We start from the raw sequence: 57,671 nt of genomic DNA, 5'->3' as shown, positions 1-57,671 counted from the left end.
ATTATGGTGGCATGGTACCCTGTAAATCTTGTGATAGCACTGATATTACATTGAATTTGTTCGCTGATGGTTCGGTGCTAAAAACCAGTATAGATAACAATCCCGAAATGCCGAATGCACCCCTGTTTGAGCCTGGTGTTTATCGTCAAGACAATGATATGATTACGATTGTCTATGAAGACAAAAACATTGAAGCGTATCATATTCAAGACAATCATCTTGTCTTAATGGATGAACATAAAAAACCTAACAATGACTATACCCTGTCGCGCAAATAATAAAATAGCGGCATAAACATTTAGAGGCTCTAAATTTTAGGTGCTCTGAATATAGTGATGCTCAATGAGCCAAACCATCCTTTTAATAACGCCTACTTGTTGGGCGTTTTTTATTGGTCATCATGCGGTGTTTACTTTACAATAAGTGCTTGTTTTCGACGCTGCTATTTGGCGATCCTATGCTGTTTTTGTGACAGAATATAGAGTCGAAGCAATATAAAGTAGAGATAAGGCAAGCTGGCGTCAATAGTACGTTTGGTACATGAAGCACGGTTAACGCCGTCACCATTTATGATATTTTAATTATAGCCAAGACTGATGATCATTAGGTTGAGCGTATCCTAGAATACACCACGGTTAATATCGGTAACTTTTGGGATAATGCTCCATTTTTATTCTTTTAATTTAAGCTCGTACGGAACGTCTATGCATATTCATATTCTTGGTATTTGTGGTACTTTTATGGGCTCACTGGCATTGCTAGCGCGCGAGCTTGGACATACGGTCACGGGCTCAGATGCCAACGTTTATCCGCCGATGTCCACCCAACTGGAAAACGCGGGCGTGACCATTGAGCAAGGCTATCTGGTAGAGCATTTACAACCAGCACCAGATTTAGTCGTCGTTGGTAATGCCATGAAGCGCGGTATGGATGTCATCGAATATATGCTGGACACAGGTCTACGCTATACATCAGGACCACAGTTTTTATCTGAGCAGGTATTACAATCGCGTCATGTGATAGCCGTTGCCGGTACTCACGGTAAAACCACGACGACGACCATGCTCGCTTGGATATTGCACTATGCGGGTATCGACACTGGGTTTTTAATCGGCGGTGTGCCACTTGTTAATACCACTGATGAGCATTTACAGCACGTCTTCGCTCACAGCAGTTATTTGGGTGCGGACAAAATTGATAATGACGATTCGGTAAATACTGGCTATTTCGTTATCGAAGCGGATGAATATGATTCTGCATTTTTTGATAAGCGCTCAAAGTTCGTTCATTACCGTCCGCGTACGGCTATTTTAAATAACCTAGAATTTGATCATGCGGATATTTTTGCGGATCTTGAGGCCATTCAGACCCAATTCCATCATATGGTGCGCATGATTCCAAGTACGGGCAAAATCATTATGCCCACAGCGACTGCCAGCTTAGAGGAGACGTTAGCGAAAGGGGTTTGGACACCCGTTTGGCGGACCGCAGTACTGGGCTCAGCGCCACATACCACCCATACTATCGATGAGCACTCAAAAGATAGTAGTGATTGGCAAGCTGAACTTATCAGCGAAGATGGTGGTCAATTTGCGGTTAGTTTTGCGGCTGATATTGCTGATGAAGAAGCCACGGGAGTCGTCGACTGGTCGATGAGCGGCATTCATAATGTGAATAATGCCTTGGTTGCTGTCGCAGCGGCTTATAACATCGGCGTCAGTGTTAAAACTGCGTGCGCGGCGTTATCAGCATTTGCTGGTATCAAGCGTCGTATGGAGCTGATTGGCGATGTCAATGATATCTTAGTCTTTGATGATTTTGCCCATCATCCTACAGCCATTACTACTACTTTAGATGGTGCCAAGAAGAAGCTGGCGGACAGACGCATTTGGGCGATTATTGAACCACGTAGTAACACCATGAAAATGGGCATTCATCAAGACAGCTTGGCTGAGTCTGCTGCTCTCGCCGATCATACCTTATGGTATGAACCGACAGGACTGGAGTGGGGTTTAAAAGAAGTCATTGAAAATGCCAATAGCGCAAATCCTAACATGGGTCATCAACAAGTACTCTCTAGTATCGATGCCATCATCAAGCATATCGACATGCACGCAAAAGCGGGTGACGCCATTGTGATTATGTCGAATGGCGGTTTTGAAGGTATTCATCAACGCTTATTAACTGCGCTACGTAATAAAGCCACTTAATAAAGCTACGCAACAAATAATCTAGCTGGTCTAGTTCTGATGTCAAATAAGAGCGTTGCTTATTATAAATGAGCAACGTTTTTTTATGATTAACTTTTTCTGATTATTTGCGATTACTATAGAAAGTATCAGTATTAGGGAGCGTCGATATCTAAAAATGCCTTAATATATAAATGGCGTTTTCGACTTCACTACCTTTGTAACCTTTCATTTACCTATTCTACCTGCATATTAGCAAATCTACGATTTTCCTCACATAGCTCATACACTGGTAACATTTCGCGCTTACCTTTACGTCTATACAGTGCTTACAATGAGCTTATCAAAATTGATTAACTATTATAAATGATAATAAATTAGGAGAATAATATGAGCTTTATTTGGATGATTATTGTAGGTCTGGTTGCAGGTTTATTGGCACGAGCTATCAAGCCAGGTAGCGACCCGATGGGCTGGATAATGACCATTGTATTGGGTATCGTCGGTGCTTTATTAGGTGGCTTCTTAGCTGGTCTTATCGGTATCAATGCTGATGGCGGATTTACTGGTTTGATATTCTCAGTAATCGGTGCGATCATCCTGTTATTTATCTATGAGATGATTATGAGCAAACGTGGCGTATAACTTTGCACTTTTGCTCAGATGTTTTGGTTGCATCAAGTGACTTTAATGACTTAGAAGTGACTTGATTTACTAAACTCAATTTACTAAAAAGCAACTCTACTTATGCAAGTCAGATTATATCTAATCTAGCTTATATAAATCAAAAAGCCTTGCGAATTGCAGGGCTTTTTTATGCCTATAATAAAAGCGACCTCCCTCGTTTTTTACAATGATAAAAAGCAATAATTGTGCGAAAGTATTGATAAGCATTACTTTTGTCCCCATTTATCCTATAATACCAACCCTATTTTATCCCTATCATTGAGGTGAGCGTTATGGCTTTACTCCCTATTTTAAATTACCCAGACCCGCGCCTGCGTACTATTGCTACGCCTGTTAAGGAAGTGACTGCTGAAATCAAAACCTTAATCGCTGATATGATTGAGACGATGTATGAGGCACAAGGTATCGGTTTGGCGGCAAGCCAAGTGGATCGCCATATTCAGCTCATCGTTATGGATCTGTCTGAAGATAAAAATAGCCCTAGAGTTTTTATCAACCCAAAGGTGACACCATTGGTAGAAGAGAAACAGCCCTATGAAGAAGGTTGTTTGTCTGTACCTGAAGTCTATGACAGTGTCGAGCGCCCAAACAAAGTGCGCATTGAAGCCTTAGATGAGAATGGTCAAAAAATCGACGAAGAAGTCGAAGGCTTACTCGCGGTATGTATCCAACATGAAATGGATCATTTAAATGGGGTCATATTCGTCGATTATTTATCACGTCTCAAGCAAACTCGTGCTCGCGATAAAGTGCGTAAAATCGTTAAAATACGCGAAAAGCAAGGTGAACAAATAGCGGATAAACAGCCGCAGCCCAGCCATTCTTAGTCCATTCATCATCTAAGCTATTTTTACGTCATTTAATCAGCATGGACGCAAGGTTTCATTACCTGTGAGATGCGTGATGACACTAATGTGAGATGACAATGACGTGATGCGAGCATTTACTCTTTAACACCTACTGTCTTTATTAAAGGTTTCCTACCATGACCATGATCAAAATTGACCAATATTTTGACCCTGCCGGCTGGCAGAAATTCACTCAAGCTGCTGAAGGTCGCGAGACGCCATTTCTGGTCGTGGACCTTAGCCGTATCAAAACCAAATATCATGAAATGGTTGGGTTTTTTCCCAAAGCAAAAATCCATTATGCAATGAAGGCCAGTCCTGCTGTTGAAGTGATTAACTTGCTTGCTGATCTTGGTTCGAACTTTGATTGTGCCTCCATCTATGAGCTTGATCGCGTACTAGACTGCGGCGTTGAGCCATCGCGTATCTCTTATGGCAATACCATCAAGAAAGCGGAGCATGTCAAATACGCCTTTGAAAAAGGTATTGACTTGTATGCGACCGACTCAGAAGCGGATCTCAAAAATATTGCCAAGCACGCCCCTGGTTCAAAAATCTTTGTGCGTATCTTAGTACAAGGCTCTGAGACCGCTGAATGGCCGTTGTCTCGTAAGTTTGGTTGTCATCCCAATATGGCGATTGAGCTGTTGATTCAAGCTCGTGACTTGGGCCTAGTACCTTATGGCATCTCATTCCACGTCGGCAGTCAGCAAAAAGACGTTGCCGCTTGGGATGATGCGCTAGCCAAGGTCAAATACATGTTTGACTGGATGAAAAACGAAGAAAATATTAAGCTACAAATGATTAATTTGGGTGGCGGTTTTCCAGCCAACTATATCAGTGAAGTGAACCCTATAAAAGTCTACGCTGAAGAGATCACTCGTTATTTGACAGACGACTATAGTGAAGAGGACATGCCTGAGATTATCCTTGAGCCAGGTCGTTCATTGGTTGGCGGCTCAGGTGTATTGGTCAGTGACGTGGTGCTTATCTCGCGTAAGTCGCACACGGATTTAACGCGTTGGGTGTATACCGATGTGGGCTTATTCCAAGGCTTAATCGAGACTTTGGGTGAAGCCATCAAGTATCCGGTTTATACGCCTAAGATGGAAACGTCAACCAGCAAAGGCACTGTGGTACTGGCAGGTCCTACTTGTGATTCGACCGATATCATGTATGAAGAAGCGGGCTATCAATTGCCAGAAGAGCTGGAGATTGGTGATAAAATCTTTTGGTTGACCACGGGTGCTTATACTAACTCGTATTCATCTATTGAGTTCAATGGTTTTCCACCGTTAGAAGTGATCTACGTTGACTAATCTGCAATAAATTATTATCGATAAAAAGGCGCGATAATGCTCATCACAGTATCGCGCCTTTTTTATGCCAAAAATAATATGAGTGAATGCAAGACTACTGCACCATTATCCAAATTGGTGTGTTTTTAGTACTATCAATGGCACGATTGCTACCATCACTTGCGCGTTGATTTTGGCTACTTTGAGAGATTTGTCCGATAGTTACCCATTGACCACGTGGGATAATAATGGTCGTGTCTAATCGTTGACCTTGAATGGCATGATTACTATTTTTCTGAGAAGTTGAATAGGAGCGTGCGAGTTTTTCTTCAACTTGTGACAATGTTACTTCGACTTGACCAGTCGGTAATAATCTTGGCGTAACCGTGATGCCTTGCGTCGTTGGTAGCAATACCTGCTGCTGAATGACAATCTGTACTGAGGGACTTTTATAATTTTTATAACTATTTACATCGTAGGTTTGATTCAGCGCATAAAGCGTCCCTGTACTGATGCTGGCGGCACTACCTGACAAGGTTTGTACTTGGTATAAATTATTTGTTTGCTGTTGGCTATTGCTCTGATGAATAATCCCTGACCCTTGAATACCACGATTGCTAATAATGATCTGCCCTTGCTGAATATTACCTTGGACGCTGCTATTGTTGCCAACACGCACAGCGACCGTCAATGCCTGTGGCTCACCGTCAATCTGAGTCAATAACTGCTGTACCGCCTGATAGTTAGCGGCTGTCGTATGCAACACTAACTTGTCTTGATAGGTAGTAACTGTACCGCCGTCACGACTATTATTTAGTTGCTGACGAACAGCAGGTAATAATGCATCACCGCCATAGGTATCAATGACGTAGGTTTGAAAAGTAGCTGCTTGTGCGACTATTGGCACTACCGTCAAACTTAGGGCAAATGCTATTTGGCTACCGTAAAGCGTAATTTTTCTAGGTTTGAGTGTCTTGACGCTGTTGGCAGCTTTGATACTTCTGGCACCCCTGACAACAGCCACAGTGCGACTAAAACTCGCTATTAGATTCTTGCTAAACTTATCCATGCTTGACTCCTAACCGTCATTCCACTTTATCAATAAGCCATCCTCAGCAACCATAAAGCAGCAAACGGCAAGCAATAAACTCTAATCACTCAAACCTTACTTGCTCAAAAACTAATCATTCAAACCCAAGACATCCTGCATATTATATTGTCCAACTTCTTGTTTGATAACCCAAGTCGCGGCACGTACAGCACCCGCAGCAAAAGTCATACGCGCGCGGGCACGATGGGTAATTTCAACCACCTCACCATCGGCAATAAACATCACGGTATGATCGCCAATGATTTCACCGCCGCGAATGGCATGAATACCAATAGTACCTGCTTTGCGTTCGCCCGTTTGTCCTTCGCGGCCATAAACAGCGACGTCTTTTAGATTCTGTCCACGAGCTTCTGCGACGGCTTCTGCCATCATATATGCTGTGCCTGATGGCGCATCAATTTTATGCTTATGGTGCGCTTCAATGACTTCTACATCGGCATCCTCACCAAATGCCTTCGCTGCCATGTTGAGCAATTTCAATGATAGATTAACACCTGTTGAATAGTTACCAGCATAGACAATCGCAATTTTCTCACTGGCTTTTGCCAACACTTGCTCTTGCTGCTCATTGAATCCTGTCGTCCCAATAACCATCGCGACATTGTTTGCCGCGCAAATCTGCATATTTTGTTCAGTGGCATCAGGCAAGCTAAAGTCAATTAGTACATCGATGTCATTAATGACAACTTTTAAATCATCGACAATCTGTACCTCTAAGCGACCGATAGCGGCGACTTCGCCAGCATCTGCACCAACAAGGCTTGAACCTTGACGTTCTATCGCGGCATTTAATATCGTTTGCGAGTTGTCTTTTACCGCTTCTATTAGCATACGCCCCATACGACCACCAGCACCAATAACCCCGACTTTGATGGCTTGTTTATTTGTATTTTCTTGCGCTGTTATCTGTTGGCTCATATTTTTACCCTAAAAGCTCTATATTAATAAGAAAGGTTTTAAATGTTATGATGCTAAGTTTAGCAAATATCACCACCTGAATGGTTTTTTATAGCGTCAATAAAAACCCCCAGTGTTTCATGTGAAACACTGGGGGTTATGTATCTAATCATTTAACCAAACGGGTGATTAAAACAACTCAGTTAATCAAATAAGTCGCCAATCTTTTTAAAGAATGACTTCTTATGTGGCGACTGCTGATGCTTGCTATCACCGTCGAGCGTATCTTGGAACTGGCGCAACAGGTCTTTTTGCTCGCGAGTTAAGTTCACTGGGGTTTCGATAACCACACGGCAAATCAAATCACCTTTCATGGTGGTACGTACTGGTGTCACGCCTTTGCCGCGTACACGTAGCAACTTACCACTTTGCGTGCCTTCTGCAACCTTGATTTTTACTTTACCATCTAGGGTTGGAATTTCGACCTCTTTACCCAGTGCTGCATCAGTGATGCTAACGGGTACGTCCATATAGAGATCAGCGCCTTGACGAGTAAAGACATTATGCTGTTTTACGCGTACTTCAACGTATAAGTCGCCGTTTTGGACGCCCGCACCGCCCGCTTCACCTTCGCCTGCTAGACGGACGCGATCACCATCATCAACACCCGCTGGGATAGACACTTCTAGCGTACGTGATTTGTCTTTAACGCCATTACCGTGACAGTCAGAGCATGGGTTTTTGATTTGCTTACCAGTGCCGCCGCAATGTGGGCAAGCCTGCTGCACGGCAAAAAATCCTTGCTGCATACGCACTTGACCTTGTCCATGACAGGTCTGACAAGTCACGATATCAGAGGCATTTTTTGCCCCTTTACCATCGCACGTGTCGCAAGGCGCAGGCGCAGTGAAACTGATTTCTTTTTTACAGCCACGTACCGCTTCTTCTAGCGTCAGCTCAATCACATAGCGCAAATCTGAGCCACGGCGCGAACGTCCACCGCCGCCGCCACGCTGCTGACCGAAGATGTCACCAAAATTACCGAAAATATCACCGAAGATATCTTGGAAGTTGCCACCACCTGCACCGCCAAAGCCGCCGCCACCCATACCATTTTCGAAGGCTGAATGACCCATGCGATCGTAAGCAGAGCGCTTTTCTTCGCTGCTTAGTACTTCGTAAGCCATCGATGCTTCTTTGAATTTATCCTCAGCATCTGGATCATCAGAGTTACGGTCAGGGTGATATTTCATAGCCAGCTTGCGGTAAGCTCGCTTAATTTCTTTGCTTTCAGCGGTCTTGCTCACACCTAATACTTCATAAAAATCGCGCTTACTCATGGGCTCTCCTATCGTCTTTACAGTCCACCGGACAGTCGATTCAGTAGTTCTAGTCAACCACCATCTTAATAAGACTCACTATGGCACTCAAAGGTTTCACATGAAACATCATAAATAGTGAGAGAAAAGAGGTGATACTGCTATGAATCTTACAAGCGAATACGGCGGGATGCTGCTTAGCCAAATCAATTATTAAAAGTTTGCGCTATTTATGGAGATGCTATGGTGATTTATCAAGCGCTTAGGCAGGGAAAGTATCCACTATAGTGCGCTTGGCCATACAAAAAGGTTTTATTAAGGAATGAACAAAGGTTTTCATACCTTAAAAAGACTCAGCCATGCTAATATTTATCGTTATATTTTTGGGGTTTTAGATTTATACTTACCAGTATTAAATCTGCCCATCATTACGTTTTTGTTTTGAGATAAGGGTTTGATTTTTATGAAGAAGCTGATTATTTTATTAATCGTCATTGCCGTCGCTGTCTATGCAGGCTCGCCCTATTACAGCGCTTATCAGCTTAAAAATGCCTACGATGCCAAAGACGGCGCGACCATCGCCGCAGCGATCGACTATGAGCAAGTGCGACCTAGCATCCAAAACCAACTCACCAGTCAGTTTACGGCGACTATGGCCAATTATCCATTGGTCGCTGAGTTGGGCGGCGAGCCATTGACCCAAGCCGCTAATAGTTTTATCACGCAGGCGGTAGATGGTGCTATCACGCCACAAAATATCGAAAAAGTCATCAATACCCAAGGTCAGGCCAATACCGCGACCAAAGAGCTGGCCGCTGCATGGGCAATCGCCAGTAATCAGGTCGATCTCAAAAATTTGATTCAAAATCTTATCATCCAGCGTGGTGATGTGGATGCAGTGGTCAAAAGCCAAATGCAGCAAATCATGGAAAAACAAGCCGCTGAACTGGAGCAACAGGTAGCGCAAGGGTCGGACAGTGACAAGCCAAAATTAAGCTATTGCGGTATTAATTGCTTCACTATTAGCGGTCAGGTGAAAGGTTATCCGCTCACCATCGAGATGCAGCGTAACGGCTTAATTGATTGGAAAATCGTTGATATCGTGTTGCCACAATAGACTTGCTATCCTTAACGGTTATAGGTAATAAAAAAACCGCCACATAGATTACTTATGTGGCGGTTTTTTTATCAATATTAAGGAATATCATCTCTTAACACATTTTTTATTCATAACTTTATTAAACATCTGTGTGAGCTACTGTACGCCCAAAAATTCTAAAAACTCAGGACTCTCAAAGCTCGCTTGAAACAACACGCCATCTTCACGGTAAATAGCAGGCGTTGCCATCACCGCAAGCCCTGCTGCTTTTTCACGATTGGGCGTCACATGATCGGCTTTACAACTTGCTGGTGCCGGTGTCATCTCACCCTGTAACATTGCTTTATCAAAAGCTTTACGACGGCTGTCCTCGTCACCTTGGCACCAAATGCCACGCATTTGCTCAGGGGACTGCTCGTATATCGGATAACCAATGGTTTTGACCGTCACACCTTTGGCATTAAGCATTGGCAGCTGTTGATGCAAGCGGCGGCAGTAAGGACAGTTGACATCATTGGCCACATAAATAACCGCTCTCTCAGGGTCTGTCGCTGGATAATTAATCAGCTGGCTTTCATCTAAAGTCGCAAACACAGACTGATTTTTACGCTTTTCAAACTGCTCATCGAGTCCGATGAATTGACCGTTTTCGATGACAGATATCTCGCCATCAGTAATATATTGTGCATCATCCGATAGTAAAAAAGGCACGCCTTCTAATGTCGCACCCCAAATCACACCTGGCACTGCGGTATAAAAGAACGGCGTCTTAGTGCTCATATTTTTCAGCGCATCCATATTTGCCAATATATCAGCTTTGACACTCGCACTGACAGGTTTGCCTGCCTGCGCACTGGTGCTACGCGCTGGCGTCTTGGTGACCACACGCTTGCTTGGATTCTTTTGTAGCTCGCCTTGAATGACATATTTGCCATCTTCAGTGATATGCAAAGGCAACTGCCCCGCCAAATTGACTTGATACATATTGGGTAAGTTGGACGGCACAATAGAGCTAATTTGTGTTTTGATCCCTGCCTGAGTGAGCAATTGGCGCAAGCGACTGTCAACAGACTTGCTAACAGTGCCAGCGGCTTTTGTATTTTGCGTACTTTTGCTTACTTTTTGGTTAGTAGCGGCAGTATCACTAGACTGGGCACAGGCAGTGGTTGCCAATAACATGGCACCAATTAAACTGGCAGATTTTAATAGAGATGATTTCACAGAGACAGTCCTATGTGGTTTTAACAAAAACAGCTTTTAATAACAGCGCGTTTCAGTAACAACGATTTTTAATAATCTTTAATTTTAACAACACTCAATCTTAAGAATAGTCACTTCTAATAATGCTCGTTTCTAACAAGATCGGTTTCTAATAATGCTCGCTTCTAACAATAGCCACCTTTAATAAAGATAACGATATTATGTAAAAAAATAGATTAAAAAAAAGATAGGCAGACTTTAGCACAAGGAATACTTTTGCAAAGGTTTAACGGCTCAATTTTGCAAAACTGCTACTGAGCTTTAAGAGATAGGCAACACGGTGTGCACGCGAGACATAACAGGGTGAAAGTGATAGTTAAAACCTATAGTGAAAAACGATGGTCAAAAATTACGGTCAAAAAAAGCAGCACACGTGAAGTGGCTGCTGATGGTAAAGAAGTGCTTGCGATTTCATTTCAAGATGAAAAACTTAGAACTTAGCGACTTCTTCAGGTGTTAAAAAGCGACTGTCGCCTTTCTCTAATCCTTCCAAAGTAATATGACCGACACTGGCGCGATGCAGCTCAACCACTCGATTACCAAAGTAACCCATCATCCGTTTTACTTGATGATATTTACCTTGCTCAAGCGTCAAACGTGCATGCGTCTCATCAATAAATTCGAGAACCGCAGGTTTTGTTTCTTCGTGGTCGCCTTCTAAAAGAATGCCTTCAGCGACTTCTTTGACGGCATTGGCTTGCGCCGCTTCATCCATCGCATCTGCTAAAGTCAGCTCATAAATTTTGGCATGTTCATGTTTAGGACTGGTGACACGGTGCAACCATTTACCATCATCACTCATTAATAATGCGCCGGTGGTATCAACATCAAGGCGACCTGCAATGCGCAAGCTACCAAGCTCTGGCACCGCAATCAGCTCAGTGACAATTGGATGCTCTTTTACTTTCAGCGTACATTCAAAGCCTTCAGGCTTATGTAATAGAATATAACGACTGCCCGCAGCGACCGATAATGGCTCGCCTGCCCAAATCACGTCGTCATTGACCACATCGACGTGGACACCGGGGTCTTTGATGACCTGATCATTTACCGTCACTTCACCAGCGTGCAGAATTTTTTTGGATTCTTTACGCGACAGCTCAGTGGCTTTACTCAAAAATTTATCTAGACGCATATATTGCCTACCATTCGTTTGATGATACCTACTTTACCGTAGCAGCTAACGACACCAGCACTCGCACTGAGCTTGTCCGCTATCTTCATGGGTCAGAAGTGGTACTATAATAAAAAATTAAATGAACACTGCGCCCAATACGGACGACAGTGAAAGTTAGACAAGTTTACCATATCCAACCTAGACCTGATGAAATATGAGCTATCAAACGCTAAAACGTGTTGTCACTGCGCGCTTAGAAATTAAAAAATCCGAGTTTATTGCTTACGCTTATCCAGTCACTTCGCGTGAACAAGCAATGTTTCACGTGGAACAGCTGCGTCAACAATATGCTGATGCGCGCCACCACTGCTGGGCGTATATCATTGGCGATCCCAATAACACCACTAGTGCTGGTTTTGATGATGATGGCGAGCCAAATGGTACGGCAGGTCGCCCGATATTAAATGTGTTGCAACATAAAGCGATCGGTAACGTCATTATCATCGTCGTGCGTTATTTTGGTGGTATTAAACTGGGCGCAGGCGGACTAACCCGTGCTTATGCAGGCGCAGCACAAGCAGTCGTCGATGAGATGGATTTAAGCCCTTATGTGACAATGGTACAAGTGCAGATATTGGCAGAGTTTGCCACCGAAGCGCAATGCCGCTATGTGGTCGACAGTTTAAATGGCAGTATCGATGAAGTCGCTTATAGTAAACAAGTGACATTGACCGTGACGATTGCTGAGGCAGATATCGACCATTTAAAAGAACGTCTGGCGATGGATGGACGAGTATTAGATGAATCGAAAAAGTGAATGAGTAATCATGCGTTCACTGAGCATTCACTAAATCTTATTGGTTTTGATAACTGCCCTGGGTATGATAAGGCACTGATTGTTAAAGATGATTTTAACGCCCATTAAATAAGATACCTTTATGCCAACCTCAAATTCGCCAACTTCAAATTCGCCAACTTCAAAACCGAGCCAACATTTCTCTCCAGCGCCTTTTAAACCGCCCTTTTGGCTGACCAATCCGCACCTGCAAAGCATCTTGCCTAAGTTTTTTGCTCCTAAAGCGCCAACTTATAGACGCGTTATCAAACAAGACTCGCTTGCTGAAACAGATATCGCTTATGACTTTTATGATGCGCATTCTATCGCCACCGTAGAAAATGGCGAGCGTGAACAAACGCCATTAATCGTGCTATTCCACGGTATGGAAGGCAGTAGCGACAGCCATTATGCACGTGCTTTGGCGCATCAAATTCACGCTCAGGGCTGGCACTTTGTGGTGGCGCACTTCCGCAGTTGTGGCGGCATTCCTGCTAATGGTCGAGTTTTTTATAATGCGGGTGATACCGATGAGGTGCATCATGCGCTGCAAAATTTAAGTCAGCAGTACGCCAATATTTATGCGGTTGGGGTGTCACTAGGCGGTAACGCGTTAGCGAAATACATGGGAGAATATGGTGATAAAGCAATCTGCCAAGGCGTGGCTGTGATTTCTGCGCCAGTTGATATGTCCTCCGCTGCCCTTAGTATGCACAGTTTTTTGAGCCATCGAATTTACACCCCTTATTTGCTCAACCCGATTATCAAAAAAGCCTTAGCCAATGACATTAGCAAAGAGGAGATCGACTCGATCAAAGCGGTCAATCGCATCAGTGACTTTGACGATATCTTTACCGCGCCGCGTCACGGCTACCGCTCTAATAACCACTACTATCAAGCCTCATCAGCCCTGCCTTATTTAATAAAAGTAACGAAACCTTTATTGTTAATTAGTGCCAAAGACGACCCCTTCCTTGGTTTTACCGCCACGCCGAATGATGTGTCTAACAGTGTCACTATCTTAGACACTGAGCATGGCGGGCATGTGGGTTTTATTCGTTATCGCTCTGATAAAGACAAATCACATCATCTTTATAAAAAATCAAGATTTGATATCAACTGGATACCTGAAACTGTCAGTGCTTATTTTAATCATATCGGTGTAGCATCTAATAAGCCCTAAAATAAGAATACTCACCTTACCTTTTACTCTTTTGAGATTGCACTATGTATCCATTTATCCGTTATGCCAGCACCATCGCCCACGCCGCGCTACAAGTCAAAAAAGGCAATACCTTAACGTTTAAAGATACCAGCGAGATTAGCTTTCGCTGTCGTCTGACAGATATTGATAATTTCTTAGAGATGAATAATGGTCGCGTATTTACCCTTTTTGATATGGGTCGTACTGACTTCGCTGTGCGTAGCGGACTTGGACGTCAACTGCTCAAGCAGCGTTGGGGTTTGGTCGTCGCTGGCAGTACCATCCAATATCGCAAACGTATTCGCGCTTTTGATAAGGTCACTATGAAAACGCATATCGTCGGCTTTGATGAGCGTTGGATATATATTGAACAATCGATGTGGGTCAAAGGCAAGCCGTGCTCCTCTGCCCTACTTCGTACGGGTGTCACTGAAAAGGGTAAAGTAATAGCAACCGCGCGAGTATTAGAATCATTAGGTCAAGCAGACTGGGAATTACCACCCACAGGCTATGTGGCAGAATGGATCATCAGTGATGCCGATCGTCCGTGGCCGCCGCAAAGTTAGCATTTATTTTTTAACTTTATTCATAAGTCACAAACACCTATTCACAATCAGTTAACCTTATAACTACTATTTCCTAACAATACATTATATAAATACATATATTAAATGTTAGGATAGTAGTGAGCATCATACTCAGCTCAACTAAATACTATCTAATTAAAACAGTCTTATAAGGAGAATAATATGGCTAACACGACGGATTATGTCGGTACGTTATTTGATAATAGTGAATCAAATCCAAGCAAAATCACCTTAGCATTTACTATGGCAGGTGTCGCACTCAAAAAAGGTCATTCTGCCTCAGTGATATTGATGGTGGACGCGGTACATTTGGCATTGCCCAACACTTTAGATAACGTCAATATTGGCGCACCATTTGAACCTGCGGGCGAATTGTTAGAAGCCTTTATCGAAAAAGGTGGTAACGTATTGGTCTGCGGCGCTTGCATGAAACATAATGGTGTCGAAGAATCAGCCATCGATAAGCGCTTTGAAGTGATTAGCGGTGATGATGTGGTTGAGCTGCTAATGAATGCGAAAGGGTCGTTGCAGTTGAATTAATCGTTAAATTTAAGCTATAAGTTTATAAAATAGGTCAGTTTTCTCAAATATATTGAAAAGGGTTATCAGTTCAAATTGATAACTCTTTTCAGTTTTTAATATAACCGTCTTTAATTTACTGTGCTGTCAACTCACTCGGCAAATGCTTTAGCAAGTGCTGGTGACTATCATGATTGAACTGTAAGTAGCTAAGAGCTCTTTCTTGAAAGTTGCCTATGTTGAAGTTTCTATTAGCTATAGTTTTTAAGCCTTTATCATTAATCACAAATAATGCCCTATCATAATCTTGACTATCTATAATATCTTGTAATTCAATTTCTCGAATATCATGCCACTTGTCGATATTGATATTATCCGTAAAATGGGAATAATGATTTTTGACATCGTCTCGTGTATTCCCTTTAGAAACATGAGAGCTTTTAAAATAGTAATTTATTTTGGCAGATATATAATTTGCGACTTGTAGCTCTTTAGTATTCGACAGCTTCTCTATTACCTCACGTTTTATAGTAGAAACCACATCTCCATCACACATCATCTGTCTACTAAAGTCTCTTAGAAAACCTTCGTCAAATAGTAAATTTTCAACTTCTGACACGTTCAATGAAAATACGTTTTGAGCTTGTAGACTTAACAACCTATCAGGATCATGATGATCTGAATCGATCAAACCGAATGATTCCGCTGTCCTGTTAGGTAGCTCGTTAAATGCTTTCGTATAATTGATAACATCAAAGCATGTTTTAACTGGCGTGATAGTTAAGTTCGGTAATAAAAGATTATAAATTTTCTCATCGATTTTACCACTTTCGCTCTCACAGAATAGAATACGCTTACGACTGCCTAAAAGTTTTAAAAGTAAGGCTTCAGGAAGTTCATTACTTGGTATGTTTTCTATCTCCCATTTATCAGGATGATTGAAAGACTTTATCCATACTTTTTTAGCAGTGTTTCGGCTGGTAGCAAACTCTAAATCATGAGTAAGATAGACAAATATACAATCCTCTCGCTCTGTTTCTAGTATATCCCACAGCTTACTTAAAAGTGTTTTATGGAGATATATTTCTGGTTCATCAACAATAACAAAACCATCCTGAGGTGCTTGTAGTACATGAGCTATATAGTATAAAACAACTTTTTCACCATCACTCATTTGATACGCAGGATAACTATCTTCAGAAGTTAAAGACTTTAAATTAATATTAATACCATCAGAGCATTCTAGTACTCTATGTTCGATAAGTGAGTTCCAGATTTCTATAGTGTTAGTCAGTTTAGACCTAGGTAACTCGCAAGCCTCTCCGCTTCTCACAGACTGAACATATCTATTGTTTAACGTATTGTTCTCTGATAACAAATTGTTCAACAAAAATTTAAATTCGTCTTTAATTGCATTAGCTTCTGGAGAGTAGCTTTCATTGGAGTCCAGCTTAAATCTAGTAGATTTTTCATAAGATTGTGATTTATGTAGATCTCTTATAGTATCGTTTGGGTTAGTAATATTCTTAAAAACAGGAATAATTAACAATTTTTGAGCCGAAATTGTCATTGCTGATGTGGGTAAATATTCTTTTAATTTTGCCGACAAAGTAGATTTACCGCTGCCATTTGCTCCTATTGCTACGATATTATTGTTAAAAAAATTAAATTTAATAAATATATTTAGATTGAAAGTTGCAACCTTTGTATTAATTCCAAACTGAGACAAACCTTTATTAATATTAATTTTATAAAAATCTTTATGTATTTGAGATATTTCGAATTTAGTTGTGAGTTTAAACGATTGCATGATTTTAGAGCTATCAACTTGAAGCTGCTGCAGATAGTTCTCTTTTAAATGTTCATGCACATGTAAGGCTCCTTCTAATCTAGAGAAATAATTAAGAGCTTCTTCAAATGGTTGAATACTGATTTCACAGAACTCTGCTATTTCTTTGTATTTTTGAAGCTTGACTACGCTCTCGTCAACTAAGTTCAATAAAAGGTCATGACTTAACATTTTTAAAGATCCTATTTTTATGTATCAACACTTTAACAGCTCCAATAGCACAGTAAAATATTTTTTAACTACAAAATCGTAGTCAAAACCCATCCCCATATTCAGCAACTAAATAAACACTATCCAACATACTCATTGCTTACCTCTGTTAAAGTAAGTGAGATAAAAACCTAACAAAAAGGACGCCAGTCATGACCTTACTGAATACCCTTAATCTGACCCATCCCATCGTGCAAGCACCGATGGCAGGCGCAACCACCCCTGAGCTGGCAGCGACAGTGAGTAACTTTGGTGGACTGGGTTCATTGGGATCGGGCATGACGCCGCCAGAGGTTTTGCATAGCCATATTGACACCATTAAATCGCTCACTGATCGCCCTTTTATGATCAATCTGATGGTGTTGTCTGAGCATGAGTCGAGTACCTTTGATACCGAAATCCCTGCTTGGCTAAGTCATTACTATCAAGAAAATAATATAGAGTTTGCGCTACCTGAACGCCCAGCGCTAAGCTTCGCGGATCAGATACAAGTGCTCTATGACAATCCTGTTCCTGTCGCTAGCTTTACCTTTGGTATTATTAGCGCCGAGCAAGTCCAGCATCTGCAAGCTCTAGGCACGCACGTCATCGGGACGGCAAATCATCCATTAGAAGCAAAAGCATGGAGCGATATTGGTGCTGATGCGGTATGTGTGCAAGGGGTCGAAGCGGGTGGGCATCGCGGTGGCTGGCTCGCGCAAAGTGAAAACGATCCATTGGGATTATTGACGCTGATTAGTCAAACGCGCGCGTGTACCGATATTCCGTTAATTGCAGCAGGTGGCATCATGACTGGTCAAGATATCAAAGCGGTACAAACGGCTGGCGCTGAGCTGGCGCAAATCGGAACGGCTTTTTTGACCACAGATAAATGCGGCATTAATGACATTTATAAGCAAGCATTACTTGATGCTAGTGAAAATAAACGCAGTGCTGAGACACGCTTAACGAGACTGTTTTCAGGTAAGCAGGCTCGTGGTTTATTAAATGATTATTTGCATGATTTTGCTCAATTTGAAAGCGCGCATGAGCTACCGCCCTATCCACAATTAAATGCGATGACCAAATTTTTGCGGGGTCATGCGACCAATAATCTTGACCCAGAATATCAGTCTTTATGGGCAGGACAAGGCGTCGCTTTGGTCAGACAAGAGCGCACGATTGAGCTGTTAGAGCGCTTGGTCAAAACGTTATAGGCTTAAATACTTTTATCAGTCCGCGCTACTCTAATAAAAAATCCACCGCTGCCGCTGCATGAATCAAAGTGGTATCAAATACTGGAATTGGGCTATCTGCTTGTTTAATGAGCAGTCCAATTTCTGTACAGCCTAAGATGACGCCCTCTGCGCCTTGATCTGCTAAATCTTTAATCACCTGCTGATAATACTGGCGCGAGCGGTCTTTAAATTCACCGACGCACAGCTCTTTTTTGATAATTCGATGTACCTCTGCTCGTGCATCACTCTCTGGTATCAACACTTGAAGCCCTGCATCCACCAAACGCTGCCTATAAAAATCTTCCGTCATCGTAAACTGAGTGCCCAGTAAGGCAATTTTAGACAGATTCTGTTTTTTGATGGCGGCAATAGTGGCATCAGCGATATGAATAACAGGTAAATGCGTCGCGGCTTGCACATCATCGAGTAATTTATGCATCGTATTAGAGGCAATCATGAGCCCTTGTACGCCAGCGGCTTGCAAACGCTGAGCACTGCTGGCCATGATTACACCCAGCGCTGCCCATTCATCTTGCTCTTGGTGCTTATTAATCAACGCAAAGTCCACGCTATGTATGAATAAATCTGCTGAATGTAATCCACCCAGCTTATCCTTGACACCCTCATTTATCAGCCGATAATAGCTTTCGCTACTCTCCCAACTCATACCACCGATGATGCCCAATGTTCGCTGCTTGTGCACGGTCATTTTATTGCCTTATTTGTGAGTTGTAATCGATTTTATCGTAGCAAAATTAATCATCTTTAGTTTGTTATTTTTCAGGAATTTGATTTTTATGCATGAGACAACAGTCATTAAAATATAACGAATGTCACCATTGATAATAACGATTTTATCCACTTATCAACATACGATATCATGGTTGGTAATGATGACCCATGACGCTACGCAACATCGTTCATCGTTCCTCAAACGCCACCATCACCATGTAGGACACCTCCACACTATGGCAAAATTCCCTACCATCAGAATACGCACACGGCGCAAGTACTACCGGCTTATTTTTACCTTTTTAATGGCACTGCTAATGTCCACGATTATCTCAACTGCATTGCTGCTGATCAATGTAGGATTCGTCGATGGGTTCTTTATCACGCTGTTTCACTCATGGAAATATGCCTTTATAGTCGCGTGGCCGAGCGCTTATATTTGCGCCTATCTCATCCAAGAGCATTTGCTCAGTAGGATTGAGTTTTATTGAACCAGCTAGAAGTTAAAGTATGAGAATACCATGATGAAGCATTGCTGTGTACTGATGGTAAATCATCATGCCGCTATGAATTAAGAAATCTGTGGTCGTATACACAGCCTTGCTGAAGGTATTTTATTCGAAGATAAAAAGGTATTTTTTGATTGGATATTAGGGACGTTGAGTCATCTTATGATAAGTGACTGGATCTGGATAAGAGGCTTTAATGACCTTCCTAATTACTCCCGTAATAAAGCCATCTCCAAGCCCATCCTCGTGGTCAGCTAATAACATTACTTAATATTACTTAATATTACTTAATATTACTTAATATTACTTAATATTACTTAATATTACTTAATATTACTTAATGAAATGGCTATTGATATCGGTGAAACTGATTGATTGATGCTAACTGCTGACGTTTAAAACCAATGAGCAAAAACATTAGATTGTATTAAGAGCATTTGAATAAGTCCGCCTGCTTTTAATACAGTCAATACTCATAAACCAAAAACCACTTTTAAGCCACCTCAACCTTGTTCTTTAAACAAGCCACTCGGTGATTTATAGTGCCTTCTAACACGGGCTTAATCTGTGCGCACTCTACATCAGCTAGTGGGCAACGGGTGCGAAAAACGCAACCTGACGGCGGATTGATTGGACTGGGTAAATCACCCTCTAATAACTGAATGACCTTGTTACGTTCAGCAATAGGGTCAGGTAGCGGTACAGCAGACATCAGTGCTTTGGTATAGGGATGAGTCGGATTGCCGTATACGGCTTTGTTCAAACCCAGTTCGGCGGCGTTGCCTAAATACATGACCAAGACTCGATCAGCAATGTGCTTAATCACAGAAAGATCATGGGCAATGAAGATAAGTGCTAACCCCATCTCTTCTTGCACATCTTGCAATAAATTAATGACCTGCGCCTGAATCGAGACATCAAGGGCGGAGACTGGCTCATCACAGATAATAATTTTGGGCTTTAATATCAGTGCTCGAGCAATGCCTATTCGCTGGCACTGACCACCTGAAAACTCATGCGGATATCGGTTAATTTGATTGGACAGTAGCCCCACCTTTTTCATGATGGCGCGTACCTGGTTTTGCACCTCAGGCTTCTTCATTTCAGGATAATAAGTGCGAAGAGGCTCGGCGATAATATCCCCTACCGTCATGCGCGGGTTAAGTGATGCCAGCGGATCTTGAAAGATCATTTGAATGTCTTTTCGCTTTAACCTCATGGTTTTTTTGGACGCACCCACCATCTCTTCGTCACAAAATTTGATACTGCCAGAGTCAGCTTGTATCAATCCGATGATAGTACGAGCGAGTGTTGATTTACCGCAGCCTGATTCGCCCACCACCCCTAAAGTCTCACCAGCGAATAGCTCAAACGATACCCCATTAACTGCTTTTAGAGTGACAGGCTTCTGCCAAAAGTAAGTGCCTTTTTGTTTGATATTAAAAGTGGTATGAATGTCCTTTACTTGCAATAACGGTGCTGGGTTATTGCTTTTGGCGCTATCTAAATTCTGTGTCATCATGAGCTAGCCCTCCATCCCTGATTGATTATTGGCATCGATATCTGCTGAGCTATCTAATGAGTGATCAACGGGTGTTTCAGGGTGCCAGTGACAAGCGCGTTGACGCTCGTTCGGTAGAAATTCCAGCGGTGGCGGTGTATCACGGCAGATCTCCATCGCATGAGAACAGCGCTCATAAAAAGGGCAGCCTGCAGGCAAATCTAATAAATTTGGTGGACTACCTGGAATGGTTTCAAGCTTGCCCATATCGTTATCTAAACGCGGAATGGCTTTTAGTAGCCCGATAGTATATGGATGACTTGGGGCATAAAAAATCTCTTCAGTCTCTCCATACGCCATGGTGCGCCCAGCATACATCACCAGTACTCGATCACAGATACCCGCCACAACCCCCAAATCATGGGTAATCATAATAATGGTGGTGCCAAAGTCGCGTTTTAGCTCGTTTAATAGAACCATAATTTGCGCCTGAACAGTAACGTCGAGCGCGGTGGTTGGCTCATCAGCAATCAACAGCTTAGGCCGACATAATAATGCCATCGCAATCATGACCCGCTGACGCATACCACCTGAGAACTCATGCGGATACATGCCAATACGGTTCTTGGCTTCTGGAATCTTAACCGCGTCTAGCATTCGTATGGATTCGGCCCACGCATCTTTTTTACTCATGCCTTTATGTAAAATCAATACTTCAGCGAGCTGGTCGCCTATCTTCATATAAGGATTTAATGAGGTCATCGGATCTTGAAAGATCATCGCGATCTGCTCGGCGCGAATTTTATTTAGTGCTTTTTGTGACAATCCTAGTAGCTCATTACCCTCAAAGCGTACCGAACCTTTGGCATCACCGTTATTTGCCAATAACCCCATAATAGCAAACGCTGTCTGCGACTTACCTGAACCGGACTCACCAACGATACCTAAGGTTTCGCCTTCATGCAGGTTAAAATTTAAGCCATTGACCGCCGTTACTAGACCCTCTTCGGTCGTGAACTGTACCGATAAATCTTTGACTGCTAACAAGCTGTTTTCTGCATTAGGTGGCTTATCGAGCGCTGAATCAGTACCTATATTAAAGGTAGTAGACTCTATTTTCTCAGGAGCACTAGGCGCGTTGGCGGCGTTATGAATCTTTTGAGTTGCTATGTTTCTATCTTCCATACTTTTACCCTCCATGCTTTTATCCTTCATACTTTGGTTTTTCATGATGTCACCCTCTTAGCGGTCTTTGGGGTCAAACGCATCACGCAGACCGTCGCCAATAAAGTTAAAGCAAAATAAAGTAATGACCAAAAAAGCTGAGGGAATCAAAATCTGCCAAGGTGCTACCTGCATGGTTTTTGAGCCTTCTTGCAACAGCGCCCCCCAACTGGTCATCGGCTCTTGAACACCAAGTCCCAAAAAGCTTAGAAATGACTCGAACAAAATCATCGTTGGCACTAATAAAGAGGCGTAAACCACCACCACCCCGAGTACATTGGGCACGATGTGGCGTAAGATAATATTAAAGCCTGATACGCCGCCTACGTGCGCAGCTTCGATAAACTCTTTACTCTTCAGGCTTAGCGTTTGCCCGCGAACGATACGCGCAACATCCAGCCATGATACCAGTCCAATCGCCACAAAGATTAAGATAAGGTTACGACCAAAGATAGTGACTAATAAAATCACAAAAAACATAAAGGGGAAGGCGCTTAAAATCTCTAATACACGCATCATAACAGTATCGACTTTGCCACCAAGATAGCCTGACGTTGCACCGTATATCGTACCGAAAATTACTGCAACCGTAGCGCCGGCGACGCCTACCATTAAGGAGATACGACCACCTACTGCGGTTCGCACTAACAAATCACGACCGAGTGAATCAGTACCGAAGTAGTGCTTATTATCGATGGCTGGCGCGGACTGCATAAAGTTCCAGTCGGTTTCGGCATAGCCAAAAGGTGCTAACATCGGCACAAAGATGACGAAAGCAGCCACGAGTAGCAAGATAAAAAGACTGGCTACGGCGGCCTTGTTGCGATAAAAACGGCGCTTAGCATCTTGCAAAAGGCTGCGGCCTTTGATTTCCTGAGCCCCTATGTCTGCTAGGTCAGTTGTCTGGTCTGCGGTAAGGCTCATAGTCGTCCTTTTAATAATCTATTTAGCATAATAATAATGAATGATACCCATCAAACCGTATTGGAATGATAATGCGCTTAAACGGTCGTCTTAATACTGAATCTTTGGATCAATTACCGCGTATAAAATATCGACGATAGCATTAAAGGCAATGGTCAATACCCCGACTAAAATGGTCAAACTAAGCACTACCCCATAATCACGATTGAGTGCACCGTTAATGAATAACTGTCCGATACCAGGTAAACCAAAGATAGTCTCAATCACAATGGAGCCTGTGATAATACCGACAAAGGCTGGGCCCAAATAAGAGATAACGGGTAGTAGTGCGGGTCTCAGCGCATGCCTCATCACTATTTGGCGCATCGGCAAACCTTTCGCCTTAGCCGTTCGGATATACTGGCTATTCATCACCTCAATCATCGAGCCGCGCATGATACGAGCAATACTTGCAACATAAGCGAGCGCTAAAGCGGCGACTGGTAATACAAGGTTTTTGAGTGCCCCATCATTCCAGCCACCAGCTGGTAGCCATTGCAAAATAATGGCAAAGATCAGCACTAATAATGGCGCTTTAACGAAGCTTGGAATCACAACGCCTGTCATAGCAAAGGCCATCAGTACGTAGTCTATCCATGAGTTTTGCTTAAGGGCTGCGATAACACCGAAGATAAGTCCTAAGACCAATGCCAATATAAAAGCGTATAGACCCAACTCCATAGAGACAGGAAACGACTGCGACAACAACTCGTTAACCGTATAATCTTTATACTTAAAAGACGGTCCAAAGTCGCCTACCGCCAGCTGCTTTAAATAATTAACATACTGTAGCCACATAGGATCGTTGAGATTGTATTTGGCCTCGATATTGGCCAGTACCGCAGGTGGCAAGCTACGCTCACCCGTAAACGGACTGCCTGGCGCCAAACGCATCATAAAAAAGGAGACCGTGATCAATACAAATAAGGTCGGAATGGCCTCTAAGATACGCCGAAAAATCAGTTTTAGCATAATGCCTCTTTTATAATGATGCTTATTTTTCAGCTAAATTAAAATGAGATAACTAGCACAAACCTAACGCCCAGTTATCACTCGACTAGCAATCTTCAATGACTTGGTTTTAACTAAAATATCTATAATCGTCGTTTATAAATAACAAAAGTTTCATCTAACACGCCTAATAAGAGTGGCCGTGAAAAATGAAACTAATGACGCTATCAGCGTTATTTGATAGGAGCGATAAATGAAACCAGCTGCTTTTACCGCTCTCAGACATTCAATCGATAGAATTATTCAGCGCTCAGTCAAACGATTAGTGCTTAGCAATTGAGAGATTTTTTACCTGCCAATTGTCTAATATATCCTTAGTTGGAAATCCAATGACATAAGGTTTTACTAGACGCGGGCTGACGTAATGATAAATGTTAAGTAAACCCATATCTTGATCGAGCTGAGCTTCAGCTTGCTTGTATAGATTGGCACGCTGCTCAGGGCTAACGCCAGCTTTCAGCGTTTGCGCCATTAAACTGTCAAATTTAGCGTTATTATATTTACCGTAGTTGCCACTGTTATCAGATTTGGCAATATTTAAGAAAGCTGACGCTTCATTATAATCACCGCACCAGCCAGCACGCGCGATTTGATAATTACCATTACGGCGAGTATCCAAATAGGTTTTCCATTCTTTATTGGTCAAAGTCACATCGACGAAGCCGAGCGCTTGCTTCCATAGTGAAGTAGCCGCGACCGCAGTCTTTTTATGATTGTCATTGGTGTTGTATAGCAGCTCAAAAGTCAGTGGATTGCTATCGCTATAGCCTGCTTCAGTGAGCAGTTTTTTGGCCTCAGTAACCCGCTTTTCTTGATCCCAAGTCGACCATTCTGGACTATTTGCAATATCGCCATTGGTGGCAGGGGGTGTCAACTGATAAGCGGCCGTCTGTCCTTGACCGATAACTTTATCTGCAATGGTGTCGCGGTCCAAAGCTAAGGCTAAAGCGCGGCGTACGTTGGGATCGTTGAACGGTGGCTTGACCGTATTAAACTCGTAATAATAAGTACAAAGATAAGGAGATACGGTTAGCTGATCGCCCACTTGCTCTTTAAGCGAAGCGAACTGCTCGGTTGGAATCTCATTGTAGGTCACATCGATTTCACCCGCCTGATAGCGTGCGACGTCAGTCGTACTAGAAGGAATCGGCAGGAAAGTGACGGTATCGATAGTCGTATTGGCATCGTCGTAATAAGAAGCGTTGCGCGTTAAAACGATTTTGTCGTTAATTTGCCACTGGGTAGGCTTGTAAGGACCGTTAACCACGATGTTCTCAGGAGCTGTCCACTTATCACCAAAGGCTTCAACGGTCTTTTTATGAACGGGCTTGACTGAATTATGAATCAACATATCTGGAAAATAAGGGACTGGCTCTGATAACGTAATTTGCAAAGTTTTATCATCGATAGCCTTTACGCCAAGGGTTTCAATGCTTGCCTTACCATCAACGATTTGATCAGCGCCTACTACTTTGGCATCGACCAAATAGCTTGAATACGGCGACGCAGTATTTGGATCGACCAAGCGGCGCATACTGTAGACAAAATCCTCTGCCGTTACTGGATCATCATTTGACCATTTAGCATCGCGCAGCTTAAAGGTCCATACTTTATTGTCTTCGCTTTCCCAACTGGTTGCCATTGCTGGAATGGTCTTACCTTCGGCATCCGTATTGGTTAAACCTTCTAACATCTGGCGGCCAAGGGTAGATTCTGGTACCCCCGATACTTTGTGTGGATCAAGTGATTCAGGTTCGGTACCGTTATTGACGACGAGCGCTTGAGTATCAGCCAGTACATTAGGATCAACGGCAGCTGCTTGGCTGTCAGTGCCAGACTTATCGCTACTACAGCCAGTCATAGACATGGCGAGCGCAAGAGAGGTAGGCAAAAATATAGAGGACAAAAAGTGATTAGGAGTGCGCATCATATAATAGCTATCCTTGCTGGTCAGTGGCTGGGTGGATCAACTAAATAGTAGTGATTCGAGTTAATATATCCGTATATTGACTATGTTTATTAACAATACTTTAACTAACTATTGGTCATATTGTAGACAACTATTAGTAATTAAAAACGATACAAATGTCAATAAGTTTTAATTCCTCCCCGATACTAACAAGCAAAATAAGATTGCCGTCAAAGCAGTTTCGACGACTAAAAATTAGATGTGATTACTATTAATCGAGTAACTTTTATAGCTACTTATTACCTTTCATCAGCAATATACTACCGCTCATTCGAAACCTATCTTATTACCACAAATCTCAGTTTCTAAATCACTAATTATCACTGTCAAGTGAATGAAATCAATGCTATCAAGCGATAAAACTCTAGTAGATATGATGAATTTTATTTATAAGACTATTGTTAATAACTAATCATTTACTAGAATTTTTAAGCCGATGCTGATGAATAATAGTGTGGTATTTTCGACACTCAAAACCAGATTTATTCGCTATTCAAAATCGTGCAACTTTTTCATTTTTGCAATTACTTATTTTTGTAATAGCTGAGTAAGATCATGATAAAAATCACTAAATTTAGAATAGATACCTACCAATATCACTATTAATTCCTTTTTATAAAACTAATAACGCTGATCTCTTGATGAAATTTTGATTTTGTAGTCGCGTGGCCGAGCGCTTATATTTGCGCCTATCTCATCCAAGAGCATTTGCTCAGTCGTATTGAGTTTTATTGAGTTTTATTGAGTAAAAAACTATAAACTTTAGTACACCCACCTCTCACAAAAAAGCTAAGATAAGCAACATCATCTTTTTATTTAGAGGACGCTATGAGCCAACCACGGCGTACTATCGAGCATTTACTCAAGCAAGGCATACTGCCATTGACGCATGCCAATAATGCATCGATTCATTTGCAAGTCTATCCTAACAAACGCTCATGGCTGGTCTTTTTTGATAAAGCCATGCTGATTATCGGGGCGCTAGCGTTGGTATTGTCACTGGTGTTTTTTATTGCCTATAACTGGATAAATATGGGCAAAATGGGCAAGTTCGCTTTGGTCGAAGGGGCCTTGGTTGTCACTATTGCCTTGTACGTTGCACTGTCTTTTAGGCGACGGTTTCAGCTTATTCGCCAATTATTATTGCTTATTGCTAGCGTGATTACGGGTAGCTTATTGGCGCTATTTGGGCAGGTCTATCAAACGGGTGCGGATACATGGCAGCTGTTTTTCGGTTGGGCTGTATTGATTACGCCTTGGGTTATTATTGCCCGCTTCCCTGCGCTTTGGTTGTTATGGTTGGGGCTCGTCAATGCCGGTCTCATCCTATATTTCGGCGTTACGGACTTTGCCTTCGTCAGTTATTTTTATGAAGGTGTCTTACAAATAGGCGTGCTTGCCGCTGTCAATTTTGTGGCGCTAAACTTGTGGCTCATGTTTATCGACCGTCAACCACCATCAGTCACACGCAGCCGATTTAAGTCCGAGCTGGATTGGAGCATTTATGTCGTCGGTTTACTCAGCAGCTATTTTATTACCTACCTTGCCATTCTTTATGTCTTTGATGACGCCAATATTTTAATGATGCTAATTACTTTGCTGCTATGGATGAGCTGGTGCGGATTTATGGTTTGGCGATTTTATTGGTATCGCATCAATCTATTAATGCTGACCTATTTATGTGGCTCTGTCATTGTCGTGGTGATGTTTTGGGCAGGTAAGCTGTTTTTAGACAATTTTGATATGGGTGGTTTTCTCATCTTAGCCCTATTATTGATTGGCATGAGTTCAGCAGCGGTCGTTTGGCTGCGTCATGCGGCACGTTTAAACAGCGAAAACAACCTCCCAAGTGCTGTCGTCAAAGGAGTCAATTATGAGTAATGATATGAATAATCAACACTCGGATAATGTCCTTTTACAGCTACAACAGCTTGGATTGATTGACGGCAATGTGATTGATGCCCGTACTGGTGAGACAAGTGCTAAGGCAACGATAGCGAATAATCACTCTCAAAACGATATTCCTTGGTTTATACAGATACTTTTTGGTCTTAGCGGTATTGTAGCGAGTCTGTTTCTAATTACCTTTCTGTCTTTATTATTGTTCGGCATCGATGGCTTTGACAGCGTGATTGCCTTGTTAATTACAGGTCTAGTACTCAGCGCGGCGGGTTTTGTGCTATTTAGAAATAAACAAAGCCGTGATAATGCCTTTATCAGTAGCCTAGCCTTGGCTATTAGCTCGGCTGGGCAAGCCTACATTGCCTTTGCGTTATTTGATAATAATTTGTCGCATCCTATAGATGTTTGGCTTTTTTTAATCGTGCAAGCCGTTATGACGGTCATTATGCCCAACCGTATCTATCGCCTATTGGGTAGCATAATGACGCTAGGTTTGATGATTTATTTGCTTAACTATTATCATCTACCTGAGGTCAGTTTGGGGCTATTGGCACTGATTACGATTGGCAGCAACTTATCACGTTATTCTCTATTGCAGCGCATACCTAGTAAATGGCGCGCGGATGTTTTCGATATTATTAAAGCCATTGGTTACGCCAGCGCGCTGATGCTGTTGTGCGTTTCTGTGTACTTTATCGCCGCTGAACATAGTCATAGTATTGCTACTTATTATGGCGACACTTTTAGCTATAACTACTATTTGGCCCAAGGACTGCTAACGCTTGCCAGCCTTTATGCCGCCTATCTGATTCTAAAACGTTACGACGTTAAATTGCTATCGGCAGCGGGACTCTTCATTGGTGGTGCGATTGTATTGCTTGGGATAATATCGATTTACGTCTCAGGACTGCTCGCGACCAGCCTTATCATCGTCATTGCGATCGCCAATAGCCAACGGGTGCTGTTAGGTTTGGGCATCACCGCCTTGGTCAGCTATATATTTTGGTATTACTATCAGCTCGATACTTCGTTATTGGTTAAATCTATCTCTATGCTAGTCATCGGTATCGCGCTATTACTTACGCGTTGGCTATTGATTAAAAGCTATCTTGCAAATATAAAACCAAGCGTTAATGATCATCAGGAGCGCCACTCATGAAAAATAAAATTTTGACTAAGCGCTTGATTGATGACACGTCACCATCCACGCATTGGCTAAAAAAACGAGCCGTTACGATTACGATTGCCCTACTGGGGTTAGCACTGATATTGGTCGTAATGACGATGAATATCATCAAATACGAAACCCATCTCACCACTGGCAAAACGGTATTATTAGCACTTGCACCCGTTGATCCACGTGGTTTTATGCAAGGCGATTATATGGTGTTAAGCTATGCACTGGAGCGCGATATTTTTGATGCCATGCGACCAAAGCACCCTCATTCAACACAAGACGAATTAGGCTCAGAACTAGATATAGAATTAGACGAGTTTGATACAGATTTTCGTATTTATGAGCCAAGCGACGGTTATGTCATTGTGAAAATCGATGACAATAATGTGGGGCATTTTGTCCGCTTAGCAGATAGTAATAGTCGTGAAGGTTTAACTAAAAGTGAGCTGCCCATTTATTACCGCCTCCGTAACGGCAGTGTGCAATTGGCGACCAATGCGTTCTTCTTTCAAGAAGGTCATGCTGAGGCGTTTGAAGCGGCTGAATATGGTCTGTTTCGCGTCAATGACAAAGGCGATCCATTACTCACAGAGATGGTAGACGGTGATTTTACAGTCATCGTCGGCGACATGAGCCAAGAGGATAAAGCCTCTCAGTAGACGTTCACGCTGTGACTTATTATGCATTACTACTTATGCTTTACTATACGCGATACGTGCAACGCATAACATTCCTTAACTAAAGTAACATTGAGGGTACTGAGACAAACTTGTTACTGTTGCTCACAACCTAAAAATAAATAAAGGCAATGATTATGCGTAGCGCAACTTATAGTACCTTCGGTAAACCATCTGACGTCCTCAGTTTAGGTGACACGCCTATTCCTGAACCAAAAGCCAATGAAGTTCGGGTCAAAATGGTACTCGCCTCTATCCACAACCATGATTTATTAACCATTCGCGGTCAATATGGCTTCAAACCTGAGCTGCCAGCGATTGGTGGTAGCGAAGCGGTCGGCATTATCAATGCCGTCGGTCAGGATGTCAAAGACTTAAAAGTGGGTCAGCGCGTGGCGGCGGCGAGCGTACAAGCGACATGGGCAGAGTATTTTGTCGCCTCAAAAGACATGGTATTCGTCATGCCTGATAGCTTAGAAGACGAAATGGCGGCGCAGCTCATTGCTATGCCACTCAGCGCGCTGATGCTGATTGAGTTTTTAGAACTAACAAGCGGTCAGTGGGTGATTCATAATGCTGCCAATGGCGCGGTCGGCAAATCGCTCGCCATGCTAGCCGCCGCGCGTGGTATTAACACCATTAATGTCGTGAGAAGTGGCGATGCTATCAAGGAATTAGAAGCACTGGGTATCAAACATAATATCAACACCTCAGATGACGACTGGAAGGATCAAGTGAAAGCCATCCTTGGTGATGAGAAAATCAGTGCCGCGGTTGATTCTATCGGTGGTGAGTCGAGTAATGATCTGCTGGCGTTACTGGGTCATGGTGGCACATTGGCATCGTTTGGCATCATGTCAGGCAAACCAATGGTACTAGATCCAACCCATATTATTTTTAAACAAGCGACGATCAAAGGCTTTTGGGGCAGCAAAATTAGTCAAGAAATGAGCGTTGAAAACAAACAGCGCTTGATTGATGAGCTGATCGAACGTGCTAACAATGGTAATTTAAAACTGCCCGTTGAAGCAACGTTTGATTTGGCGGATATCGTCAAGGCCGTCGATGGCAAATTGCAGGCAAGTAAGAATGGTAAGGTGTTGTTAAAAGCATAAATGACTGTCTTACATACATCGATGTAGTTGCAAATGATGTACGTGCAAATAAAGATACACACCAAACAACCTCACTAGGAATAATATGATGTCTAATAATAAAACCTTTAAAGCCTTAGTCGTCGAAGAAAATAACGACGGCACCTTTAGCAAAAGTATTCAAGAACGCAACGTCAGTGACTTGCCAGAAAATGACCTGTTGATAGAAGTGCATTATTCCTCGTTAAATTTCAAAGATGCCATGTCGGCATCAGGCAATAAAAGAATCACCAGACAATATCCGCATACCCCTGGTATTGATGCAGCAGGCGTTGTTGTCAACGACAAATCAGGCACGTTTACCACAGGGCAAGAAGTATTGGTATTTGGCTATGATCTCGGCATGGATACGGATGGCGGTCTGGGTCAGATGATCTCTATACCTGCCGATTGGGCATTGCCCTGCCCAAAAACGCTGACGTTAAAAGAAGCAATGACTTACGGTACAGGTGGCTTAACCGCAGCACTCAGTATTCAAAAATTAGAAAAAATGGGTGCAAAACCCAGTGATGGTCCAGTCGCGGTAACTGGTGCAACAGGCGGCGTCGGTACGATCAGCATCGCTATTCTGAGTCAGCTGGGTTATGAGGTGATTGCCTTCTCAGGTAAGCCAGAGCAAAGCGAGCATTTAAAAGCATTGGGCGCGAGCGAAGTACGTCATCGCGACACCATCAATGAAATCGGTAACAAGCCTATCGGTCGTGAGCTGTGGGCAAATGCTATTGATACCATTGGCGGCGACTACTTACCAAACCTGCTAAAGCAAACCAAATCTGGCGGTGCGGTGACCAGTTGTGGTTTAGCCAGCGGCGCTGATTTTTCGATGTCGGTGATACCTTTTATCACCCGCGCGGTGTCATTATTGGGTATCGATTCGGTTTATATTCCACTGGCTGATAAAGAAGCCATTTGGCAGCGTGTCGCGACCGATATGAAACTACCTAATCTAGGGAGCTATGGTGAAGAGATTACACTTGAGCAAACGCTAGAATACCTAGATCGCTTTATGTCGAGTAAGGTAGTTGGGCGTTATGTGGTGAATGTGAAGGGATAGATTTTAGGTTTAATATAAAAAAAAGCAGCGCTCGTCTGGGAGGCTGCTTTTTTGTTAAACTCTAATCCAGCTTATACAATATTTCTTTATTCTTTTTAGATTTTTTAAATTTAGAAGGTTCATACTCTTTGATACTTGGCTGAATTAAGTTATCACTAAAGAAAATGACTTCTTTGCCAACTTTGGTTGTATGGGCTGTATGTTTAAATGAAAATTCTTTCCTTTCAAAAGAAGAGTACAATTGCTGTATTTCAGGGACATTATCATAAGATACAATCCACTTTATCTTATCTATCGATTTAATTTTATCCCTTACTGTCTTATGATTATCATCTTTATAATGGTTCATATACAAAGTACTAGCTTTATTATAATACGGAGGATCGAAATAGAATATAACGTTATCATTGGCAGACTCTAACTCAATCTTGTCAATTAAATCTACAGCGTCTTGCCCGTACAAGTTTATATTTTCTCTGTGTTGAGCTATATTTTTTATACGTTTAATTAAGTCGGCTTTGTTAAACCTACAATCCATAGGATACTTACCTTGTTGATCGATACCTCCCATCAATCCACCTTGAATAATTCCTGAACGATTAGTTCTATTCTGGTAAAAAGTGGAGAACCCTAGATCTAACAAATCTGAATCGGCTTTATTATTTTGAACTTCTCTTTGCCTTCTCCATTCATCTACATCAAGCTTAGCGTTCTCAATTAAATTGCAAAGCTCATCTGTTCTATACAATACTGAATGCCAAAAAGCATAAATTGAACGATCTTTATCATTTATCGTTATTTTTTCAACATAACCTTCCATAAGTAGAAAAAGAGCTACTGCTGCTCCTCCAGAATAAGGCTCTACATAATGACCTGTAATTTCATTATCCATACAAACTTTAGCGATAAAAGCAGATAGCCTTGCCTTACCTCCAGGATATCTTAAGGGAGAATAATACATTTTATAACTTACTCATATCAAGTGAGGTTATCAGAACTGATTCGTCTTCTAGCATAAAATCGATTAAGACTACTAGGTTATCACACAAAGTCTTTGCATCATTTGGAATTGCGCCCACATGATAATTATGTATTATTTGATGTGAACGTTGAAGATCAAAATCGTTTAAAGCTGTCTTGATACCTGTGTCTATCACGAGACTAGTAAATCTTTTTTTCAACTCTTCGAAATTAGTAAATCTCCCCTTTCTAAAGGCAGGATCAAAGTAGCTCGAATCCTTCATAAACTGACCATTTGAGTTCTTAGTATTTTCTACTACAAACTTTAAAGTACATTCAAAAGATATACGTGTTAATGCAATTTTTGCATTCGCAGAATCATTTTCTTTCAAGTTATAACATTCATCAATTAGCTTCTTCAAAGCTGGTGGAATCTTCTTTCTTTTAAGTGTAGGCCTATTTTTTACACTATACCTCAAGTTTGCACTAGTGGCATTGGTATTCGTAGCATTGGTATTCGTAGCATTGGTATTCGTAGCATTGGTATTCGTAGCATTCGCATTCGTAGCATTCGCATTCGTAGCATTCGCATTCGTAGCATTCGCATTCGTAGCATTCGCATTCGTAGCATTCGCATTCGTAGCATTCGCATTCGTAGCATTCGCATTCGTAGCATTCGCATTCGTAGCATTCGCATTCGTAGCATTCGCATTCGTAGCATTCGCATTCGTAGCATTCGCATTCGTAGCATTCGCATTCGTAGCATTCGCATTCGTAGCATTCGCATTCGTAGCATTCGCATTCGTAGCATTGGTATTCGTAGCGTTTGGTGCAAACCCACAAGTTTCCAAATCTGTTAAAAAATTTTCAATACTCATGCTTTCTATGGTTCTAGAAGACGTTTTTGGATTTTTAATTAAGTAGTCGACAATTGTATTGATGTATGATCTAAATACAGCTGCATTGTTTATTGTTATTTCGTTTGTATCCCTCTTAAAGCTATATCCACACTTATTCCTTAAAGCAAACATTCGTTCAAATATATATGTTTTACCACCAGTCTCGCCTCTACCTTCTCTTACCAATTTTTTAAAATCTTCTCCTCTAATTTTAGATGCTTCCTGATAGAAAGATCCTATTTTTATAAACTCTTTAGGTTTAGAGTCTATTTCAGTTAAAGACTCCAAAGAACTACCAGATTTAAACAACCTGTAAACTTCAATTGCTTTAGCAATCCGTCCCCATTTTTTAAACAAATTGCTAGTATGCTCAAGTCGTATTCTTTTTTCTAACTCTGATAGATTGTGATACTCCAATACTGGTATTTTATCTATTTCATATCTAGGTAAATCTAAATTATACTTACTAGGTGTTTGTAAAGCTTTTACGGCTGCACACCTCCTATTACCATCTTTAACAATATATTTCTCATCAACCTTGAAGACCCATAAAGGCCTGTCATAATAAAATTCGTCTGCATCTACAATTGCTTTAGTTAACTCTTCAGCTGCTTCTGTAAATAATAAGTACTCGACTATATCACTCTCTTTACTACTACCATTATAAAGCTCAGCAAATCTTGGGTTTTCTTTATCTAGAACCAAATCATCAAGTTTAACTTCTTTTGCAACATAATTTTTATTCATTATAATCATCTCATTTGAAAGCTAAACTTTAGAACTAAAGTCCATAAAAATCTATTATAGGATAATTACACATATAAGTATAATCATCCTTAGTAGACTCATTAAAATTCAACCTACTCCCACTCAATCGTCGCTGGTGGTTTGCTCAACACATCATAAGTCACGCGTGATATCTTAGCAATTGTATTCGCAGTTAGATAAAGATGTGATGAATGTAAAGAGAGTTTCTTACGATCAAACAAAGTCATTTCTACTTTATCAACAGTTAACCACACGCCCAATCAAACTCATTATTCAGCAAATCAATTTGCCCATTACCACCACCCATATTGGCATCGCCAAGCGTTTCTTCAAACTCAATATAAAAAGGGCTAAATTCTGGCATCGCTTGAATGGGATTGGCCGTACCACCAAAATGACTTTTTGCATGAAACCTATCAAGCTTTAGCATCTCACCTTTTTCAGAGAACATCGGAATATAAGCACTCTCACCATCTTCATCTGGCCATTCCTCAAGCATCTTGCCAACGTTAGGATCATCTATTCGGACAACGTGCTTAATAAACTGAGCAGATTCATCTTTAACAAAGCAGGTGCTACCCCATTCTTCAATCTCATAGTCTGGATATATACCATCTTCTTTATTAGGCAGCGGCGTGGACTCACCAGAAAACTCTGCTTCCGTTAGCCAAATCAATGCCCAGCCACCACCAATAATATCTTTCAGATAGGTTTCTTGAGGGTGACGATGGTTAGCATAGCGACTCAGTGACGCCCAAAAATTCTCAGCGTCTGTATCATTCACCTCAGTGAGGTTAGCAATCATATCTTCAACACCGTCTACCCTATCTTCAACATGATCATCCGCTTGAAAAAGCGATATTGCCACGAGATCTTTCCCTTTTATGCGATACGCTTCAGGCACTAATATCGTCCATAAGTGCGCCATCGGTAGACCGTTAATCCTGCTTCGCGGCCATTGAGCCGTGGTGATGCCGACTGGGCGACCAAAAGCCCAACCTTGCCCATGATCTTTATCCGTTAGTTCCAAATCATATGCTTGTTTTAATGGTTCCATCACTTTTGTCTCGCCTCCTTAGATTAACCTTATTTATTAGACGTACTACACCAACCAATACCACTCAGGCGCAAACAAATAGGACATACCCATAGATAGCAATACTGATAATATGCTACCCACAATGGCGCCAACCCATGACGTACCACCCTTTGCCGCTAACTCCTGTTCGACCGTCGCTGGGTGAGCTGTATTACTCATGACTTTTTTTATATTTTTGACGCTGTGACTAAAGTAAAAATAATTACCTAAAAGTCCTGTCAGTACTGCCCATGCGACAAAAAAGCTGGTTTGACCTATAGAGCTATATGCCTCCATACCGAGCAGATGCATTAAAATTAAATCGACCGTATTTATGCCAAGTGCAATACACAAGGCTACTAGGTACATTTTACGATAGCATAACCAAGACGTTCCCAAGAGCAGTCCAGCAATATTAAAACTGTGAATACTCGAGCCATCCTTATTGACTTCTAAACGTGGCTCACTGTCCTTAAACCATTTATTACGGTAGAAATCATCATACTTTTTACCAACGAAGGCTGCCAATAAAGCATCAGCACTTTCAGAGCTGGAAGCCAACTGATTTTTCGGGATTTGCGCATCTTTAGAAATATTAACCGCCGTTAATGGTGGCGGTGTTTGTGCTTGAACGTCAGAGAGCTGATGCCCACATTTTGAACAAAATCCTGCCTCGCTTGAGTTTTCTTGATTACAGTTATTACAAAGCATCTTATCCCTTAATTTTACTAAATACTGAACGATTGATAGGCTTATCTCGACTTTAATAAATAATAGCCAATTAAAGTTGACTATATTATAGATAATAAAGACAAATGTTCAATGAAAAATTAGAGGATTCTTAGTAGCCTGTTTGTTTTAACCAAAAAAAGCACCCAACCAAGTTGAGTGCTTTTTTATCGCTATATTTAACTAATCTAATTATCGATTAGTCGTATATCAATTCGAAAACATAAGTTGAAAAGCTATTTAGATAAGTTTACGTAGTCTAAAATGGTAACAAGGCAACCGAGCGCAGATAGTACGTGTTTGTACATCTAGCTAGGTTAACACCGTTACCGTTTAGAATACTTAAACGGTTTATTCCCACTCAATCGTCGCAGGCGGCTTGCTCGACACATCGTAAGTCACGCGAGATACTTCAGCGATTTCATTCATAATGCGATTCGATACCGTCTCGATCAAATCATACGGCAGATGCGCAAAGCGCGCAGTCATAAAGTCTACGGTTTCAACAGCACGTAGCGCGATTACCCACGCATAGCGGCGACCATCACCAACCACGCCGACTGATTTAATCGGTTGGAATACCGCAAATGCTTGCGCAGTCTTCTCATACCAGCCTGATTTTTCTAACTCTTCCATAAAGATAGCATCAGCAGAACGCAAGATATCAGCGAATTCTTTGGTAACTTCACCAAGGATACGCACGCCCAAACCCGGTCCTGGGAACGGATGACGGTTAATCATTTTGGCTGGTAAACCAAGGGTAATGCCCAATTTACGGACTTCATCTTTAAACAAATCACGCAACGGCTCAACCAACTCAAACGCCAAATCATCTGGCAAACCACCAACGTTGTGATGGCTCTTAATCACATGCGCTTTACCTTGATGCGACTTCGCTGATTCAATGACGTCTGGATAAATCGTGCCTTGCGCTAAGAATTCGATGACTTTACCATCGCTTTGCTCACTGATTTCACGCGCACTATTAGCGAAGACGTCGATAAAGGTTTTACCGATGATTTTACGTTTGGCTTCCGGATCAGACTCGCCAGCCAATGCGGTTAAGAATAACTCTTCAGCATCGACACGAATGACTTTTACACCCATGTTTTCAGCGAAGATTTGCATCACTTGGTCGCCTTCGTGTAGACGCAAGAGACCGGTATCGACAAACACGCAAGTCAGCTGATCGCCAATCGCTTTATGCAATAATGCCGCGACGACTGAACTGTCCACACCACCTGAAAGACCGAGCAATACTTGCTTATCTCCGATTTGCTTCTGCAATTGTGCGATACGCATATCGATGATGTTGTCAGGCGTCCAGCTACCGGCGCAGCCACAGATTTCATGGACAAAACGTCCTAGTAATGCAGAACCTTGTGCGGTATGCGTCACTTCAGGATGGAACTGCAAACCATAATAATGGCGCGAATCATCAGCCATAATTGCAATCGGACAGCTTGGCGTGCTGGCAACGATATCGAAACCTTGTGGCGCATCGACCACTTTATCGCCATGACTCATCCAGACATTTAGTTTAGCTGCAGCGTCTTCGATACCATCAGTCAGCGTTGATTTGCCATCGATATTGATGGTTGCTGCGCCAAATTCATGGATATCACTGGCATGAACTTTACCACCGAAGCGCTCTGCCATCGCTTGCATACCATAGCAGATACCCAATACGGGTACGCCTAGATCAAATACGGCATCATTGATGCGTGGGCTGTCATCTGCGTGGACGCTCTCAGGACCGCCAGATAAGATAACGCCTTTTGCGCCAAAATCGATAATGCGCTGAGTGTCGATATCATAAGGAAACATCTCACAGAATACGCCTGAATCACGGACACGGCGGGCGATAAGCTGGCTGTACTGTGAGCCAAAATCGAGAATTAAGATGCGATCTTCTTTAATAGTAGGAACGTTGGCAGCAGTTGTCATAACGTAGTGTCCATCAATAAATAAATTGGTGCGCTATTTTAACAAGTTTGAGCAGTCTATTGGTTATAAAAATACGCTAATCTGCTAACTGGTATATAAATCTATAGCTCATCAGTATAAACCTCTACTTTATTTCATAAATGAATGCATTTCTTCTATATTTTTCTACATCTAGGTAGCGATGATAAGGCACTGTAGAGTAATCAACAGAATAAAAACGCGATTAATTGACCTAATGCTTTTATAGGCAACGCCTAAATTCTGGTTCAAGCATTATTACAAATAAGTGTTATTACAAAGCAGCCATTATACTTTTTTACCTAGCATTCTACAGAGAAGCTTGTATCAGTATCGCCTATGACTACCGTATATTATTAGGCAACACGTAGACTTCACCCGAAACCTTCTCTAGCTTAGTCTCACCGCATTGGTATTTTTATATATTAGGGTTTATTGGTGTTATTTGGCACTACTTAGCGCATAGACTGATAGTTTTGGTGGGGAATAAAGAATTAGCAAGTCGGAACAGCACACCAATCGTTGTTGACTAATGTACAGAAAACAGTTACTTATTATAGTCACAGATAATCATAATAAATTGACAGGTATGTCCCTATGAGCAAAATCAAAGCCCTTATCCGAAAACGCCCTAAATCTGACCCGTCTAAAGCTATTTCAGTCAATTCTGATAACCAAAACACCAATAACGCCAGTATAGATGCTGCCTCAAAGGGTCATACGGTAAATACCCCAATCGAGCAAACGCGCTGGAATGGCTGGGGCAATATCAATATTAATAAAAAAGTCTCAGCGCATGGGGCAAAACTGATCAAATCGCACATTGGTAAAACCAAAAAACTATCATCAGTGAGCTTACAGCAAGTACTTAAAACCGTGCCCAAATCCCGCTTGCCTGTTGCTATGACTGAGCTTGATACCGTATCTGTCGATAACGAAGTGAGACTTAGACATGCTCGTGGCCAAAGCTTTCCAGACTGGATAGCCATGCATGGTGGCGACTTTGAAGTTTTTCCTGATGGGGTCGCTTTTCCTGAATCGACCGCTGATGTCGAAACTTTATTAAAGCTAGCGAGCGAGCACGACCTTATCGTCATTCCTTTCGGTGGCGGCACTTCAGTAGCGGGTCATATCAATCCACAAAAAGGCTCACGCCCCGTATTGACCATCGCCATGAGCAAAATGGATCAACTCATTGATTTAGACAATGATAGCCAAATTGCGACCTTTGGCGCAGGTACACAAGGGCCAGCAGTCGAAGCACAACTGGACGCACACGGCTACCGCTTGGGACATTATCCTCAGTCTTGGGAGCTATCGACACTGGGCGGCTGGATTGCAGCGCGTTCTAGTGGTCAGCAGTCGTTAGGCTACGGGCGCATCGAGCAGATGTTTGCCGGTGGAACGCTTGTGACCCCAAAAGGGATATTGAATATAGCTGATTTCCCAGCGTCAGCGGCAGGACCTGATCTGCGTGAGATGATGATGGGCACCGAAGGCCGCGCTGGTATTTTTACGACAGTCAAAATGCGGGTACAACCACAACCCGAAGAAGAGCTGTTTAAAGTTGCTTTTTTACCGAACTGGGCAGCGGGTAAAGAAGTGCTTAGACAAGCGGTTCAAAAAAATATTCAATTATCAATGCTACGCCTAAGCAATGCGGTCGAGACTGACGCACATCTACATTTAGGTACTACGCCTAGCCAGTTTATGGCCATTAGTACTTATCTAAAAGCACGTGGACTGAGCTCAAAAAAAGTCATGCTCACTTATGGCGTCTCAGGGGATAAAGCACAGAATAAATTGGCACTGACGCAATTTAATAAGCTATTAAAACAGCACGGTAGTGTTACGGGTAAAATAACCGATATCATGGGTAGTGTCTGGGCACATGGACGCTTTAAATTCCCTTATTTGCGTGGGACGCTGTGGGAAAAAGGCATCATGGTCGATACCTTTGAGACCGCCACCAACTGGAATCATATCGACGAGCAGATGCAGCAGATGCAAGAAGCGGTGAAAAATGCTCTGGCAGACGAAGACGAAGACGAAAACGTCATGGCTTTCACTCATATCTCACATGTCTATAAGCAAGGTGCCAGTCTTTATACCACCTACTTCTTTAGAGCAGCCAAAGATCACGCCAGCACGTTAAGCCGCTGGCAAAAAATCAAACATGCTGCCAGTTCAAGTCTAGCCAATGGCACAGCGACGATATCGCATCAACATGGCATCGGCCGCGATCACGCCCCCTATCTTGCTGCCGAAAAAGGCAAGCTCGGTCTACAAGTAACTAGCGATATGCTCAAAAGCTTGGATCCTGAACAGCGTATGAATCCGGGTGTTTTAATCGAAGACTAAAAGGCAGCTACAGCCCGACTAGATGGCTTAGAAACACTGAGTCACTAATTAACCTGAGTGCAAATTACGACGGATCATTTATGAACCAAGCCAATCAGCATGATCAATATCAGCAACGCCAGCAAGCATTAGCGCCTTTATCTCGCCGCTTGTCTCAAAAAGACCCTTGGGATATACTCATCATCGGTGGCGGTATTACCGGCGCTGGTATTGCTCGCGAAGCAGCACGGCGCGGCTTAGCAGTTTTATTAATCGAGCAAAAAGACTTTGCGTGGGGCACGTCCAGCCGCTCTAGTAAAATGGTACATGGCGGGCTGCGCTATATTGCCTCAGGTGACTATAAAACCACCTTGCTGAGTGTCCGTGAGCGCGAGCGCATGCTCAGCGAAGCAAGTGGTCTCGTCAACGAGATGCATTACGTCATGCCGCATTATAAAGGCAAGTTTCCACCGCCATGGATATTCAACACCTTGCTACGCGTCTACGATGGCTTGGCAGGCAAGCGCTACTCTAAATACTTTAAAAAAGACGCTTTTTTACAGCTTAATCCGCACATCAAACAAGAAAAACTTTTGGGCGCTAGTCAGTTTAGTGATGCAGTGACTGATGACTCACGCCTTGTGATGCGGGTACTTGATGAGGCGATTAATGATGGCGCGCAGGCGATTAACTACCTTAAAGCTGAGTCTTTAATCACCAATGAGCAAGGCTTGGTGACGGGTGCTACTCTATTAGATACTTCTGCTGAAGATAGCAATCATACTTACGATGTCCATGCCAAAGTGGTGGTTAGTGCTACGGGTGCTTGGGCAGACACCTTACGAATGCAAGCCAGTAAGCAAACGGAACACAGCTTTAATAAGCAAATTCGTCCGTCGCGTGGCAGTCATTTGGTGGTCAGTCAAGAGCGCTTACCGCTCAATCAAGCCTATACTTTTTTGCATCCTGTCGATAAAAGGGCCGTCTTTGTCTTTCCGTGGGAGAATCGAACTGTCCTCGGAACAACCGATTTGGATCATCCGCCATTAGACGATAACGAAGTCGGTATCACTAATGAAGAGGTGGATTACCTATTGGCGGCGACCAATAATCTCTTTGTTAATGTAGACATTAGCCGCAAGGATATCATCAGCTCATGGGCAGGCGTACGTCCACTGATTTCTGATGGCGGTGATGGTAAGCGCGTCAGCCCAAGTAAAGAGAAACGCGACCATAGCGTCTGGTTGGATAATAATTTGGTCACTGTTAGTGGCGGCAAGCTAACCACCTTTCGCCTAATCGCCCTTGATGTGCTAAAAATTTGTCAACAAGTACTGGCATTTAATGAAGCAGATAGCAAAGAGCTTGGCTCATTAAATACTGAAGTCTTTAGTAATCAACCGCCAACCAATCCTAAATTTACCACCTTACCAAAACCCCTACAACAACGCTTACAAGGATTTTATGGTCTACAGCTTGATGCATTATTAGAGTTAGCACATGATGATGATTTGGCTTATGTGACCGATAGCAATATTATCTGGGCGGAGATTCGCTTTGCTGCTCGCTGTGAGCAGGTCATTCACTTGGACGATTTGTTACTGCGACGCACGCGCCTAGGATTGATACTGCCACATGGCGCAATGACGCCGTTGATTAGCGATAGGCTCAAACAAATATGTCAGCAAGAGCTGGGCTGGAATGAGCAAAAATGGCAGCAAGAAGTTGACCGTTATACACAATTATGGCAACGCTACTATCATCTGCCTGCGGCTTAAAGCTTATTTTTATTATTGCTTATCACTACATAGTTAAGGATGACTGTGACCCATAACCTTGATACTCCTATTTACTTCTTAGCCATAGACAATGGCACCCAAAGCGTCAGGGCACTTATCTTTGACCAATTTGGAACCGAGATTGCCAAAGCCCGCGTCATTATCGAACCGTATTTTTCAACGCAGCCAAATTTTGCGGAGCAGCATGCCGACTACTATTGGAAAAAATTAAGCGAAGCCTGTCAGCAATTGTGGCAAAACTGCGATATTACGCCCGAGCAAATTGCCGGCGTCAGCCTCGCCACCCAGCGCTATACCATGATATGTTTGGATAAAGACAAACAGCCACTGCGTCCTGCCATAGTGTGGATGGATTTGCGTCGCGGCGAAACCAATGACATAGGCTTGCTCAATCCACTCACTAAAGTCATCGGTATGAGTGAGTTGGTACAAGAGGCACAGCAAAAAGCTCGCTGTAATTGGCTTGCTCATCATGAACCAGAAATGTGGGCAAAAACCGCTCATTATGTCAATTTGTCCGCCTATCTCACCTATCAGCTGACAGGCGAGCTTATCGACTCCGCCGGTCATGCTTTAGGCTACCTGCCATATGATTACAAAGCCCAAGCTTGGTTTAAGCCAAATAACCTCAAATGGCGACTGTTTAGTTGCAGACTAGAGCAGATGCCTAAGATTGTGCCGCCAGGGCAGCTACTCGGTTCTATTAGTACAAAAGCAGCCAAAGCCACTGGTATTTTAGCAGGCACACCAATGATTGCCGCTGCTAGCGATAAAGCCTGTGAAGCGTTGGGCTCTGCTGGACTTGCCGCCGATACCGCCTGCTTAAGCTTTGGCACTACCGCGACCGTCAATACCACCTCAAAAAATTATGTTGAAATACTCAAGCACATGCCCGCTTATACCGCCGCCGCACCAAATTACTACAATCATGAGTACATGATTTATCGCGGCTTTTGGATGGTCAGCTGGTTTAAAGAGCAGTTTGCCCAGTATGAAGAGCAGCTGGCAAAAACGCAGGGCATCGATACCGAAAAACTCCTCGATCAAGCGGTGAAAGACATTCCAGCGGGCTGTATGGGGCTAACGATGCAGCCATACTGGTCACCCGGTGTTCGTCATCCGGGGCTTGAGGGCAAAGGCGCACTCATTGGCTTTGGTGATGTGCATACGCGAGCGCACGTTTACCGCGCAATTTTGGAAGGACTGGCTTATGAGCTAAAGCTTGGTTTTGATACCATTGAAAAGCGTACAGGCAAACCCATCAAACACTTGCGTGTCTCTGGTGGCGGCTCTCAAAGTGACTCAGCCATGCAGCTGACGGCAGATATCTTTGGCATGCCCGCTTATCGACCGCATACTTATGAAGCCTCAGGCTTAGGCGCGGCTACTAATTGTGCAGTAGGGCTTGGCGTTTATCCCGACCATTTAACCGCCACTAAGGCAATGGTGCATTTGGGCGATGAATTCTTGCCTATTGACGCCAATGTTCAGCTCTATAAACGCTTATATAATGAAGTCTATCTAAAAATGTATGAGCGCTTAAAACCTTTATACCAAAGCATTCAAGACATCACGGGATATCCAGCTAAATGATATTACTGTTTAAAAGCATCGCTATTTAATGCAGTATGCATACGAGTTAGCCCTTCTATCAGCAGCGCTTTAGGGCACGCTACATTAAGGCGCATTTTAAGATGCCCTTCATTACCGTACTTAATGCCTGCGCTAAGCTCAACTTTAGCCTCTCTAAGCGCGTCATAGAGTATTTGATCGTCTTGCGTATATGCCGAGCAATCTAGCCAAATCAAATACGAAGCTTCTGGACGCATCACCTTAATTTTAGGTAAATGATCTTCTAAGAATTGCAAGGTTAATTCAATATTAGCTTCTATATAAGTCAGCGCCTGCGCCAACCACTCACCACCCTCTTCATAAGCCCTGCGCATTACCGTATAAGCAAATAAATTCAGCTCATGCTCGTCACTTAAGCGTTGCTGCTGGTTAATTTTGGTGAGTAATGTGCTATCTTTAGCAAATATCATTGAACCTTTGATGCCAGCAATATTAAAGGTTTTGGTCATCGAGGTTACGCTCACCACCTTGTGCTCATAGCCTGTTGCTAGGGTTAAAAAAGGCGTAAATGTATGCCCTTTCAAGGTTAAATCTTGATGAATCTCATCACTCACAATCGCCACATCGTGCTTTTTGCAGATTAAAAGCAGCGCTTCAAGCTCATCCGCTGTCCATACACGTCCGCCCGGATTATGCGGATTGCAGAATAAATATAGCTTAACTTTATGCTTGATAATTTTAGCTTCTATATCAGCTAAATCCAGATAGTATCGCCCCTCATTCTCCTTTAATGCAGAAGTCACCAGCTTACGATCGTTGTCCAACACCTTGGTCATAAAGGGCGTATAAATAGGGTCATTGATGAATACCGCATCCCCTACCTCGGTAAATACTTTCATCATCAGCACCAAACTTGGCACGACACCCGGAGAAAACAGGATATCCTGCTGCTCCAGCCACAAGTCATAACGACTGCCATGCCAGTCGATAATCGCTTGATACAACGGCTCAGTCGGCACGGTGTAGCCCAATATGCCATGCTGCGCTACTTGCTCAATCGCCGCTAAAATAGGCTGAGCAGTTTTAAAGTCCATATCCGCGACCCACAGCGGAATGGTGTCATCGGTATAATGCCATTTAAACGACCCCGTATCACGTCTGTCTATTATTTCATCAAAGTTGTACAGCACCGATGCTCTCCTTTACGGTAGTTTTATATTATAACTGTTCATTCGTCGGCTTAAATGACCTTTGAAAATATAATGCTATCATTATTTGAATAATGGTTAAAAATTAGTGTTACATTAATGTTGCGGACTCTACATATGATCAAGTTATTTATGCCAGAGTATGCTCATATTGCAAGGATTGTGATCTATCAGCTTTTACCCAAACCCCCTACTAAGCCAAGATGGCTTGTCTAAAAGGATTTAGCATGATGAAAATGGATTCCCTATCAAAATTAGCACTCAAAATCAGTTCCCTTACTCTCGCCATTGCCGCAACTTCTGCATGCACTGCTATGGCAACAGGTGCTGACTCCCAAGTTTCAAATACCCAAACCACTACGAATAGTACTGCCATTACTTTAGGCAATAGTGCTATGTCTAGCGGCACTAACGACACGGTTGCTATCGGTAATATGGCCAATGCAGGTCTGAACTCAGCAACCGCTGTCGGCGGTCAAGCCAACGCTGCAGGTTTAGGCTCAACCTCTATCGGTTGGCAATCAAAAGCCACTGCCGAACGCGCGCAAGCGTTTGGTCATCTAGCCAATGCTAGCGGTGTTCGCTCTACCGCAGTCGGCGAAGCGGCAATCGCTGGTGGTACTAACGATACGGTCGCTGTCGGCAATAAAGCCAATGCAGGTCTAAACTCCGCAACGGCTGTTGGCGGGGAAGCCAATGCCGCAGGTTTAGGCTCAACGTCTATCGGTTGGCAATCAAAAGCCACTGCCGAACGCGCGCAAGCCTTTGGTCATATAGCCGATGCTAGTGGCGTACGCTCTACGGCAGTGGGTGAAGCGGCAGCCGCACAAGGTGCAAACTCGGTAGCACTAGGCAATAAATCTATGGCTGGCGGCATGAATAGCATCGCTATCGGTAACGAGGCAAAAGCGACCAAAAACAACCAAGTCGTCTTAGGTAAGGCTGGACAAGTGCAATCTAGTACCGCAGCACAGTCAGGTACGGTCAGAATCGTCACTATCGATGACAACGGCACTTTAGGCACTATGATGGTTGACTACTATAAAAAATCAGCTAAATAATAGTAGTCAATCAGTGCCAAACTACTAACGCTGGTGCAGTTATCACCAGTTATACTCGATAAAATAATGAGACCTCGCCATGGCGGGGTTTTTGCTATTTGAGATTACGGTACTAGGTTTAGGGGTTTGGCGTGGGGCTTTAGATAGGTTGAACTTCAGAAAAGATCTATCGTCCCACAAACTCAGCTTCCCGTCTCTCAACCATCGCCATCGCACCCTCTTTCGCATCTTCTGAATGAAACAAATGCGGCAGATAACCATGAATATTAGCTAATGCTACTTTTGCGCCATTGCGACTGGCCTCTTGTGCTGAGGATAGTAATCCTTGTACGCCAAGCGGTGCAGCTTTGCAAATCTCTTTAGCGATAGTTAGCGCGCGCTCGTATTCTTCTCCATTTGCCACCACTTCGCTGACCAAATTCAGTCTATCAGCCGTTTGCGCGTCAAAGTTTTTACCTGTTAATAGATACGGCATGGCTTTTTGCCAGCCAGCTGCTGCTACAAAGCGTACAGTCGCGCCACCAAACGGCATAATACCGCGCTGAACTTCCATTTGCGCAAAGTTGCAGTTATCACTAGCGATAACGACATCACTATTGAGCATCAACTCAATCCCAGCGGTAAAGCAAGTGCCTTGTACTGCGACGACGACTGGTTTAGTGCGCAGTTTGCCACCGATTCCCCATGGATCTATTTGGGTTTCATCGAATTCAAATGCGCCTTTATCCCATTTATCTTGCAGCTCCATTAAATCAAGCCCTGCGGTGAAGTGCTCACCGTGAGCGAATATCAGCGCACAGCGAAGATTGGCATCGTTTTCATAATTAGTGAGTGCCTCAGACAATTGCTTAATCATATGGCTATCAAAGGCATTGCGTTTATCCGCGCGATTGAGCCCGATCAAGCAGATGTAATCTTGGACGTCATAGGTAATGCGAGTGTCATTGCTAGTAGAATTACTATTATTACTTTCCGTAGTCATGTTTTTCTCCTTATTAGAGCGATCGTTTTATGGTTTGTCACATGGCGAATTAACACTGATAAAAATCATGTAACTTACTTTCAATATAGACATACGTTCGGTGCAACGCAAGCATCGTTTTAGCATGAGTATCAATAGCTGATATCAATATTAGTTGACCTCATTTACGCTAATGTGCAACTATTGTCCAACTCAAGAAATGAATCAGAGCACGTTATGGAATTTTGGCACGGTTTTTTGCTTATCACCAGCGTCCATCTACTCGCTGCCGCCTCTCCGGGTCCTGATTTTGTATTGGTCTCGCAGCAGACTTTAGCAAAAGGTAGACGCACGGGTTTGATTTGTAGCCTTGGCATTACTTTAGGTCTTGCGATACACATCACTTATTCGGTGCTAGGACTGGCAACGGTGATTGCCCATTCGCAGCCATTACTTACTGCTATTAAATGGTTAGGTGGCAGTTATCTTATTTATTTAGGTTGGCAAGGTATTCAAGCCAAACCGAAAAAAGCATCAGATTTAGAAAATTCAGCAGAGCTAATAGATTCAGGTGTTCACGTTTCACAAGATATTCTTATTAAGCAAACGACTTCTACCAATCATACCGAACTTTCTGATAAAGCCATTTCTAATAAAAAACTGCCTACTGATACAGAATCAACCGCTTCCATCCTACGTCGTGGCTTTTTTTGTAATGTGTTTAATCCAAAAGCACCAGTATATTTCGTCGCGATATTTACACTCGTACTCTCACCCGATATACCGCTGTGGCAACTGGCTATTTATGGCCTATGGATGATGGTCTTGCAGATGGCATGGTTTAGTACCGTGGTGATGTTACTGTCTATTCCTGCCGTTCATCGTCGCTTTCAGCGTTTTGAACATTGGATCGACCGCGTATTGGGTACAGCGATGATAATATTGGGATTAAATCTTATTTTACGTAGTCGATAAGACGCTAGTGACTCGTGAAATCTGCTAAAATGGTGCATTATATTCAAACATCAAAGCCCGATACTATGACCAGTAAGCCTATAAACCGTCGCCCGACCGCCAATAATCACAGAAACCGCTCGCCTGAGACTGCCAAAAAATTAGGGCAGCTGCATCCGCGCAATCCGCACCAAGGTCGTTATGACTTTGTAGCATTGACTCGTGCCTTACCAGAGCTTGCCAAGCACACCATTACCAATCCTAAAGGTGAGTCGACGATTAACTTCTCCGATCATCAAGCGGTACGAGTGCTCAATCAGGCACTACTAGCAAATTATTATGGCGTGAAATTTTGGGATATTCCTGAAGGTTATCTCTGCCCACCGATCCCTGGTCGTGCCGACTATATCCATTATATCGCTGACCTGCTCGCGCAAACGACGCATGTTAATAAAGACAATACCCCGCCGACTGGCAAAGAAATCCACGCCCTCGATATCGGTACTGGTTCTAGTGCTATTTATCCGATTGTTGGTAGTCAAAGTTATGGCTGGCGCTTTACCGCTTCAGACATTGACCCAATTTCGGTCAATACCGCCGCTCTGATTTGTGAGACCAATCCAAAGCTAAAAAGTGCGGTTAAAGTCAAACTACAGACCGAACCTAAATTTATTTTTAAAAATATCATCGGTCGCCAAGATTACTTTGATGTGGTGGTTTGCAACCCGCCATTCCATGCCTCATTAGAAGAAGCGATGGAAGCCAATAGCCGTAAGCAGCATAATTTGCAACGACATCGCGGTAAGAATGAGAACGCACAAATTAGCCGCAGCTCAACCAAGTCTGGTAATGCCGCGCAAAACCTAAACTTTGGTGGTCAGCATAAAGAGCTATGGTCTGAAGGCGGTGAGATTGCCTTCTTAACCAAAATGGCAAAAGAGAGTCAAGATTTCGCTGAGCATGTTGGCTGGTTCACAAGTTTAGTCTCAAAATCAGAAAACGTGAAACCAATGCAATTGCTGTTAAAACAACTTGGTGTTGCCCAAATGCGCATCATTGAGATGAGCCAAGGTCAAAAAAGTACGCGTATACTTGCATGGCGTTTTGATACTGACGAAGAATAGATAGTAGTTAATATAAAATAGTTATAGTTTCACGTGAAACAAAGCCTTTATTAAAAAAGCACCCCTTTGATCATCAAAGGGGTGCTTTTTATTATAGAGAATCAATTTAAATAATGATGCTTATTAACGGATAAACATCACCTTTATACCAATGGCTATCAATACTAATCCACCAAGTATCTCAGCTTTATCCTCGAGCCAAGTTCCAGAAGACTTACCTAAATAGATACCGAAAAAGCCAAATCCAGCGGTGATAATAGCGATAATGAAGCACGCTAGCCATGCATTAACTGCCAGTAAGTTTAAAGTAAAGCCTGCTGCCATTGCATCAATACTGGTGGCAATAGCCAATGTAAACATCATACGATGGTTGATTTTTTCTTGTATATTTTCATCGAAACTGCCTGCTAATACCGCTTCAACCTCACCATTAAACGCTTCATATAACATCTTAGCGCCAAGCACAATAAGAATCCCACCACCAATCCACGGGGCAGCAGTCGCTAACCAGCCTAGCAATACTGCACCCAATAGATAACCTATCAGCGGCATCACACCCTGTGCAATACCAAAATACAGTGCTGCATAAATAGCTAAACGCAGCACATAAGCAGATGAGTGCTTTTGCGATTTAGCTCCTAGCCCAATTGATACCGCAAATGCATCCATCGCCAAGGCTATCGCAAGTAAAAAAACTTCGATCATTTCTATATCCATTATCTAAAGCAATTTGTAAATTAAGTTTCACGTGAAACAATTCTAACATTAAAAAACCACCGCCTTGATTGCCAAAGCGGTGGTTTTTTAATTAATTAACAATGATTTCGCAACTCTTTATGTTCAACTTAGAGGCCCAACCTAGATGTCTAAATTAGACACCGTCAATGCGTTCTCTTCAATGAAAATACGACGCGGTTCAACATGATCACCCATCAAGCAGGTAAACATATGATCCGCCGCAATCGCATCTTCAATCGTCACGCGTAGCATACGACGGTTTTCAGGATCCATCGTGGTATCCCAGAGCTGATCTGCGTTCATTTCACCCAGCCCTTTATAGCGCTGAATTGCTAGACCACGACGCGCATCAAGCATCATCTGCTGCCAGAGATAATCAAAGTCGCGTACAGGAATGTCTTTGGTCGTACCAGTCGTTGCTTCACGGCGGATAAAGGCATCCTCTGCAAGCAAGGTATTCCATTCAGCAGACAGACGCAGCAACTTGCTGTACTCGCCGGAATTGATAAAGCTAGCATCTAGCAGATAATGATGGGCTAACTGGTGCACATACACCGTAATACGCGGTAGCCACTGTGCTTTTGCTACTGGAGCTTCAGCGTCAACATTTTCCCCGCCTTCAACTTCAATGACAGGCTTCATACCCAATAAATCAGCAGCAGCAGCATCCATATTTTTAGGCTGCGGCGCATGGATATTGACCAGTTCAATCTCCGGACTCAAATCACTACCGAAGTGCTCAAGCTGGGCTTGCATTGCCTCTTTCCAAGCTTGCATCGCAGGCAAATCATAAGTCATATCAGTGCTAAGCTTCGGCGTATGCGTCAGCGCATCCAATAACACCGCTGGGAAACGAATCTGCAAACGTGCCTTTATCAGCTGCGTTTGGTTATAGTCATTTAGTAGCGTTTCTAGCGCTTGCCCCGTAATAGCAGGAGCATCGGCACTGATATGCAGCTTAGTATTATCAATCGTTGATGATAATAAATACGCTTTAAGTGCTTCGTCGTCTTTTAGATACAGCTCTTGACGACCTTTTTTCACTTTATAAAGCGGTGGTTGGGCGATATAAATATAACCACGTTCGATCAACTCAGGCGTTTGACGGAAGAAGAAAGTCAGCAACAGGGTACGAATATGTGATCCATCAACGTCCGCATCGGTCATGATGATGATTTTATGATAACGTACTTTATCCGGATTATATTCGTCTGGACCAATGCCACAACCAAGCGCAGTGATGAGGTTACCAACCTCAGCAGAAGACAGCATTTTGTCAAAACGTGCGCGCTCTACGTTTAGGATTTTACCTTTCAGTGGCAAGATCGCTTGGGTTTTGCGGCTACGACCTTGTTTTGCTGAACCACCTGCAGAGTCACCCTCCACAATGTACAGTTCTGACAATGCTGGATCTTTTTCTTGGCAATCTGCCAACTTACCGGGCAGACCAGCGATATCTAACGTGGTCTTGCGACGCGTCATCTCACGGGCTTTACGAGCGGCATCACGAGCACGAGCGGCATCAATGATTTTGCCAGCAATAGCCTTACCAGCGCTTGGATTCTCTTGCAGATAATCATTAAACTTATCATGCATTGCTGATTCGACAGCAGATTTCACTTCACTTGATACCAGTTTATCTTTGGTTTGACTCGAAAACTTAGGATCTGGAACTTTAACGGATACGATAGCAGTTAGACCTTCACGCGCATCATCACCAGTAGCAACGACCTTCTCTTTTTTAAAGAGATTCTCGCGATCCATATAGGTATTCAAACAACGCGTCAACGCTGAACGAAAGCCAGATAGATGCGTACCACCATCCCTTTGGGGAATATTGTTAGTGAAACAAAATACTTTTTCGTTATAAGTATCTGTCCACTGTAACGCCACTTCGACGCTGATACCGTCATCTTGCTCACTCACAAAATGAAAGACTTCATTGATGCCATCTTTACCGGCATTAATGTAGCTGACAAATTCTGACAAGCCGCCTTTGTGTTCAAACTCATGACGCTTATCAATACGCTCATCCGTTAAAACAATGCGTACGCCCGAGTTCAAAAATGATAGCTCACGCAAACGCTTCGCTAAGATATCGTACTCAAAGATGGTGCCAGTAAACACATCGCTACTTGGATAAAAGCGAATTTGTGTACCGGTTTTGTCGGTTGGCTCCATTTGCTGAATGTCCGCATCAGGCACCCCATCAGTATAGGTTTGATGATAGTGATAGCCTTCACGCCAGATATTCATTTCAAGCTTTTTCGATAGGGCGTTAACGACCGAGACACCAACACCATGTAAGCCGCCTGATACTTTATAGCTGTTATCATCGAACTTACCGCCTGCATGCAAGACAGTCATAATGACCTGCGCCGCAGATACACCCTCTTCTGGATGGATATCGACAGGAACGCCACGACCGTTATCCATGACGCTCACAGATTCGTCTTCGTGGATAATGATATCGATTTGATCACAATGACCCGCCAGAGCCTCATCGATAGAGTTATCCACCACCTCAAAGACCATATGATGTAAGCCTGTACCATCATCCGTATCACCGATGTACATACCAGGGCGTACGCGTACCGCTTCTAACCCGCGCAATACACGAATATCTTTGGAGCTATAATCAGAAGGTAAACTTTCAGGAACCACCGCTGGTGCCGTAGTTTCAGCAATGCTGTCTGACGTCAGTTGCTCGTGGTCGGTAGGTAATGAATCACTCATGTGCATTCCTTAATCTAGCCATAATCAGCCGTTTGTTATTAGCGCACCACTACGATGACGCCTCATAACGTTATTTTAGACTTAATTTTTATAGTCAAAACCTTTGATAAGCATTACCAGCTAAAACACGATTAGCTGAAAATTCTTGAGTGTTGATAGCGACTTAAAAAGAGTTTCAAGTCCGCGCTTTTTTTCTCTAACATCGGCTTCTTTTTTTAAACATTATAAAAACCAAGATAGCAAATAAAACATCTATTTATCAAATACTTAGAAATTTACAGGCATTGGAAAACACCTATATAACGCCATCAAACAACTTGCTGAGAACAGGACAAAAATAAAGCCCTATTTTAGCATTTTTTTGCCTCTAAGTCACTGTTTACTGAGCGTTTTATGCCTATAAAACCAGCTCGCAAAGATAGCCTATATCATTACGAAACGACAGGTAGATAAGTATCGATATGAAAGACCATGGAGAAAGGAAATAAAATAAAGGAGATAATTAAGGACTAAAGGTTTGACCTTGTTTCACATGAAACATATTAGGTTCTGACCAATATTCATGCACTAACGGCAAAATATCATCGGTTAAGCTGGTCATAAATACCTGACATGGCAGCTGCGCTAACGTCGACAATAGAATATCTATCGCCCTACCATCAAGCTCTGCAGTAATATCATCTAGCAATACCACTGGTGTCACCTGAACATGAGCACTATCATTTGATAGATCATTAGTCTTTTGGGTATTTAGCAGTAATGGCAGTTGCGATAAACGCAGTGCTGTAATTAATAGCTTTTTTTCACCACGCGACAACACATTGGCTGCCTGCTCTTTTATCACAGCTACTTTGAGGTTAGTGTCCGCTTCATGCATTGTATCTGAGAAATTATTATTCGACGCTGCCGAGTCATTAGAGCGCCAATGCACATGAATATCAGCACGGTGATTACCGATACGAGTATATCCCAGTTGCAAATCCTGTTCTAAGCGCTCGTTAAGCTGTATATCCAGCGCAACATTCGTATCATAACCAGCATTATAGCTAAGGCTCAATTGCTCCGCATAAGCAGGCAATAACTGCGCGATACTTTCAGCAAAATAAGGCTGCCATTCTGCAAATATCCGTTCACGATAATGATGAATCAGTGCCGCATGATTACTAAGTCCTTTGTCCCACGATTTTAGTTCAGCGAGCTGCACTTGGGTCAAATGACGTGTCTTTTTTAGCAAACTATTGCGCTGTTTTAATAGACGCTGATAGGCGAGCCATTGCGGATGAAAGCCTTGTTTCATGTGAAACACTAGCCAATCTAGCAGCTGGCGACGACTAGCACTACCCTGCTCTAACATATCCATCGTCGATGGATCTATCAGTAGCGTTGGTAGCTGCTCAGTTAAGATGCTTTGGTTATAGACAGTGGTTTGATTCAGACGTAGAATTGTGGTCGCGTCAGCTTGTTTTTGGATAGCAAGAGTACTACTATCATTGAGTCTAGCGTACACAGTCACTGCATTTTGGTGGTGCTGAATGTAGCGTTTTGGCTGGTGATGACGAAAGCTTTTTCCTCTTGATAGCAGAAATATGGCTTCGAGTAATGAAGTTTTTCCACTGCCATTGGCACCGATAATGACGTTGCAAGCTGTTGCATGTAGATTGACTTGCGTCAGGTTGCGTAGGTTCGATATTTGTAGACGTTCAATCATAATGCCGACAGCCGCATATTGACGCTACCTATAAAATAGGCAAAAGTTTAATAATTATTGAATTTAAAATACCGGATTTTAATCAAAGACACTCAGCTTACCTTAATTTTTAAGTGTAAACTGAGTGTCTTTAGCCTCTTTGCTCAAGCCTATTGAAAATATACAGAAACTATATACGCATTGGCATAATGACATATTGATGGAACTCATCATTCAGCTGATTGACTAGCACCGACGCGTTTGATTGACTCATGTGCATTTGCAAGTCACCTTGAATAACGCCAAGCACATCTTGTAAATAAGCCGCATTAAAGGACAGCTCCATCGGCTCGCCTTGATACTTCGCCTGTATCATCTCCACCGCTTCATCTTGCTCTGCATTATTAGCACGAACTTCTACCATGCCGTCGCTGGCAAAATTAAACACCACACCGCGAGATTTTTCATTACTTAAAATCGCGACACGGCGCAATACGTCCGTCATTTTTTCTTGATTGAATAAAGCCAGTTTATCCGTATTACTTGGCATCACTCGGCGATAATCAGGGAATTTCCCATCAATCAGGCGCGCAGTGAAAGTAACCATCAGGTTTTGATTGACCTGTCCTGCACTATCAACGTCACCAAACGGTAAGCTCACTTGCAAAAACTCACGCCCGAAGCTCAAGGTGACCTGATTGTCTTGCTCACCAAGCATTTTTCCTAGCTCAGAGGCCAAGCGCTCAAGCTCAATAACAGCTTTACGGGGCAAAATAGCTTGCATGCTTAAATCAGCACTGACATCGATGACACTGCGCGCCAAAGCCAATCGATGCCCATCGGTTGCAACCGTCGTCAGCTGCTGTTGCGACACGTCAAACAACATACCAGTGAGATAATAGCGAACATCTTGAATCGCCATTGCAAACTGCGTTTTATGAATCAAATCGATCAGACGATTGCGACTGATGGTTAATGGCGTGATATTTTCGGGATTACCCAAACTCGGATAATCTTCGCTAGGTAATGTGCCTAAGGTGAAGCGACTCTTGCCGCTGGTTAATAAGCAGCGTTCATTTTCTTGAGTAGCCAAATTAATTTGAGCTTGTGCAGGCAATGATTTACAGATGTCTTTTAATTTTGTTGCAGGTAAAGTTGTGGTACCAGCTTCAACACAAGCACCAGCAGGCAGTTTCAAAGTCGATGTCAGCTCTACTTCTAAATCAGAAGCCGTCAAAATAAGCGTTGATTCGGATAGCTGTAGCTTGATATTGCCCAAAATAACCATATTGTGCCGTTTATCAGCAGCCTTGGCGATCAAATTAATGGCTTTTAGTAACGACTCTCGATTAATCGATAATTGCATGCTTGGTTACTCTTATTTAAATGATTTTTATTATAAAACTTAACAATAATGGCTTAATCATACCCTGTCTATTGACTATAATCCATTCGCTGTCTGTCTACTCGTATTTTTAATATTATAAACCATATCAATCCACTAAAACATAGTGATACCGCGACCTGCTAACCCGCTTGCAGCATCAATGCCAGTGTTTTGTAATCCTTATCAAAGGCAGGATCGGCTGCTCGTAGCTCATTAACTTTATCGCAAGCATGCATCACCGTTGTATGATCGCGACCACCGAATGATTGACCAATCTCAGGAAAGCTATCACCAGTCAACTCACGCGATAATGCCATCGCTATTTGACGCGGTCTGGCAATACTGCGTGTGCGTTTACGACCCATCATCTCTTTGATGGTCACATCATAGTACTCAGCGACCACTTTGCGAATATTATCCATATTCACAGCTTGCACACGCATCGCGACGATGTCTTTTAGCGCATATTGCACCATTTCAAGAGTAATCTGTGCACCCGTCAAGTTAGCATTAGCAAAGACTTGATTTAGAGCACCTTCTAAACGCCTAACATTTGAAACCACATTTTGAGCGATGAATAATGCGCATTCTTTAGGCAGTGTCATACCATATGAAGCTGCTTTTTTTTGCAAAATTTGCACACGAGTATCAATCTCAGGCGGATCAACTGCTACAGTTAGCCCCCAAGAAAATCGCGATCTAAAACGTTCATCGAATTCGGTCATTTGCGAAGGATGACGATCTGAAGCCAAAATCAGTTGTTTATCACCACTGGTAAAATCTGCAAATAATGTCAAAAACTCATTACTACTTTTGGTTTTTCCTGCCAATACATGAATATCATCTACAATCAATAAATCCACTTTTTTAATTTTCTTTTTAAAATCTTCTATTTTATTATTTCTTAATGAATAAACCAATTGATTAATAAATTTTTCAGAAGTGAAATAATAAAAACTTTGATTATTTTTTAAATATCGATGTGCTACAGAATGCATTAAATGCGTTTTTCCCAAACCAGAAGGTCCGTATATAAATAAAGGATTGTGTCGATTTTTTGATTGGCGCTTACCAAGCTCATAACAGGCTTTATAAGCCAAATTGTTAGACTTGCCAGTGACAAAAGTTTCAAAAGTAAAGTCAGGGTTTAGATAACTCAACGACTTAGCATCAGCAGAATCAACCAATTCTGCATGACGCATATTAGCATCAATATCTGCTTTTGCATTGTTATGATGAATGGTTTCAAACTTATGATCTGCAGGGGTAGGGGAGGGTTTATCTTCTTCAAACAAAGACCCTGATTGCAATTGACGATTGTCTTCATTATCGCGGCCAGCGTTATCAACACGCACAACCACCTCTTCAATACTTCCTTGACTGTGCTTAGCAACCAGCTGCTGTATCTCTTGCAAGTGGTTTTTTTTGATGTAAGTCACAAAATAATCATTAGGAGCAAGTATAGTCAGCGTTTGCGCCTCTTGATGAGCTGACAATGGTCTCAACCACATAGTAAATACGTTGTCTTTGACGTTATATCGTAGGTCATTTAGACATTTATCCCAAATATTTGCTGTGTCTATCAT

Annotated in this window: 49 protein-coding genes (1 of these 49 running past the window's edge); 24 read left to right on the top strand and 25 right to left on the bottom strand. The window is 42.7% G+C overall.

The window, feature by feature from the left end; translation table 11 throughout:
- The 5 genes from Q6344_00245 to Q6344_00225 form a co-directional block, all read left to right on the top strand.
- Positions 1-278 carry the final stretch of a copper resistance protein NlpE N-terminal domain-containing protein gene (locus Q6344_00245; GenBank protein WLG13825.1) on the top strand. The gene continues 361 nt to the left of window position 1, outside the view, so only the last 278 of its 639 coding nucleotides appear in the window; its start codon lies off the left edge, out of view; its stop codon occupies positions 276-278.
- A gap of 426 nt (positions 279-704) precedes the next feature.
- Positions 705-2,210, top strand: coding sequence for a UDP-N-acetylmuramate:L-alanyl-gamma-D-glutamyl-meso-diaminopimelate ligase (mpl, locus tag Q6344_00240; GenBank protein ID WLG13824.1), 1,506 nt, complete (start codon positions 705-707; stop codon positions 2,208-2,210).
- A gap of 369 nt (positions 2,211-2,579) precedes the next feature.
- Entirely contained in the window at positions 2,580-2,834 is a 255-nt protein-coding gene (locus Q6344_00235) for a GlsB/YeaQ/YmgE family stress response membrane protein (GenBank protein ID WLG13823.1), read from the top strand.
- 314 nt (positions 2,835-3,148) lie between these two features.
- A complete protein-coding gene (gene def / locus Q6344_00230; GenBank protein WLG13822.1) occupies positions 3,149-3,703 on the top strand; it encodes a peptide deformylase in 555 nt (184 codons plus the stop codon).
- Between the two features lie 164 nt (positions 3,704-3,867).
- On the top strand, positions 3,868-5,043 hold the full coding sequence (locus Q6344_00225; GenBank protein WLG15230.1) for a type III PLP-dependent enzyme: 1,176 nt from the start codon (positions 3,868-3,870) through the stop codon (positions 5,041-5,043).
- 94 nt (positions 5,044-5,137) lie between these two features.
- Here Q6344_00225 and Q6344_00220 read toward each other — a convergent pair whose 3' ends face one another.
- The 3 genes from Q6344_00220 to dnaJ all read right to left on the bottom strand — a co-directional run bounded on the left by Q6344_00220 (position 5,138) and on the right by dnaJ (position 8,370).
- Positions 5,138-6,091: a hypothetical protein gene (locus tag Q6344_00220; protein ID WLG13821.1), complete on the bottom strand. Its 954-nt coding sequence runs from the start codon at positions 6,089-6,091 to the stop codon at positions 5,138-5,140.
- A 111-nt stretch (positions 6,092-6,202) separates the two neighbouring features.
- Positions 6,203-7,051 carry a 4-hydroxy-tetrahydrodipicolinate reductase gene (gene dapB / locus Q6344_00215; GenBank protein WLG13820.1) on the bottom strand — a complete coding sequence of 283 codons (849 nt, stop codon included), beginning with the start codon at positions 7,049-7,051 and terminating at the stop codon, positions 6,203-6,205.
- Between the two features lie 182 nt (positions 7,052-7,233).
- Positions 7,234-8,370 (bottom strand): molecular chaperone DnaJ, encoded by a 1,137-nt coding sequence (dnaJ, locus tag Q6344_00210; GenBank protein ID WLG13819.1) that lies wholly within the window; start codon positions 8,368-8,370, stop codon positions 7,234-7,236.
- A gap of 442 nt (positions 8,371-8,812) precedes the next feature.
- On the opposite strand from dnaJ, the gene Q6344_00205 reads away from it, so the two are divergent.
- Positions 8,813-9,466, top strand: a complete 654-nt coding sequence (locus Q6344_00205) for a DUF2939 domain-containing protein (GenBank protein WLG13818.1) — start codon at positions 8,813-8,815, stop codon at positions 9,464-9,466.
- 138 nt (positions 9,467-9,604) lie between these two features.
- Here Q6344_00205 and Q6344_00200 read toward each other — a convergent pair whose 3' ends face one another.
- Positions 9,605-10,669: a thioredoxin fold domain-containing protein gene (locus Q6344_00200; protein ID WLG13817.1), complete on the bottom strand. Its 1,065-nt coding sequence runs from the start codon at positions 10,667-10,669 to the stop codon at positions 9,605-9,607.
- 348 nt (positions 10,670-11,017) lie between these two features.
- On the opposite strand from Q6344_00200, the gene Q6344_00195 reads away from it, so the two are divergent.
- Positions 11,018-11,149 (top strand): hypothetical protein, encoded by a 132-nt coding sequence (locus Q6344_00195; protein WLG13816.1) that lies wholly within the window; start codon positions 11,018-11,020, stop codon positions 11,147-11,149.
- Here Q6344_00195 and Q6344_00190 read toward each other — a convergent pair.
- Positions 11,139-11,843, bottom strand: a complete 705-nt coding sequence (locus Q6344_00190) for a pseudouridine synthase (GenBank protein WLG13815.1) — start codon at positions 11,841-11,843, stop codon at positions 11,139-11,141. The genes Q6344_00195 and Q6344_00190 overlap by 11 nt on opposite strands.
- Positions 11,844-12,039: 196 nt before the next feature.
- Between Q6344_00190 and Q6344_00185 the strand changes: the two genes are divergently transcribed.
- From Q6344_00185 to Q6344_00170, 4 genes are all read left to right on the top strand, one after another.
- Positions 12,040-12,642, top strand: coding sequence for a YigZ family protein (locus tag Q6344_00185; protein ID WLG13814.1), 603 nt, complete (start codon positions 12,040-12,042; stop codon positions 12,640-12,642).
- A gap of 121 nt (positions 12,643-12,763) precedes the next feature.
- Positions 12,764-13,843 carry an alpha/beta hydrolase gene (locus Q6344_00180; protein ID WLG13813.1) on the top strand — a complete coding sequence of 360 codons (1,080 nt, stop codon included), beginning with the start codon at positions 12,764-12,766 and terminating at the stop codon, positions 13,841-13,843.
- A gap of 44 nt (positions 13,844-13,887) precedes the next feature.
- Positions 13,888-14,430: an acyl-CoA thioesterase gene (locus tag Q6344_00175; protein WLG13812.1), complete on the top strand. Its 543-nt coding sequence runs from the start codon at positions 13,888-13,890 to the stop codon at positions 14,428-14,430.
- Between the two features lie 183 nt (positions 14,431-14,613).
- Positions 14,614-14,991 carry a DsrE family protein gene (locus tag Q6344_00170; GenBank protein WLG13811.1) on the top strand — a complete coding sequence of 126 codons (378 nt, stop codon included), beginning with the start codon at positions 14,614-14,616 and terminating at the stop codon, positions 14,989-14,991.
- A 115-nt stretch (positions 14,992-15,106) separates the two neighbouring features.
- Here the strand turns inward: Q6344_00170 and Q6344_00165 are convergent, their stop codons facing one another.
- Complete coding sequence (locus Q6344_00165; GenBank protein WLG13810.1) at positions 15,107-16,990, bottom strand: AAA family ATPase; 1,884 nt, start codon at positions 16,988-16,990, stop codon at positions 15,107-15,109.
- 191 nt (positions 16,991-17,181) lie between these two features.
- On the opposite strand from Q6344_00165, the gene Q6344_00160 reads away from it, so the two are divergent.
- The gene (locus Q6344_00160; protein WLG13809.1) at positions 17,182-18,225 is read left to right on the top strand and encodes a nitronate monooxygenase; all 1,044 of its coding nucleotides are present in this window, start codon (positions 17,182-17,184) and stop codon (positions 18,223-18,225) included.
- Between the two features lie 25 nt (positions 18,226-18,250).
- Here the strand turns inward: Q6344_00160 and Q6344_00155 are convergent, their stop codons facing one another.
- Entirely contained in the window at positions 18,251-18,955 is a 705-nt protein-coding gene (locus Q6344_00155) for an aspartate/glutamate racemase family protein (protein ID WLG13808.1), read from the bottom strand.
- Between the two features lie 259 nt (positions 18,956-19,214).
- On the opposite strand from Q6344_00155, the gene Q6344_00150 reads away from it, so the two are divergent.
- Positions 19,215-19,469, top strand: a complete 255-nt coding sequence (locus Q6344_00150; GenBank protein ID WLG13807.1) for a DUF2798 domain-containing protein — start codon at positions 19,215-19,217, stop codon at positions 19,467-19,469.
- Between the two features lie 511 nt (positions 19,470-19,980).
- Here the strand turns inward: Q6344_00150 and oppF are convergent.
- The 5 genes from oppF to Q6344_00125 all read right to left on the bottom strand — a co-directional run bounded on the left by oppF (position 19,981) and on the right by Q6344_00125 (position 26,116).
- Positions 19,981-21,009 (bottom strand): murein tripeptide/oligopeptide ABC transporter ATP binding protein OppF, encoded by a 1,029-nt coding sequence (gene oppF, locus Q6344_00145; protein WLG13806.1) that lies wholly within the window; start codon positions 21,007-21,009, stop codon positions 19,981-19,983.
- Between the two features lie 3 nt (positions 21,010-21,012).
- Positions 21,013-22,218 carry an oligopeptide ABC transporter ATP-binding protein OppD gene (oppD, locus tag Q6344_00140; GenBank protein WLG13805.1) on the bottom strand — a complete coding sequence of 402 codons (1,206 nt, stop codon included), beginning with the start codon at positions 22,216-22,218 and terminating at the stop codon, positions 21,013-21,015.
- A gap of 12 nt (positions 22,219-22,230) precedes the next feature.
- Entirely contained in the window at positions 22,231-23,136 is a 906-nt protein-coding gene (gene oppC / locus Q6344_00135; protein WLG13804.1) for an oligopeptide ABC transporter permease OppC, read from the bottom strand.
- Between the two features lie 90 nt (positions 23,137-23,226).
- Positions 23,227-24,147 (bottom strand): oligopeptide ABC transporter permease OppB, encoded by a 921-nt coding sequence (oppB, locus tag Q6344_00130; GenBank protein ID WLG13803.1) that lies wholly within the window; start codon positions 24,145-24,147, stop codon positions 23,227-23,229.
- A gap of 301 nt (positions 24,148-24,448) precedes the next feature.
- A complete protein-coding gene (locus Q6344_00125) occupies positions 24,449-26,116 on the bottom strand; it encodes an ABC transporter substrate-binding protein (GenBank protein ID WLG13802.1) in 1,668 nt (555 codons plus the stop codon).
- Between the two features lie 867 nt (positions 26,117-26,983).
- On the opposite strand from Q6344_00125, the gene Q6344_00120 reads away from it, so the two are divergent.
- The 5 genes from Q6344_00120 to Q6344_00100 all read left to right on the top strand — a co-directional run bounded on the left by Q6344_00120 (position 26,984) and on the right by Q6344_00100 (position 32,119).
- Positions 26,984-28,036: a DUF2157 domain-containing protein gene (locus Q6344_00120; GenBank protein WLG13801.1), complete on the top strand. Its 1,053-nt coding sequence runs from the start codon at positions 26,984-26,986 to the stop codon at positions 28,034-28,036.
- Entirely contained in the window at positions 28,029-29,216 is a 1,188-nt protein-coding gene (locus Q6344_00115; GenBank protein ID WLG13800.1) for a DUF4401 domain-containing protein, read from the top strand. The genes Q6344_00120 and Q6344_00115 overlap by 8 nt, the downstream gene beginning before the upstream one ends.
- Complete coding sequence (locus Q6344_00110; GenBank protein ID WLG13799.1) at positions 29,213-29,893, top strand: GDYXXLXY domain-containing protein; 681 nt, start codon at positions 29,213-29,215, stop codon at positions 29,891-29,893. Before Q6344_00115 ends, Q6344_00110 begins: the two co-directional genes overlap by 4 nt.
- 155 nt (positions 29,894-30,048) lie before the next feature.
- Positions 30,049-31,026 (top strand): zinc-binding dehydrogenase, encoded by a 978-nt coding sequence (locus Q6344_00105; protein WLG13798.1) that lies wholly within the window; start codon positions 30,049-30,051, stop codon positions 31,024-31,026.
- An 88-nt stretch (positions 31,027-31,114) separates the two neighbouring features.
- Positions 31,115-32,119, top strand: coding sequence for a YhdH/YhfP family quinone oxidoreductase (locus tag Q6344_00100; GenBank protein WLG13797.1), 1,005 nt, complete (start codon positions 31,115-31,117; stop codon positions 32,117-32,119).
- Positions 32,120-32,180: 61 nt separating this feature from the next.
- Here Q6344_00100 and Q6344_00095 read toward each other — a convergent pair whose 3' ends face one another.
- The 6 genes from Q6344_00095 to guaA all read right to left on the bottom strand — a co-directional run bounded on the left by Q6344_00095 (position 32,181) and on the right by guaA (position 38,500).
- Entirely contained in the window at positions 32,181-33,080 is a 900-nt protein-coding gene (locus tag Q6344_00095; protein ID WLG13796.1) for a DNA adenine methylase, read from the bottom strand.
- 1 nt (position 33,081) lies between these two features.
- A complete protein-coding gene (locus tag Q6344_00090; GenBank protein ID WLG13795.1) occupies positions 33,082-34,725 on the bottom strand; it encodes a hypothetical protein in 1,644 nt (547 codons plus the stop codon).
- Positions 34,726-34,838: 113 nt separating this feature from the next.
- On the bottom strand, positions 34,839-35,000 hold the full coding sequence (locus Q6344_00085; protein ID WLG13794.1) for a hypothetical protein: 162 nt from the start codon (positions 34,998-35,000) through the stop codon (positions 34,839-34,841).
- Entirely contained in the window at positions 34,991-35,806 is an 816-nt protein-coding gene (locus Q6344_00080) for a hypothetical protein (protein WLG13793.1), read from the bottom strand. The genes Q6344_00085 and Q6344_00080 overlap by 10 nt, the downstream gene beginning before the upstream one ends.
- Positions 35,807-35,848: 42 nt before the next feature.
- Positions 35,849-36,535 (bottom strand): zinc ribbon domain-containing protein, encoded by a 687-nt coding sequence (locus Q6344_00075; protein WLG13792.1) that lies wholly within the window; start codon positions 36,533-36,535, stop codon positions 35,849-35,851.
- 369 nt (positions 36,536-36,904) lie between these two features.
- A complete protein-coding gene (gene guaA, locus Q6344_00070; GenBank protein WLG13791.1) occupies positions 36,905-38,500 on the bottom strand; it encodes a glutamine-hydrolyzing GMP synthase in 1,596 nt (531 codons plus the stop codon).
- Positions 38,501-39,115: 615 nt separating this feature from the next.
- On the opposite strand from guaA, the gene Q6344_00065 reads away from it, so the two are divergent.
- The 3 genes from Q6344_00065 to Q6344_00055 all read left to right on the top strand — a co-directional run bounded on the left by Q6344_00065 (position 39,116) and on the right by Q6344_00055 (position 44,250).
- Complete coding sequence (locus Q6344_00065; GenBank protein ID WLG13790.1) at positions 39,116-40,879, top strand: FAD-binding oxidoreductase; 1,764 nt, start codon at positions 39,116-39,118, stop codon at positions 40,877-40,879.
- An 80-nt stretch (positions 40,880-40,959) separates the two neighbouring features.
- Positions 40,960-42,636 carry a glycerol-3-phosphate dehydrogenase/oxidase gene (locus Q6344_00060; protein ID WLG13789.1) on the top strand — a complete coding sequence of 559 codons (1,677 nt, stop codon included), beginning with the start codon at positions 40,960-40,962 and terminating at the stop codon, positions 42,634-42,636.
- 45 nt (positions 42,637-42,681) lie between these two features.
- Entirely contained in the window at positions 42,682-44,250 is a 1,569-nt protein-coding gene (locus Q6344_00055) for an FGGY-family carbohydrate kinase (GenBank protein WLG13788.1), read from the top strand.
- A gap of 2 nt (positions 44,251-44,252) precedes the next feature.
- Here Q6344_00055 and Q6344_00050 read toward each other — a convergent pair whose 3' ends face one another.
- Positions 44,253-45,419 carry a MalY/PatB family protein gene (locus tag Q6344_00050; protein WLG13787.1) on the bottom strand — a complete coding sequence of 389 codons (1,167 nt, stop codon included), beginning with the start codon at positions 45,417-45,419 and terminating at the stop codon, positions 44,253-44,255.
- Between the two features lie 248 nt (positions 45,420-45,667).
- On the opposite strand from Q6344_00050, the gene Q6344_00045 reads away from it, so the two are divergent.
- Positions 45,668-46,498: a hypothetical protein gene (locus Q6344_00045; protein ID WLG13786.1), complete on the top strand. Its 831-nt coding sequence runs from the start codon at positions 45,668-45,670 to the stop codon at positions 46,496-46,498.
- A 166-nt stretch (positions 46,499-46,664) separates the two neighbouring features.
- On the opposite strand, the gene Q6344_00040 is transcribed toward Q6344_00045, so the two are convergent.
- On the bottom strand, positions 46,665-47,480 hold the full coding sequence (locus tag Q6344_00040) for a crotonase/enoyl-CoA hydratase family protein (protein WLG13785.1): 816 nt from the start codon (positions 47,478-47,480) through the stop codon (positions 46,665-46,667).
- 216 nt (positions 47,481-47,696) lie between these two features.
- Between Q6344_00040 and Q6344_00035 the strand changes: the two genes are divergently transcribed.
- Both Q6344_00035 and rlmF read left to right on the top strand, forming a co-directional pair.
- Positions 47,697-48,434, top strand: a complete 738-nt coding sequence (locus tag Q6344_00035) for a LysE family transporter (protein WLG13784.1) — start codon at positions 47,697-47,699, stop codon at positions 48,432-48,434.
- 65 nt (positions 48,435-48,499) lie between these two features.
- Positions 48,500-49,537, top strand: a complete 1,038-nt coding sequence (gene rlmF / locus Q6344_00030; protein WLG13783.1) for a 23S rRNA (adenine(1618)-N(6))-methyltransferase RlmF — start codon at positions 48,500-48,502, stop codon at positions 49,535-49,537.
- Between the two features lie 123 nt (positions 49,538-49,660).
- Here the strand turns inward: rlmF and Q6344_00025 are convergent, their stop codons facing one another.
- The 5 genes from Q6344_00025 to dnaA form a co-directional block, all read right to left on the bottom strand.
- A complete protein-coding gene (locus tag Q6344_00025; GenBank protein WLG13782.1) occupies positions 49,661-50,242 on the bottom strand; it encodes a manganese efflux pump MntP family protein in 582 nt (193 codons plus the stop codon).
- 153 nt (positions 50,243-50,395) lie between these two features.
- Positions 50,396-53,011, bottom strand: coding sequence for a DNA topoisomerase (ATP-hydrolyzing) subunit B (gene gyrB / locus Q6344_00020; protein ID WLG13781.1), 2,616 nt, complete (start codon positions 53,009-53,011; stop codon positions 50,396-50,398).
- Positions 53,012-53,513: 502 nt separating this feature from the next.
- The gene (gene recF / locus Q6344_00015; GenBank protein ID WLG13780.1) at positions 53,514-54,719 is read right to left on the bottom strand and encodes a DNA replication and repair protein RecF; all 1,206 of its coding nucleotides are present in this window, start codon (positions 54,717-54,719) and stop codon (positions 53,514-53,516) included.
- 169 nt (positions 54,720-54,888) lie between these two features.
- Positions 54,889-56,064 (bottom strand): DNA polymerase III subunit beta, encoded by a 1,176-nt coding sequence (gene dnaN / locus Q6344_00010; GenBank protein ID WLG13779.1) that lies wholly within the window; start codon positions 56,062-56,064, stop codon positions 54,889-54,891.
- A 161-nt stretch (positions 56,065-56,225) separates the two neighbouring features.
- Entirely contained in the window at positions 56,226-57,671 is a 1,446-nt protein-coding gene (gene dnaA / locus Q6344_00005) for a chromosomal replication initiator protein DnaA (GenBank protein ID WLG13778.1), read from the bottom strand.

This window comes from Psychrobacter cibarius (genome assembly GCA_030686115.1).
Taxonomy (GTDB): domain Bacteria; phylum Pseudomonadota; class Gammaproteobacteria; order Pseudomonadales; family Moraxellaceae; genus Psychrobacter; species Psychrobacter cibarius_C.
Note: the sequence above shows the minus strand (reverse complement) of the source record. Positions and strands in the feature narration are given on the sequence as shown.

Bases quoted from the DNA above. Each gene is read 5' to 3' on its own strand.
- dapB (WLG13820.1), bottom strand. From the start codon at position 7,051: ATGAGCCAACAGATAACAGCGCAAGAAAATACAAATAAACAAGCCATC.
- Q6344_00095 (WLG13796.1), bottom strand. From the start codon at position 33,080: ATGTATTATTCTCCCTTAAGATATCCTGGAGGTAAGGCAAGGCTATCT.
- Q6344_00235 (WLG13823.1), top strand. From the start codon at position 2,580: ATGAGCTTTATTTGGATGATTATTGTAGGTCTGGTTGCAGGTTTATTG.
- Q6344_00105 (WLG13798.1), top strand. From the start codon at position 30,049: ATGCGTAGCGCAACTTATAGTACCTTCGGTAAACCATCTGACGTCCTC.
- Q6344_00220 (WLG13821.1), bottom strand. From the start codon at position 6,091: ATGGATAAGTTTAGCAAGAATCTAATAGCGAGTTTTAGTCGCACTGTG.
- Q6344_00225 (WLG15230.1), top strand. From the start codon at position 3,868: ATGATCAAAATTGACCAATATTTTGACCCTGCCGGCTGGCAGAAATTC.
- recF (WLG13780.1), bottom strand. From the start codon at position 54,719: ATGATTGAACGTCTACAAATATCGAACCTACGCAACCTGACGCAAGTC.
- rlmF (WLG13783.1), top strand. From the start codon at position 48,500: ATGACCAGTAAGCCTATAAACCGTCGCCCGACCGCCAATAATCACAGA.
- Q6344_00090 (WLG13795.1), bottom strand. From the start codon at position 34,725: ATGAATAAAAATTATGTTGCAAAAGAAGTTAAACTTGATGATTTGGTT.
- gyrB (WLG13781.1), bottom strand. From the start codon at position 53,011: ATGAGTGATTCATTACCTACCGACCACGAGCAACTGACGTCAGACAGC.
- Q6344_00170 (WLG13811.1), top strand. From the start codon at position 14,614: ATGGCTAACACGACGGATTATGTCGGTACGTTATTTGATAATAGTGAA.
- Q6344_00100 (WLG13797.1), top strand. From the start codon at position 31,115: ATGTCTAATAATAAAACCTTTAAAGCCTTAGTCGTCGAAGAAAATAAC.
- Q6344_00150 (WLG13807.1), top strand. From the start codon at position 19,215: ATGGCAAAATTCCCTACCATCAGAATACGCACACGGCGCAAGTACTAC.
- Q6344_00185 (WLG13814.1), top strand. From the start codon at position 12,040: ATGAGCTATCAAACGCTAAAACGTGTTGTCACTGCGCGCTTAGAAATT.
- Q6344_00155 (WLG13808.1), bottom strand. From the start codon at position 18,955: ATGACCGTGCACAAGCAGCGAACATTGGGCATCATCGGTGGTATGAGT.
- Q6344_00175 (WLG13812.1), top strand. From the start codon at position 13,888: ATGTATCCATTTATCCGTTATGCCAGCACCATCGCCCACGCCGCGCTA.
- oppC (WLG13804.1), bottom strand. From the start codon at position 23,136: ATGAGCCTTACCGCAGACCAGACAACTGACCTAGCAGACATAGGGGCT.
- def (WLG13822.1), top strand. From the start codon at position 3,149: ATGGCTTTACTCCCTATTTTAAATTACCCAGACCCGCGCCTGCGTACT.
- dnaA (WLG13778.1), bottom strand. From the start codon at position 57,671: ATGATAGACACAGCAAATATTTGGGATAAATGTCTAAATGACCTACGA.
- Q6344_00045 (WLG13786.1), top strand. From the start codon at position 45,668: ATGAAAATGGATTCCCTATCAAAATTAGCACTCAAAATCAGTTCCCTT.
- Q6344_00120 (WLG13801.1), top strand. From the start codon at position 26,984: ATGAGCCAACCACGGCGTACTATCGAGCATTTACTCAAGCAAGGCATA.
- Q6344_00205 (WLG13818.1), top strand. From the start codon at position 8,813: ATGAAGAAGCTGATTATTTTATTAATCGTCATTGCCGTCGCTGTCTAT.
- Q6344_00035 (WLG13784.1), top strand. From the start codon at position 47,697: ATGGAATTTTGGCACGGTTTTTTGCTTATCACCAGCGTCCATCTACTC.
- Q6344_00040 (WLG13785.1), bottom strand. From the start codon at position 47,480: ATGACTACGGAAAGTAATAATAGTAATTCTACTAGCAATGACACTCGC.
- Q6344_00060 (WLG13789.1), top strand. From the start codon at position 40,960: ATGAACCAAGCCAATCAGCATGATCAATATCAGCAACGCCAGCAAGCA.
- oppB (WLG13803.1), bottom strand. From the start codon at position 24,147: ATGCTAAAACTGATTTTTCGGCGTATCTTAGAGGCCATTCCGACCTTA.
- Q6344_00125 (WLG13802.1), bottom strand. From the start codon at position 26,116: ATGATGCGCACTCCTAATCACTTTTTGTCCTCTATATTTTTGCCTACC.
- Q6344_00025 (WLG13782.1), bottom strand. From the start codon at position 50,242: ATGATCGAAGTTTTTTTACTTGCGATAGCCTTGGCGATGGATGCATTT.
- dnaN (WLG13779.1), bottom strand. From the start codon at position 56,064: ATGCAATTATCGATTAATCGAGAGTCGTTACTAAAAGCCATTAATTTG.
- oppF (WLG13806.1), bottom strand. From the start codon at position 21,009: ATGATGACACAGAATTTAGATAGCGCCAAAAGCAATAACCCAGCACCG.
- Q6344_00190 (WLG13815.1), bottom strand. From the start codon at position 11,843: ATGCGTCTAGATAAATTTTTGAGTAAAGCCACTGAGCTGTCGCGTAAA.
- Q6344_00165 (WLG13810.1), bottom strand. From the start codon at position 16,990: ATGTTAAGTCATGACCTTTTATTGAACTTAGTTGACGAGAGCGTAGTC.
- mpl (WLG13824.1), top strand. From the start codon at position 705: ATGCATATTCATATTCTTGGTATTTGTGGTACTTTTATGGGCTCACTG.
- dnaJ (WLG13819.1), bottom strand. From the start codon at position 8,370: ATGAGTAAGCGCGATTTTTATGAAGTATTAGGTGTGAGCAAGACCGCT.
- Q6344_00160 (WLG13809.1), top strand. From the start codon at position 17,182: ATGACCTTACTGAATACCCTTAATCTGACCCATCCCATCGTGCAAGCA.
- guaA (WLG13791.1), bottom strand. From the start codon at position 38,500: ATGACAACTGCTGCCAACGTTCCTACTATTAAAGAAGATCGCATCTTA.
- Q6344_00065 (WLG13790.1), top strand. From the start codon at position 39,116: ATGAGCAAAATCAAAGCCCTTATCCGAAAACGCCCTAAATCTGACCCG.
- Q6344_00115 (WLG13800.1), top strand. From the start codon at position 28,029: ATGAGTAATGATATGAATAATCAACACTCGGATAATGTCCTTTTACAG.
- Q6344_00110 (WLG13799.1), top strand. From the start codon at position 29,213: ATGAAAAATAAAATTTTGACTAAGCGCTTGATTGATGACACGTCACCA.
- oppD (WLG13805.1), bottom strand. From the start codon at position 22,218: ATGAAAAACCAAAGTATGAAGGATAAAAGCATGGAGGGTAAAAGTATG.
- Q6344_00180 (WLG13813.1), top strand. From the start codon at position 12,764: ATGCCAACCTCAAATTCGCCAACTTCAAATTCGCCAACTTCAAAACCG.
- Q6344_00075 (WLG13792.1), bottom strand. From the start codon at position 36,535: ATGCTTTGTAATAACTGTAATCAAGAAAACTCAAGCGAGGCAGGATTT.